38 protein-coding genes and 3 tRNA genes (1 of these 41 only partly in view) are annotated in these 42,187 nt (G+C 55.4%); 12 read left to right on the top strand and 29 right to left on the bottom strand.

Annotated features, from left to right (window positions below; translation table 11 throughout):
• Nucleotides 1-678 precede the first annotated feature (678 nt).
• On the bottom strand, nt 679-1,671 hold the full coding sequence (gene pgl / locus BM323_RS18160; protein ID WP_008109072.1) for a 6-phosphogluconolactonase: 993 nt from the start codon (nt 1,669-1,671) through the stop codon (nt 679-681).
• A 148-nt stretch (nt 1,672-1,819) separates the two neighbouring features.
• Between pgl and BM323_RS18155 the strand changes: the two genes are divergently transcribed.
• Nucleotides 1,820-2,638, top strand: a complete 819-nt coding sequence (locus BM323_RS18155; protein WP_008109070.1) for a pyridoxal phosphatase — start codon at nt 1,820-1,822, stop codon at nt 2,636-2,638.
• Nucleotides 2,639-2,735: 97 nt separating this feature from the next.
• On the opposite strand, the gene modC is transcribed toward BM323_RS18155, so the two are convergent.
• From modC to BM323_RS18135, 4 genes are all read right to left on the bottom strand, one after another.
• Complete coding sequence (modC, locus tag BM323_RS18150; RefSeq protein ID WP_008109068.1) at nt 2,736-3,794, bottom strand: molybdenum ABC transporter ATP-binding protein ModC; 1,059 nt, start codon at nt 3,792-3,794, stop codon at nt 2,736-2,738.
• Nucleotides 3,794-4,486 carry a molybdate ABC transporter permease subunit gene (gene modB, locus BM323_RS18145; protein ID WP_008109064.1) on the bottom strand — a complete coding sequence of 231 codons (693 nt, stop codon included), beginning with the start codon at nt 4,484-4,486 and terminating at the stop codon, nt 3,794-3,796. Before modB ends, modC begins: the two co-directional genes overlap by 1 nt.
• Nucleotides 4,483-5,256 carry a molybdate ABC transporter substrate-binding protein gene (gene modA, locus BM323_RS18140; RefSeq protein ID WP_008109062.1) on the bottom strand — a complete coding sequence of 258 codons (774 nt, stop codon included), beginning with the start codon at nt 5,254-5,256 and terminating at the stop codon, nt 4,483-4,485. The genes modB and modA overlap by 4 nt, the downstream gene beginning before the upstream one ends.
• Before the next feature lie 176 nt (nt 5,257-5,432).
• Entirely contained in the window at nt 5,433-5,591 is a 159-nt protein-coding gene (locus tag BM323_RS18135) for an AcrZ family multidrug efflux pump-associated protein (protein WP_007890616.1), read from the bottom strand.
• Between the two features lie 118 nt (nt 5,592-5,709).
• Between BM323_RS18135 and modE the strand changes: the two genes are divergently transcribed.
• The 6 genes from modE to gpmA all read left to right on the top strand — a co-directional run bounded on the left by modE (nt 5,710) and on the right by gpmA (nt 12,525).
• Complete coding sequence (modE, locus tag BM323_RS18130; RefSeq protein WP_008109060.1) at nt 5,710-6,492, top strand: molybdenum-dependent transcriptional regulator; 783 nt, start codon at nt 5,710-5,712, stop codon at nt 6,490-6,492.
• Between the two features lie 76 nt (nt 6,493-6,568).
• Nucleotides 6,569-8,041: a molybdate ABC transporter ATP-binding protein ModF gene (modF, locus tag BM323_RS18125; protein WP_008109057.1), complete on the top strand. Its 1,473-nt coding sequence runs from the start codon at nt 6,569-6,571 to the stop codon at nt 8,039-8,041.
• 360 nt (nt 8,042-8,401) lie between these two features.
• Nucleotides 8,402-9,445 carry a galactose-1-phosphate uridylyltransferase gene (gene galT / locus BM323_RS18120; RefSeq protein ID WP_008109054.1) on the top strand — a complete coding sequence of 348 codons (1,044 nt, stop codon included), beginning with the start codon at nt 8,402-8,404 and terminating at the stop codon, nt 9,443-9,445.
• Nucleotides 9,446-10,594, top strand: coding sequence for a galactokinase (gene galK / locus BM323_RS18115; RefSeq protein WP_008109052.1), 1,149 nt, complete (start codon nt 9,446-9,448; stop codon nt 10,592-10,594).
• Nucleotides 10,588-11,622, top strand: coding sequence for a galactose-1-epimerase (gene galM / locus BM323_RS18110; RefSeq protein ID WP_008109050.1), 1,035 nt, complete (start codon nt 10,588-10,590; stop codon nt 11,620-11,622). The genes galK and galM overlap by 7 nt, the downstream gene beginning before the upstream one ends.
• 150 nt (nt 11,623-11,772) lie before the next feature.
• Complete coding sequence (gene gpmA / locus BM323_RS18105; RefSeq protein WP_008109047.1) at nt 11,773-12,525, top strand: 2,3-diphosphoglycerate-dependent phosphoglycerate mutase; 753 nt, start codon at nt 11,773-11,775, stop codon at nt 12,523-12,525.
• A 60-nt stretch (nt 12,526-12,585) separates the two neighbouring features.
• On the opposite strand, the gene aroG is transcribed toward gpmA, so the two are convergent.
• Nucleotides 12,586-13,638 (bottom strand): 3-deoxy-7-phosphoheptulonate synthase AroG, encoded by a 1,053-nt coding sequence (gene aroG / locus BM323_RS18100; protein ID WP_008109046.1) that lies wholly within the window; start codon nt 13,636-13,638, stop codon nt 12,586-12,588.
• Between the two features lie 297 nt (nt 13,639-13,935).
• On the opposite strand from aroG, the gene BM323_RS18095 reads away from it, so the two are divergent.
• From BM323_RS18095 to zitB, 4 genes are all read left to right on the top strand, one after another.
• Nucleotides 13,936-14,295, top strand: a complete 360-nt coding sequence (locus tag BM323_RS18095) for a YbgS-like family protein (protein WP_036649687.1) — start codon at nt 13,936-13,938, stop codon at nt 14,293-14,295.
• A 103-nt stretch (nt 14,296-14,398) separates the two neighbouring features.
• Nucleotides 14,399-14,983, top strand: a complete 585-nt coding sequence (locus BM323_RS18090) for a response regulator transcription factor (RefSeq protein ID WP_008109041.1) — start codon at nt 14,399-14,401, stop codon at nt 14,981-14,983.
• Nucleotides 14,965-18,051: an ATP-binding protein gene (locus BM323_RS18085; RefSeq protein ID WP_036649683.1), complete on the top strand. Its 3,087-nt coding sequence runs from the start codon at nt 14,965-14,967 to the stop codon at nt 18,049-18,051. Before BM323_RS18090 ends, BM323_RS18085 begins: the two co-directional genes overlap by 19 nt.
• Complete coding sequence (gene zitB, locus BM323_RS18080) at nt 18,020-18,988, top strand: CDF family zinc transporter ZitB (protein WP_008109037.1); 969 nt, start codon at nt 18,020-18,022, stop codon at nt 18,986-18,988. Before BM323_RS18085 ends, zitB begins: the two co-directional genes overlap by 32 nt.
• On the opposite strand, the gene pnuC is transcribed toward zitB, so the two are convergent.
• The 3 genes from pnuC to BM323_RS18065 all read right to left on the bottom strand — a co-directional run bounded on the left by pnuC (nt 18,982) and on the right by BM323_RS18065 (nt 21,426).
• The gene (gene pnuC / locus BM323_RS18075) at nt 18,982-19,704 is read right to left on the bottom strand and encodes a nicotinamide riboside transporter PnuC (protein ID WP_008109035.1); all 723 of its coding nucleotides are present in this window, start codon (nt 19,702-19,704) and stop codon (nt 18,982-18,984) included. The two genes, zitB and pnuC, sit on opposite strands and share 7 nt — an antisense overlap.
• A gap of 27 nt (nt 19,705-19,731) precedes the next feature.
• Nucleotides 19,732-20,793, bottom strand: coding sequence for a quinolinate synthase NadA (gene nadA / locus BM323_RS18070; RefSeq protein ID WP_008109034.1), 1,062 nt, complete (start codon nt 20,791-20,793; stop codon nt 19,732-19,734).
• 135 nt (nt 20,794-20,928) lie between these two features.
• A complete protein-coding gene (locus BM323_RS18065; protein ID WP_008109032.1) occupies nt 20,929-21,426 on the bottom strand; it encodes a methylated-DNA--[protein]-cysteine S-methyltransferase in 498 nt (165 codons plus the stop codon).
• A gap of 158 nt (nt 21,427-21,584) precedes the next feature.
• Here BM323_RS18065 and BM323_RS18060 point away from each other — a divergent pair, with 158 nt between their 5' ends.
• Nucleotides 21,585-23,051, top strand: a complete 1,467-nt coding sequence (locus tag BM323_RS18060) for an AlkA N-terminal domain-containing protein (RefSeq protein WP_008109030.1) — start codon at nt 21,585-21,587, stop codon at nt 23,049-23,051.
• 362 nt (nt 23,052-23,413) lie between these two features.
• Here BM323_RS18060 and BM323_RS18055 read toward each other — a convergent pair.
• The 20 genes from BM323_RS18055 to sdhA all read right to left on the bottom strand — a co-directional run.
• Nucleotides 23,414-23,489 (bottom strand) — tRNA-Lys (locus BM323_RS18055).
• Between the two features lie 27 nt (nt 23,490-23,516).
• A tRNA-Lys gene (locus tag BM323_RS18050) sits at nt 23,517-23,592 on the bottom strand.
• Nucleotides 23,593-23,645: 53 nt separating this feature from the next.
• Nucleotides 23,646-23,721 (bottom strand) — tRNA-Lys (locus tag BM323_RS18045).
• Nucleotides 23,722-23,887: 166 nt separating this feature from the next.
• On the bottom strand, nt 23,888-24,694 hold the full coding sequence (cpoB, locus tag BM323_RS18040; RefSeq protein WP_008107398.1) for a cell division protein CpoB: 807 nt from the start codon (nt 24,692-24,694) through the stop codon (nt 23,888-23,890).
• A 9-nt stretch (nt 24,695-24,703) separates the two neighbouring features.
• Nucleotides 24,704-25,219, bottom strand: a complete 516-nt coding sequence (gene pal / locus BM323_RS18035) for a peptidoglycan-associated lipoprotein Pal (RefSeq protein WP_008107396.1) — start codon at nt 25,217-25,219, stop codon at nt 24,704-24,706.
• 64 nt (nt 25,220-25,283) lie between these two features.
• Complete coding sequence (gene tolB / locus BM323_RS18030) at nt 25,284-26,579, bottom strand: Tol-Pal system beta propeller repeat protein TolB (RefSeq protein WP_008107394.1); 1,296 nt, start codon at nt 26,577-26,579, stop codon at nt 25,284-25,286.
• Nucleotides 26,580-26,695: 116 nt separating this feature from the next.
• Entirely contained in the window at nt 26,696-27,973 is a 1,278-nt protein-coding gene (gene tolA, locus BM323_RS18025) for a cell envelope integrity protein TolA (protein WP_008107391.1), read from the bottom strand.
• Between the two features lie 25 nt (nt 27,974-27,998).
• Nucleotides 27,999-28,427 (bottom strand): colicin uptake protein TolR, encoded by a 429-nt coding sequence (gene tolR, locus BM323_RS18020; protein ID WP_008107389.1) that lies wholly within the window; start codon nt 28,425-28,427, stop codon nt 27,999-28,001.
• Nucleotides 28,428-28,440: 13 nt separating this feature from the next.
• On the bottom strand, nt 28,441-29,127 hold the full coding sequence (gene tolQ / locus BM323_RS18015; protein WP_008107387.1) for a Tol-Pal system protein TolQ: 687 nt from the start codon (nt 29,125-29,127) through the stop codon (nt 28,441-28,443).
• Nucleotides 29,124-29,528: a tol-pal system-associated acyl-CoA thioesterase gene (ybgC, locus tag BM323_RS18010; protein WP_008107385.1), complete on the bottom strand. Its 405-nt coding sequence runs from the start codon at nt 29,526-29,528 to the stop codon at nt 29,124-29,126. Before ybgC ends, tolQ begins: the two co-directional genes overlap by 4 nt.
• A gap of 198 nt (nt 29,529-29,726) precedes the next feature.
• Entirely contained in the window at nt 29,727-30,020 is a 294-nt protein-coding gene (gene ybgE / locus BM323_RS18005) for a cyd operon protein YbgE (RefSeq protein WP_008107381.1), read from the bottom strand.
• The gene (gene cydX, locus BM323_RS18000) at nt 30,020-30,133 is read right to left on the bottom strand and encodes a cytochrome bd-I oxidase subunit CydX (RefSeq protein ID WP_007890642.1); all 114 of its coding nucleotides are present in this window, start codon (nt 30,131-30,133) and stop codon (nt 30,020-30,022) included. Before cydX ends, ybgE begins: the two co-directional genes overlap by 1 nt.
• 15 nt (nt 30,134-30,148) lie before the next feature.
• Complete coding sequence (cydB, locus tag BM323_RS17995) at nt 30,149-31,288, bottom strand: cytochrome d ubiquinol oxidase subunit II (protein WP_008107378.1); 1,140 nt, start codon at nt 31,286-31,288, stop codon at nt 30,149-30,151.
• An 11-nt stretch (nt 31,289-31,299) separates the two neighbouring features.
• The gene (cydA, locus tag BM323_RS17990) at nt 31,300-32,871 is read right to left on the bottom strand and encodes a cytochrome ubiquinol oxidase subunit I (protein WP_008107377.1); all 1,572 of its coding nucleotides are present in this window, start codon (nt 32,869-32,871) and stop codon (nt 31,300-31,302) included.
• A 661-nt stretch (nt 32,872-33,532) separates the two neighbouring features.
• Complete coding sequence (gene sucD / locus BM323_RS17985; protein ID WP_008107375.1) at nt 33,533-34,408, bottom strand: succinate--CoA ligase subunit alpha; 876 nt, start codon at nt 34,406-34,408, stop codon at nt 33,533-33,535.
• A complete protein-coding gene (gene sucC / locus BM323_RS17980) occupies nt 34,408-35,574 on the bottom strand; it encodes an ADP-forming succinate--CoA ligase subunit beta (RefSeq protein WP_007890646.1) in 1,167 nt (388 codons plus the stop codon). The genes sucD and sucC overlap by 1 nt, the downstream gene beginning before the upstream one ends.
• 60 nt (nt 35,575-35,634) lie before the next feature.
• Nucleotides 35,635-36,858, bottom strand: coding sequence for a 2-oxoglutarate dehydrogenase complex dihydrolipoyllysine-residue succinyltransferase (gene odhB, locus BM323_RS17975; RefSeq protein ID WP_008107373.1), 1,224 nt, complete (start codon nt 36,856-36,858; stop codon nt 35,635-35,637).
• 15 nt (nt 36,859-36,873) lie between these two features.
• Nucleotides 36,874-39,681, bottom strand: coding sequence for a 2-oxoglutarate dehydrogenase E1 component (gene sucA, locus BM323_RS17970; protein ID WP_008107371.1), 2,808 nt, complete (start codon nt 39,679-39,681; stop codon nt 36,874-36,876).
• 205 nt (nt 39,682-39,886) lie between these two features.
• Nucleotides 39,887-40,603 (bottom strand): succinate dehydrogenase iron-sulfur subunit, encoded by a 717-nt coding sequence (locus BM323_RS17965; protein WP_008107369.1) that lies wholly within the window; start codon nt 40,601-40,603, stop codon nt 39,887-39,889.
• Between the two features lie 14 nt (nt 40,604-40,617).
• Nucleotides 40,618-42,187, bottom strand: partial view of a succinate dehydrogenase flavoprotein subunit gene (gene sdhA, locus BM323_RS17960; protein WP_036649196.1) — the 3' portion only. Its footprint extends 197 nt past the window's final position; only the last 1,570 of its 1,767 coding nucleotides appear in the window; its start codon lies beyond the right edge, outside the window — the gene reads right to left on this strand; it ends in the stop codon at nt 40,618-40,620.

Raw genomic sequence — 42,187 nt, 5'->3', positions numbered from 1 at the left:
CCTCCGGATTCTGGATTGTTTGTCCAGGATCCGGGGTTCAGTGCATGGCCGCGCCCTCTGCACTCCCGGGCCCTGCGCCAGCCCAACCCGCCGCTGCGCGGTACCTTCACTCATTCACGATTCCTGACGGACCGGTGGCGATTCGCTCCTGCTCAGCGCCACCTCTCGCCGCATCCATGCGGCTCGCCCTGGAATCCCTCACTCGTTCAGCGTTTTGGGATGTCGCCTCAACACCCGCGCTGCAGCAGTCGTATGTATTCTTAACTCAAAATCGCTATAAATCCCGTAGGGTTGCCATTCATGGCAACCTGGTGCGCATAAATGCACACCCTACGAAAAAACCAATTCGGGCACTGTTATCACAGGCGGCGCTGTTGCGCGCCATCCGCAGCGCCGAGCGCAGAGTGACGGCCAGGATGAGCCGACACGACGTCGGCGAAAGCGCGGCATGAGCCAGGAAGGCGAATCCGCGCGGTCCGTCAGGCCGGAAGGATAAGCAAGGGAACAGCGAGGACGGCGCAGGCGGGGATTGCTAAGGTCCGCGCCTTCGGACCTTAGCCCGGCCGCCTGCTTCACACATTCTGAAACTACCAGATGCTTAGCGGGCGGAATCCCTGCGATGTCAGCACGCTGCTTATCTGACATGCATTACGCCATAAATGGCGACCCTGCGAGATATCACAGCTGGTGGATTACCACCCACATTGGGCCTTGTCCTACCGCGTAACGCGCCAGCGGATTAAGCAGGCCGCGCTCCTGAATCTTATACACTTCGATATGGTGCGATTTTTGTCCCGCCGCCACCAGATATTGACCGCTGTGATCAATATTGAAGCCGCGTGGCTGGGTTTCCGTCGGCTGATAGCCTTCAATCGCCAGCACCGAGCCATCTTCACTGATGCTGAACACCGTAATGGTGCTGCTGGTGCGGTCGCAGGCATAGAGGAAACGGCCATCCGGCGTGATGTGGATGTCCGCCGCCCAACGCGTATCGCTGAAATCCTTCGGCATCATGTCGAGGCTCTGCACCCGCTCAACCTGGCCGTGCACGTTGTTCAGCGCCCAGACATCGACGCTGCTATCCAGCTCGTTCACCACGTAGCCATACGCGCCGTTCGGGTGGAACGCCATGTGACGCGGACCCGCACCTTCAACGGTGGTGACCTGCGCTTGTTCACGCGGGGACAGCGTGCCGTCTGCGTTCAGTTGATACAGGCAGATGCGATCCTGCTTCAGTGCCGGTACAAACAGCGTTTGGTTGTTCAGATCGATATTGGCGGAGTGGCAGCCGTCCAACCCGCTGATCACCTGACTTGGCGCTTGCGGCAAGCCATCGCTGCCAATCGGGCTGATGCTGACGCAGGCATCGTTGTACGAGCCGCAGAACAGATAATTGCCGTGACGATCGGTGGAGATGTGGGTTGGGCTGCCCGGCAGCGGCGCTTCACCGGCGAGGCTCAGCGAACCGTCGGCCGCAATGCGGAACGCCAGCACGCGAAAATTCGGACGAACACCTACATAGAGGAAATCTTTCTTCGGGCTCACCACCATCGGCTGCACCTGGCCGGCAACATCCGTTACCTGCAATAACGTCAGTGCGCCATCTTCCTGCAACTGCCACGCATGAATCTGCTGGCTCTCGGGACTGGCGGTATACACGACTTGTTTCATGCGTTTTCCTTATTCGCTGCCTGATGAAAGGGATAACTGTAGCGCGTTTCATTTTGTCGCGCTGGATTCATTTGTGCCCTGTTTTTTGTCTCAGGGCCGCTGCCGGGTGTAGACTCAATGCTTTGCCAACTCCCGGACGGAAAGTGTAATGAGCTACCGCGTAATCGCCCTTGACCTCGACGGCACCCTGCTGACCCCGAACAAAACCATTCTGCCAGAATCCATCGAAGCGCTGGCCCGCGCGCAACAAGCGGGCGTGAAAGTGTTGATCGTCACCGGTCGCCACCACTGCGCTATCCACCCTTTTTATCAGGCACTTAAGCTGGATACACCCGCAATCTGCTGTAATGGCACCTATTTGTATGATTATCCGGCGAAACAGGTGCTGGCCGCCGATCCGCTGGATAAAAGCAAAGCCGCGCGTGTGATTGAGATGCTGGATGAAGAGAACATTCATGGTTTGCTGTATGTCGATGATGCGATGCTGTACCAGACGCCAACCGGCCATGTGACGCGTACGCTGAACTGGGCGCAATCGCTGCCGGAAGCGCAGCGTCCGCTGTTCCTGCAGGTGCCAAGCCTGGCGCAGGCGGCGATTGACGCTGACTCGATCTGGAAATTCGCGCTGTCGCATCCCGACACCCGCGCGCTGCAGCAGTTTGCTGAACGCACCGAAGCCGAACTCGGTCTGGCGTGTGAATGGTCGTGGCACGATCAGGTGGATATCGCCAAAGGCGGCAACAGCAAAGGCAAGCGTCTGGCGCAGTGGGTTGAAAGTCAGGGCTTTAGCATGCAAGACGTGCTGGCGTTTGGCGACAACTACAACGATCTCAGCATGCTGGAACAGGTGGGATTAGGCGTGGCGATGGGCAATGCCGATGACGCCATCAAAGCGCGCGCCAAAAAGGTGATTGGCACCAATCTGGAGCCGGGTATCGCCGAAGTGATTTATCAGGAAGTTCTCTAGTTAACCCTCCGCATCAACGCTTTTCGGTCACCATAAATGGCGACCCTACAGATGTTTGGTGCGGTTTTGTAGGGTCGCCATTCATGGCGACCTTTTGTTATGCCGCTATCGACACGCTCTTAATCTGCGCATACAGCCACTGATCGGGCCGGATGCCCAACTCATCTCGCGCCCACGGTGAAATGCGCGCCCACAACTCGCTGATGCCAATACGCAGCTTCACTTCCACCTGATCGTCAATCTCCAGCAGCTCAACCACCTGCGCCGGCAAAATATTGCGGATCGAAGTATTGTGCGGCGGCTGCAAGGCCAGCGACACATCGGCTGAGGCGATACGAATACGCAGCGGCGTTTTCAGCGGCTGATTCACCCTGCTCACCCAAATATGCTGATCGCCCAGCGACAGCGCGGTCATCGGGTAATCGGGATGCTGCTCCAGCACCTGCACGCGCAGCACGCTGGTGCGCTCGGCGAGCGGCAGCCACGGACGCATCGCCGAACTGCTCCACACTTTCTCCAGCGGACCAAAGGCTTTCACCTGGCCCGCGTCCAGCACCAGCACGTTGTCCGCCAACTGCAGGATTTCATCGAGGCTGTGCGACACGTAAAGAATCGGAATATCGATTTGCTTCGCTAGCTTTTGCAGATAGGGCATCAGCTCACGTTTGCGCGGCAAATCGAGCGATGCCAGCGGTTCATCCATCAGCAGAATATCGGGCGCGGTCAGCAAAGCGCGGCCAATTGCCACGCGCTGTTTTTCACCGCCCGAAAGCGAAGCGGGATAACGCGTTAGCAGCGACTCTAAACCGAGCAGCGCCACCAGCGCATTGAACTGCGGCTTCATTGAGGGCGACATGCCGTATTGCAGATTGCCGCGCACGCGATAGTGCGGGAACAGTCGCGCATCCTGAAACACATAGCCGATACGGCGCTTTTCCGGCGGCAAATTCACTCGCGTGGCCGAATCGAACAGCAGACGATCGTTTAACTCAATGCGCCCGCTTTGCGGCTGGGTTAATCCGCCAATCGCGTTAATTAACGAGGTTTTGCCCGCGCCCGATACGCCAAAAATGGCGGTGATGCCGCTGGCGGGAATGTTGACGTTGACGTCGAGCAGGTGATCGCCCAACTGCTGAGAAAGATGCAGATTTAGCATTATGCCGCTCCCAGCCGTTTACGGCCCCAGCGCGCCAGCAGCTCAGACGCCACCAGCGACATCAGCGCTAACGCTATCGCCACCGCACAAAGTCGCGCTGCGGTGCCTTCCGCACCCGGCGTCTCAATCAGGGTAAACATCGCCGACGGAATGGTACGCGTCTCGCCGGGAATGTTGGAGACAAAAGTGATGGTGGCGCCAAATTCGCCCAGCGAGCGGGCGAAGGCCAGCACCGTGCCGACAATAATGCCCGGCAAGGTGAGCGGAAGCGTGATGGTGAAAAACACGCGCCAGCGCCCGGCACCCAGCGTGCGGGCGGCCAGCTCCAGTTTGGTATCCACCGCTTCCAGCGCGAGACGAATCGCGCGCACCATTAGCGGAAACGCCATCACCGCCGAAGCGATCACTGCGCCGCGCCAGCTAAAGGCAAAGGTGAAGCCAAACCAGTCATACAGCCATTCGCCGATAAAACCGCGACGGCCTAAAGCGATCAGCAGCAGATAACCGACCACCACCGGCGGCAGCACCAGCGGCAGATGGACGATGCTATCCAAGAGGGTTTTGCCCGGAAAGCGGCAGCGCGCCAGAATCCAGGCCATCATGATGCCAAACGGCAAGCTGCAGATCACAGCTACACAAGAAACTTTCAGGCTGAGAAAAACGGCCTGCCATTCGGGATCGCTCAATATCATTTCTTCGGCGTGAATCCATACTGTTTAAACACGGCAGCGGCATCCGGCCCCTGCAAATAGTTGTAGAAGGCTTCTACCGTTGCGTTCTGATGTTCTTTGACAATCGCCATCGGATATTCCACTGGCTTGTGGCTATCTTCCGGGAATCGTCCCACGACCTGCACTTTTTGGCTGGCCACCGCGTCCGAACCATACACGATGCCGTACGGCGTTTCATTACGCTCAACCAATGCCAGCGCGGCACGCACATTATTAGCCGGCGCTAGCTGCGGGGATAAAGCGTCCCACGCGCCGAGTTTTTGTAATGCTTCTTTAGCATAAATGCCAGCGGGCACGTGATCCGGATCGCCCACCGCCAGCCGCTCGCCTTTCAGCAGGCTTTTCCAGTCGGTTTTGCTGTCAATCGTGACCGCTTTAGCCGCGTCGCTTTTCGGTGCAATCAGCACCAGATCATTGCCAAGCAGCGTATAGCGCGTGCTGGTTACCACGCTGTTTTTCGCCACTACATCGTCCATCCACTGCTGATCGGCAGAGATGAACAGATCGGCAGGTGCGCCCTGATCAATCTGGCGCGCCAGCACCGAAGAAGAGGCAAAAGACGAGACCACTTCTACGCCACTTTTCTTCTGATACTGCGTCGCAATCTCCTGCAACGCATTAGTCAGCGATGCCGCCGCGAACACGGTAATTTTCTCTGCGGCCACAGCATGACCCGCCAACGAAACGCCTAAAACGGTTGCAGCAGCCCAGCGGTAATTGATTGTTTGCATTTGTTGCTCCTTGTTACGTTATATATTTGATAATACAACGTGAGCACAAAGCGTGGAAGCCGCTATTTGGTGACGTAGGGTCGCCATTTATGGCGACCTGAACGATAGGATATATATCGGCAGGATTTTACAGAAGTTCAGAAACAAAACGCCCGCAGGAAGCGGGCGTTGAGAAATTAGTGTTGTGAGCTGTTGGCAGGACGATCGTCGCGGCGGCCAAATTTTGAGATGACGTTGAAAACTTCACCCAGGCCGTAAATCAGACCGAGCATAATAGCCATCACAATCGGCACCATGATGATAGCCACAGCCAGGCTTTTTAACAGTTCCAGCATGGAAACCTCACGCAGAAAATAAAAAAGTGATTGTAACGGTTAGCGAAAAAAACGCACTGCCCTTTTCGTGCTTTTACTTTTAAGCAGTAAACTGAGCTGATTAACCTAAGGAGCTGACATGCAGGCAGAACTTTCTCTCCATATTCGTCTTCAGCAAAAGCTGTTTGCCGATCCGCGCCGCATCGAATTACTGAAACGCGTGCAGCAAACCGGCTCCATCAGCCAGGGCGCGAAACTGGCGGGCATCAGCTACAAAAGTGCCTGGGATGCGATCAATGAGATGAATCAGCTGGCCGATCAAACGCTGGTGGATCGCGCGACCGGCGGCAAAGGCGGCGGCGGCGCGCAGCTGACGCGTTATGGCGAACGCTTGATTCAGCTGTTCCAGTTGATGGAGCAAATTCAACAGAAAGCCTTCGATGTGCTGCAAAACGACAGTTTGCCGCTCGACAGTTTGCTGGCGGCAATTGCGCGCTTTTCGCTGCAAACCAGCGCGCGTAATCAGCTGTTTGGTACGGTGCTGGCCAGCAATCATCAGCAGGTGCAGCAGCATATTGAGGTGCTGCTCGCCGATGGCGTGACGCGCCTGCAAGTGGCGATCACCGCCCGCAGCGCCGAACGGCTGCAACTCGATAGCGGCAAAGAGGTGCTGGTGCTGATTAAAGCGCCGTGGATTCACGTCAGTCACGCCGCCGACAGCAGCGATAATCAGCTGGCCGCGCAGATCAGCGCGATTGAGCCCGGCGATCAGGTTAGCGAAGTATTGATGGCGTTGCCGAGCGGCGAAACGCTGTGCGCTACCGTCAGCAATGACGCGGTGAAACAGCAGAATCTGCAGGTTGGTGCCAGCGTCACCGCCAGTTTTAATGCCGAACACGCCATCATCGCCACACTGCTCTGAAATCCACGCCATGATTTGACTTCGCCTGCATCGCTGGCTAAAACTGAGCAACACGATGCATAAAACGGAATAAATCATGGCTTTATTGCAAATTTCGCAAGGCACGTTTCACCTTAGCGACACCCGAGCACTGTCACTCAACGATTTAACTCTCAACAGCGGCGAAAGCTGGGCGTTCGTCGGCGCCAACGGCAGCGGCAAGTCATCGCTGGCGCGCGCCCTTTCTGGCGAGTTGCTGCCCGGCAAAGGCAGCGTGCAGCAGAATTTTCAGCGCCGCACGCGCCTGTCGCTGGAGCAACTGCAAAAACTGGTCAGCGATGAGTGGGAACGCAATAACACCGATCTGCTGAGTGAAGGCGAAGACGATACCGGCCGCACCGCCGCGCAAATCATTCAGGACGAAGTGAAAGATGAGGCGCGCTGTCAGGCGCTGGCGCAGCAGTTTGGCATCACTTATCTGCTCGATCGTCGCTTCAAATACCTCTCCACCGGCGAGACGCGCAAAACGCTGCTGTGTCAGGCGCTGATGGCGCAGCCGGATTTGCTGATCCTCGATGAACCTTTCGATGGGCTGGATGTGGCGTCGCGCGCCAGCCTGGCGCAAACCCTCAATGATTTGCATCAAAGCGGTTACAGCGTGGTGCTGGTGCTTAATCGCTTTGATGATATTCCCGATTTTGTCGAGAAGGTCGGCGTATTAGCCGAATGCACGTTAACCCACGTGGGCGAGCGCCGCGCGATTCTGGCTGAAGCGCTGGTGGCACAGCTGGCACACAGCGAGAAACTCGAGGGCATAGCGCTGCCGGAAGCGGATCAGCCGGATCAATTGCCGCAGCTGGCCGAAGATGCGCCGCGCGTGGTTCTGCGCAACGGCGTGGTGTCGTACAACGATAAAGCGGTAATTGATGGCCTGAACTGGCAGGTTAATCCCGGTGAACACTGGCAGATTGTGGGGCCGAACGGCGCGGGTAAATCTACCCTGCTCAGTTTAGTGACCGGCGATCATCCGCAGGGTTACAGCAACGATTTAACGCTGTTCGGCATCCGACGCGGCAGCGGTGAAACCATCTGGGATATCAAGCAGCACATTGGTTATGTCAGCAGCAGCCTGCACCTCGATTATCGCGTCAGCTGCAATGTGCGCACCGTGGTGCTCTCTGGCTTCTTCGATTCGATTGGCTTGTATCAGGCGGTGTCCGATCGGCAAAAAGCGCTGGCGCGTCAGTGGCTGGCGTTGCTCGGTATGGATAATCAGCTGGCCGATGCGCCGTTCCACAGTTTGTCGTGGGGACAGCAGCGGCTGGTGCTGATTGCGCGCGCGCTGGTGAAGCATCCTACGTTATTGATCCTTGATGAACCGCTGCAAGGACTGGATCCGATTAACCGCCAGCTGGTGCGTCGCTTTGTCGATGTGCTGATTGGCGAAGGCCGCACGCAACTGCTGTTTGTTTCCCACCACGCCGAAGATGCCCCGCAGTGCATCACCCACCGCCTGAGTTTTGTCGCGCAGGAACAGGGTTACGGTTTTCTGCAAGAGTCGCTGCGTTAATTAGCGGTCGCCATGAATGGCGACCCTACGAAGGCCTACCGTGCAATAAAGCCATTGCCAAAATAATTCGTGCTGCTGCAAGGCGGCAAGCAGGCAAGTCCCCAGGAGCTTACATCAGTAAGTGACTGGGGCGCGCATGCGCAGCCAACGCAGCAGCAGTTCGAAGTATGAAGGCAATGTAACCGCTACCATTTCATTGCCTGGTAAGTAAGCAAATAGCACTGATAACCCCACAAAATGAGAATCGTCACCTTGTGTAAACGATACCATTTATCCAGACTGGATCACGCTTTCACGCTGGTCTTTGTGCTACTTTGATCAAAATCATTTTTATCTGTTTGCCGTTTACCAGGACTCATCATGGAAAAATTTAACCCGGTCGATCATCCGCATCGCCGTTATAACCCATTGATCGATCAATGGGTGCTGGTCTCACCCCATCGCGCTAAGCGTCCGTGGCAAGGCGCGCAGGAAACCCCGGCGCTGGAGCAGCTGCCGGCGCACGATCCTGACTGCTTCCTCTGTGCGGGAAACACCCGCATTACCGGTGATAAAAACCCCAACTATAAAAGCACTTACGTGTTCACCAATGACTTTGCCGCGCTGATGACCAACACGCCAGATGCACCGCAAAGCGACGATCTTTTGATGCGCTGCGAAAGCGCGCGTGGCACCAGCCGGGTGATCTGCTTCTCGCCGGATCACAGCAAAACGCTGCCGGAGCTGCCGCTGAGCGGACTGGAAGATATCGTGCGGACCTGGCAGGAACAGACCGCCGACCTCGGCCAGCACTATCCGTGGGTGCAGGTGTTTGAAAACAAAGGTGCGGCGATGGGCTGCTCCAACCCGCATCCGCACGGTCAGATTTGGGCCAACAGCTTCCTCCCGAACGAAGCGCAAAAAGAAGATGACCATCAGCGTCACTATTTTGCCGAGAAAGGCACGCCGATGCTGGTCGATTACGCCGCGCGTGAAATGAATGATGGCAGCCGCACGGTGGTGGAAACCGAACACTGGCTGGCCGTGGTGCCGTGGTGGGCGGCGTGGCCGTTTGAAACCTTGCTGCTGCCGAAAGCCCATGTGAAACGTATCACCGATCTCACCGAGCCGCAGCGCACCGATCTGGCGCTGGCGCTTAAGCAGCTCACCAGCCGCTACGACAACCTGTTCCAGTGCTCATTCCCCTATTCAATGGGTTGGCACGGCGCGCCGTTCAACGGCGAAAGTAACGATCACTGGCAGCTGCATGCGCACTTCTATCCACCGTTGCTGCGTTCAGCCACGGTGCGCAAATTTATGGTTGGCTATGAAATGCTGGCCGAAACCCAACGTGATTTAACGGCGGAACAGGCAGCTGAACGTCTGCGTTCTGTCAGCGATGTCCATTTCCGCGAGGCGCAATAAATGTCATTAAAATCCATTACTCAACAGGTATTCGCTGACACCTTCGGCTATCCAGCCACGCACAGCATTCAGGCGCCGGGCCGCGTCAATCTGATCGGCGAACACACCGACTACAACGATGGCTTCGTGCTGCCGTGCGCCATCGATTATCAAACCGTGATCGCCTGCGCCAAACGCGACGATCGTCAGGTGCGCGTGATTGCCGTCGATTACGACAATCAGCAGGATAGTTTCTCGCTGGATGCGCCGATTGAGCCGCTGAAAGAACCAATGTGGGCCAACTACGTGCGCGGCGTGGTGAAACATCTGCAGAAACGCGATGCCAGCTTTGGTGGCGTCGATATGGTGATCAGCGGCAATGTGCCACAAGGCGCGGGCCTGAGCTCTTCGGCATCGCTAGAAGTGGCGGTCGGCACCGTATTCCAGCAGCTGTATGCATTGAACCTCGACGGCGCAGCGATTGCGGTGAACGGTCAGGAAGCGGAAAACCAGTTTGTCGGCTGCAACTGCGGCATCATGGATCAGCTGATCTCCGCGCTCGGTCAGCCGGATCACGCCATGCTGCTGGATTGCCGCACGCTTGGCACGCGCGCGGTATCGATGCCGGAAGATGTCGCAGTGGTGATCATTAACTCCAACTTCCGTCGCAGCCTGGTGGGCAGCGAATACAACACGCGTCGTGAGCAGTGCGAAACCGGCGCGCGCTTCTTCAATAAACCGGCGCTGCGCGATGTGACGCAGGAAGAGTTCGAAGCCTCAGCAGGCGAACTGGATGCGTTGGTAGCCAAACGCGTGCGTCACGTCATTACCGAGAATGCGCGCACGCTGGAAGCAGCCGATGCGCTAAGCGCTGGCGACCTGAAACGTATGGGCGAACTGATGGCCGAATCGCACGCCTCGATGCGTGACGATTTCGAAATCACCGTGCCGCAAATCGACCAACTGGTTGAGATTGTGAAAGCAGAAATCGGCCCGCGCGGCGGCGTACGTATGACCGGTGGCGGCTTTGGTGGCTGCATCGTGGCGCTGATGCCGACCGATCTGGTCGATGCGGTGAAAGCGGTGGTGGCCGAGAAGTATGAAGCACAAACCGGCATTAAAGAGACCTTCTACGTGTGCAAAGCGTCCGCAGGAGCAGGCCAATGGTAAGTGATGTGAATTCACACGCGCCAGACGGGCAACCGTGGCGCATCACTGTGCTGCGCAATCGCAACGGCATGGTCGCGACCTTTATGGATTGGGGCGCGACCTGGCTGTCAGCGCGCGTGCCAATGCTGGATCACAGCGTGCGTGAAGCATTGCTCGGCTGCGCCACGCCATCTGATTATCTGCATCAGGATGCCTATCTTGGCGCGACGATTGGCCGCTACGCAAACCGCATCGCCTCGGCCGAACTGAAGCCGCTTAATTTGTTGCTGGCAGCGAATCAGGGCGCACATCAGCTGCACGGCGGGCCGGAAGGTTTCGATAAACGTCGCTGGCAGATCCTCAGTCAGAGCGAAAGCGAGGTGCACTATCGCCTCGATTCGCCGGATGGCGATCAGGGTTATCCCGGTAATTTTATCGCCGATGTCATCTATCAACTTGATGATGATAATTGCCTGTCGATTCGCTACGAAGCGCAAACCGATAAGCCCTGCCCGGTCAACCTGACCAACCATGCTTACTTTAATCTTGATGCGCATCATGGTGATGCGCGTCAGCATCGCTTACAACTGCACGCCGATCGTTACTTGCCGGTGGATAGCGAAGGTATTCCTAACGCGCCGCTGAAAGAGGTAGCGGGAAACAGTTTTGATTTCCGCCAGCCGAAGCGTGTCGCCGATGAGTTCCTCGCCGATGACGATCAAAAAGCGGTGAAAGGCTATGACCACGCCTTTTTGCTCAACACCGCTGGCGACAGCAGCCAGCCCGCCGCCCATTTGTGGTCTGCGGATGGCAAGCTGGAGCTGAGCGTGTTTACTGCCGCCCCGGCGCTGCAGTTCTACAGCGGCAACTATCTGGCGGGAACACGCGCCCGTGAGCAGGACAGCTATACTGCTTTCCAGGGCATCGCTCTGGAGAGCGAATTTTTACCGGATTCGCCCAACCATGCAGAGTGGCCGCAGCCCGATTGCTGGCTGCAACCCGGCGACAGCTGGCAGTCCGTGACGCATTATCGCTTCACGCCGCACTGAGCCACCGGATGAAAAACGCGCACTGCGCTGCCGACAGGCTTACGCAGTGCGCTGTTTTCCGCTATGGTATGGCGCTATTAGTGAGCCGCTTCTCAGTGGCCGCAGCCGGTTTCAATACTAATCGTAAATCGAGCATTAAGGAGTAAAGCTATGGCCGTAACTAAGCTGGTACTGGTGCGACACGGCGAAAGCCAGTGGAACCAGGAAAACCGCTTCACCGGATGGTACGATGTTGACCTGTCTGACAAAGGTCGCACTGAAGCCAAAGCAGCCGGTCAGCTGCTGAAGAAAGAAGGTTTCGTGTTTGATTTCGCTTACACCTCAGTGCTGAAGCGCGCTATCCACACGCTGTGGAACGTGCTGGATGAGCTGGATCAGGCTTGGCTGCCGGTTGAGAAAACCTGGCGTCTGAACGAGCGTCACTACGGTGCGCTGCAAGGTCTGGATAAAGCAGAAACCGCCGCTAAATACGGTGACGAGCAAGTGAAACAGTGGCGTCGTGGCTTTGCCATCACCCCACCAGAGCTGGATCGCGCTGATGAGCGTTTCCCTGGCCACGACCCGCGTTACGCTTCACTGACTGACGCGCAGCTGCCAACCACCGAAAGCCTGGCGCTGACCATCGAACGCGTGATTCCTTACTGGAACGAAAGCATTCTGCCGCGCATTAAGAGCGGTGAGAAAGTGATTGTTGCTGCACACGGCAACTCACTGCGTGCGCTGGTAAAATACCTCGACAACCTGAGCGAAGACGAGATCCTCGAACTGAACATCCCAACTGGCGTGCCATTGGTGTATGAGTTCGACGAGAACTTCAAGCCGCTCAAACGTTACTATCTGGGTGATGCTGACGAGATCGCTGCGAAAGCCGCTGCCGTAGCAAACCAGGGTAAAGCGAAGTAAGCGACCGCTGAAACGCAAAAAGGCCAGACGCGAGTCTGGCCTTTTTTATTGCCGCAAGGCTTAACCGCGACGCTGTTTGACCGCCTGAGCCAGCTGACGCAACGCTTTCTCGGTGTCTTCCCAGCCGATGCAGGCATCGGTCACGCTCTGGCCGTACACCAGCGGTTTGCCGCTCTCGAGGCTCTGATTGCCTTCCACCAGATGACTCTCGATCATCACGCCAGTAATCGCCTGCTCACCGCCGGCAATTTGCTGTGCCACGTCATCAGAAACTACCATCTGACGCTGGAACTGCTTGCTGCTGTTGGCATGGCTGAAGTCGATCATCACCTGCGGACGCAAGCCTGCTTTCTCCAGACCGGTTTTCACTGCCGCCACGTGTTCAGCGCTGTAGTTCGGCTCTTTGCCGCCGCGCAGAATGATGTGGCAATCTTCGTTACCGCTGGTTTCGACAATCGCCGAGTGACCATATTTGGTGACCGACAAGAAGCAGTGCGGTGCGCTGGCTGCACCAATCGCGTCAATCGCCACTTTGATGGTGCCGTCGGTGCCGTTTTTGAAGCCCACCGGGCAAGAGAGGCCGGAAGAGAGTTCGCGATGCACCTGCGATTCAGTGGTACGTGCGCCAATCGCGCCCCAGCTCATCAGATCGGCCATATATTGTGGCGTGATCATATCGAGGAACTCACCCGCTGCAGGCAAACCGATGTCGTTGATATCCACCAGCAGCTTGCGCGCCAGGCGCAGGCCGTCGTTGATCTGGAAGCTACCGTCCATAAATGGATCGTTGATCAGCCCTTTCCAGCCCACCGTGGTGCGCGGTTTTTCAAAGTAAACACGCATCACCACTTCGAGATCGTCTTTCAACTCATCACGTAACTTCAGCAGACGCGCGGCATACTCTTGCGCAGCCTGGGTATCGTGAATCGAGCACGGACCGATCACCACCAGCAGACGATCATCTTCGCCATGCAGAATGCGGTGAATCGCCTGACGTGACTGCGCAACGGTTTCGGCAGCTTTATCAGTGGCGGGGAATTTCTCAAGCAAGGCAACAGGAGGAAGTAACTCTTTGATCTCTCTGATGCGTAAATCGTCGTTCTGGTAATCCATACACAATTCCATTCAAATTTCTGGCCCAACGTCCGTCGGGCGCAACCCGCCCACTTTAGCCCTTCACGCGGTAGGTGTAAATTACGCACCGTGGCTAAAATGTATATCTCAAGTTTGCATTTATATATCTATGCACTAAGCTTTTTAAATGTAAGCACTAAGGAATGAGGTGTTTACAAAATTTAATATTTAAGCGAAGCGTATAAGGTGGAATTTTATTCCATCGCGGCACGCTATTTTCGTCAATCAACACCAGTGCGTGTTTGACGGCAACTATCCATTAATTACTGGAGCATAATGATGAATAAGTTTGCAATGATCTTTCTGACGGCAGCGATGACTTTAGGTAGCGGTGCGGTTATGGCGGCAGATAGTAATAATGGTGCAGCTAACGCCTCAGCGGAAGCGGGCGCAGCAGCCGGTGGTGCAAAACAGAATCTGCCACCGAATAACGTTGATAACAGCAAAATCAATAACGGCAGCATGAATACGAACAGTGCCGCAACCTCAGGTACACATACGGGTAATATGACTGCAGAGCAGATGCATAAAAATTCGATGTGTAAAGACGGCAAATGTCCTGACATGAACAAAAAAGTCCACACCAAAGAAGGTGGTGGCAAAGTTAAACACAAAACCGATGGCACCACGCAATAAGTAAGTCATTGGTATCAATCGGGAGAGCTTCGGCTCTCCCTTTTATTTTGCCCCCCGCCCTTTTCCGCTATGCTGAAGCAATGAAATTCACAGGAACTGATTCATGGCTTCATTGCTGCTTATTGATGATCACCCGTTAGTTGAAGTCGCACTGGAAGCGGCTTGCGTTAACGCTCCCATCACGCTGAAAATTCACGCCGCTGGCGACGAAGCCCAGGCACGCCAACTGCTGCAGCAACATCCTATCGATTTAATTGTGCTGGATATTGGCCTACCCGATTGCGACGGCCTTGAGCTGCTGCGCCGGTTACGCGTGCGCAATCAGCACTGTCCTGTGTTGATCTATTCCGCGCAGCAGAGCCGTCACACATTGCTCAGCGCAGTGTCGTTGGGCGCCGCCGGTTACGTGGTGAAAAGCCAAAGCATGGCGCAACTGCTGAGTGCAATTCTGGCAGTGCTCGGCGGACAACAGGCGTTTCCGCCGCTGCCAGAGCGTATCGAACTGCCGTTAACCGAGAAGGAGCAGCAGATTGTGGCGCTGCTGGTGCGCGGACTATCGAATCTGCAGATTGGCGAGCAGCTGCACATCAGCAATAAAACCGTCAGCACCCACAAGAAGAACATCCTGGAGAAAACCGGCGTGCAATCGGTGGTTGAACTGGCTGAATTGTGGAAAGCGCAGCAGTGAGGATATGGCTGCTCCTCAGCCTGTTGGTGCTGAGTGTGCTGGCGAAAGCCGATCTGCAACCCGCCAGCAGCGTGATGTTACCCGCGATGATGCCAGCGCCGCACGCTGAGCCGTGGCCGGGTGCAACCTTGCGCGTCGCGGTGCCGGCACAGAACAGCGCGCCCTGGGCGATGCGCATTGGCGATCACATCTGGGGCATCGACGCCGACTATCTCAGCGCGCTTAGCCAGTTGACAGGTACCCATTTCACGCTGCAAAGCTATGCCGATCGCGCGCAGCAATTGGCAGCCTTGCAGCGCGGCGAGGTGGATTTGGTATTAAGTAATCAACACGCCGAGCTGCCGTCCGATGTTCTGCTCAGCGACAGCTGGTACAGCAGCCCGATTCGTATCTATCGCAACCGGGATAATCAGCGCGCGGTGATGTTCAACAGCGATACCGCGCAGCTCACCATTGCCGAGGCGACGTTAGCGCAATTGCCCGCCGAATTTGTCCAGCAGCATCGCTGGCATACCTTGCCGGGCGATCTGCAGGCGCTGTATGCGCTGCTCAATCAGCAGAGCGATTATCTGGTCGCCGATGAAGCCAGCGCCGGTTTCCTGCTGGGCCAGCTGCAGCAAGGACAAATCTACCAAATCACCGCCGATCCCGGCGCGGGCGAACTGACGTTACGTGCGCTGGCGCGCGATGCCGCACTGATCCACTGGCTTAACAGCCAGTTGCGCCTGCTTCCCGCCGAATTCAGCAGTCGCGTCCAGCAGCGCTGGAGTCCGCCGCTGCTGCGTTATCAGGACACGCAAACATTGATGCTGTCGGCTGGCGAAAAGCAGTGGCTGGCGCAGCACAACGAGATTCCGTATGCGGTTGAGGCAGATAATGCGCCATGGAGTTATCGCGACAGCAACGGCAATGCGCGCGGCTTCGGCATCGATCTGCTAAACGCCTTAAGCCAAAGCACCGGCCTGCGTTTTACCCCGCGCTGGGTCAACAATCCGCAGCAGGCCGCCACGCTTTTGCAGCAACAGCAGGTAATGCTGAATCTGTTACAGCCGCTGTATGGCGACGATCCCGGCAGCAACACCTTGCCGGTATGGCGCGCCATTTGGGGAATTTACACGCTTGCCACCCATCAACCGATGAACTGGCAATCCCTACAAGGCCAGCGCGTGGGCGTGTTACGCGACGATCTCGCCTCACGTTTGCTGCCATCGGGCGTTACGCCACAGCCGTTCGACGACCGTGCGCAGCTGTGGCAAGCGCTGAATAGCGGTCAGATTGATGCGCTGGTGGATAACGTGCTGTCCGCGCGCTGGCGCATGGCGAGCCACGAAGATAATCGTGTGCATCTGGCATTTGCCGCCAGCGATATCGCCTGGCCGCTGGCACCGCAGGTAAGCGCTGAACAGCCTGAGCTGCGCGCCCTGCTCGACCATGCATTGCAGCAGATCCCGCCCGATACGCTCAATCAGATGCGCGTCAGCTGGTCGCAGCCGCCGCAGCCCGGCACCACGATGGCGATGCGCAATATTCCGCTGATGATTTTGATCGCGGCTGGCGTGATTATTCTGTTGCTGTTGGGTTTGCTGGCGCGTCGTTACTGGCAGCAGCGTCGTGATCGATTGCAGCGTGAACAGGCCGAACGCGCCAATGCCGCCAAGAGCCAGTTTCTCGCCACCGCCAGCCACGAATTGCGCACGCCGATGCAGGCGATTCTCGGTTTGCTGGAGCTGGAACAGCAGCAGCACCCGAGCGAACGGCTGGCTTTGATGCACAGCAGCGCGCGCTCGCTGATGGCGCTGCTAAACGACTTACAGGATCACGCACGTATTGAGAGCCACAGCTTCCGTTTGGCGCCGCGTCCGCTCGATCTGACACTTTGGCTGCAGCAACAGCAGCAGTTCTATCATCCCTTGATGCGCGATGCCGGGCCAAACCTGATTGCCGAAGCCCTGACGCCGTTGCCTGCCAGCGTGTTACTGGATGGCGATCGCCTGCAGCAGGTGGTGAATAATTTGGTCGCCAACGCCCTGAAGTTTACCCGCGAAGGCGAAGTGCGCCTTTCGCTGGCGGTTGATGCGCATATCCAGCTGACGGTGGCCGATACCGGCAGCGGCATTCCGCTTAACGAGCAGGCAGAGCTGTTTGAACCGTGGTATCAGGCGCCATCCGGCAAAAGCCATGCGGTACAAGGTAGCGGATTGGGTTTGTTTATCTGTCGCGAGATTGTGCAACGGATGGGCGGTACGCTAACGCTCACTTCAGAGCCCGGCAGCGGCACCACGGTCAGCGTGCAGTTGCCGTTAATACTGAGCGAAGAGCCGTTAACCGAGCGCACAGCAAGCTGGCCACATTATCCGCAGCTGCGCGTAGCGATCGTGGACGATCACCCGACCAATCTTTTAGTGATGCAGCAGCAGCTGGCGAACTTTGGTGTGCAGGCGCAGGTGTTTGAAGAGGGCCGAGCGCTGCTGCGCGCCGATGCCCAGCGCGCCTTCGATATTCTGTTTATCGACCAGATGATGCCGCGCCCGGATGGTTTAACGCTGCTGCGCATTCTGCGCCGCCGACAGCGCCAGCGCGGCACCGCCACGCTGCGCGTGCTGTGCTCTGCGGATGTTCAGTTGCTGAAAATCGCCCTGCAGGACGATGAAGCCTTGCTGCTCAAACCCATCGAGCTTGATCATCTGGCGCCGCTGCTGGCGCGCGCGATAAAAGATCCGCTGGATTTGTTGCCAAACAGTTTGCTGATTTTGGCGCAGAATAATCAGGCGTTTGTTCCACGCATCTGCCAGACCTTGCAGCGCACGCTGCAACAGGATCGGGATTTGCTGATCAGCGCACGCGATAAACAAAACTGGTCAGCGCTGGAACAGGCAGCGCACCGCATGAAAGGCAGCTGGTTGATGCTCGGGATGGATGAGGTTGCCGAGCGCTGTCAGCAGTTGATTGTGCAGACCAAACAGCAGCAGTTGCCGCTTGATGATCTCAATTTACTGATATCCTTAACAAACAGGTTACTTAAACAACTGGAAAATTATGGCACACACTCATTCCCACGGCGCAGCTAGCAGCAACCGCACGCGGCTGGCAGCGGCGTTTGGCGTAACGGCGCTGTTTATGGTGGCGGAAGTGATTGGCGGGCTGGTTTCTGGCTCGCTGGCGCTGCTGGCCGATGCCGGACATATGTTGACCGATGCCGCCGCACTGCTGATGGCGTTACTTGCGGTGCAATTTGCTCAGCGCAAACCCAACGCGCGCCATACCTTCGGCTTGCTGCGCCTCACCACCTTAGCGGCATTCGTCAACGCCATTGCGCTGCTGGTGATAACGGTGCTGATTGTCTGGGAAGCGCTGCGTCGCTTTTACGAGCCACAGCCAATAGCAGGCGGATTGATGCTCGGCATCGCCATTGCCGGTTTGCTGGCCAATCTGCTGTCGTTCCGGCTGCTGCATCGCGGCAGCGAAGAGAAGAATCTCAACGTACGTGCGGCGGCTTTGCATGTGCTGGGCGATTTGCTGGGTTCGGTCGGTGCGATTGTCGCGGCGGTGATCATCATGTTGACCGGCTGGACGCCGATAGATCCGATTCTGTCGCTGCTGGTGTCATTGCTGGTGGTGCGCAGCGCCTGGTCGCTGCTGCGCGAGAGTCTGCATGAGCTGCTGGAAGGTGCGCCGGACAATATCAACGCGGATAAACTTTCGCGCGAGCTGACGCGCAATATCGATGAAGTGCGTAACGTGCACCACGTTCATTTATGGCAAGTAGGTGAAAAGCCGGTGCTGACGCTGCATGTACAGGTGATTCCGCCTTACGATCATGACGGCCTGCTTAAGCGCATCCACCATTATCTGCATGAGCACTATCAGATTGCCCACGCCACGGTGCAGATGGAGTATCAGCCGTGCAGCGGACCGGACTGCGAGTTGTGTTTAGATAACAGCGCCGCGCAGCACGATCATCACGATCATGCTGCGCTGGAAGGTCATGCTCATCATCATCACTGATGTGACAGCGCGCGCGAGCCATGTTCGCGTGCGCTTTGCATCCACAGGCGCGAACCGTTAAGCGCAATCAGCGTCAGAATCGCGTACTCCAGTGACATGGCATAAACGCCCTGACGCGCAAAAATCATCACGCTTATGACGTTGATCACCACCCACAGCAGCCAGTTCTCAACGTATTTACGCGTCATGAGAATCATCGCCACAATCGACAACACCATCATGCACGAATCCCAGAACGGGAAAGCATCCGGCTGCAGCTGCGGCATCGCCACGTTAAGCCCCATGCTTTGCATGATGCCGACCGCTGTTTTGGTCAGGAAGGCAAACACTGGATCGATATAAAGCGTCATCAGAGCAATAGCCACCACGCACGCCGCGCCCCAACCCAAGGCTTTTGAGCGCGGCAGCCAGCGAATTTGCAGCTCAGTTTCATTGTTGGCGGTTTGCCGACTCCACGCGTACCAGCCGTAAACGTTGGCGACGAAGAAAAACAGCTGCAGCAATAAGCTGGCGTAGAGCTGAATCTGGAAGAAGATCACCGCGAACAGCGTGACGTTAATCAGCCCGAAAAAGTAGTTGATGATTTTTTCCAGGCTGGCGAGCCAGATACACAGCAAGCCAGCGATGGTGCCAACGGCTTCGATCCATGAGAGATCGTAGCCGCCAACGCCTAGCGGAATGTGAACCAGAATATTTTGCGTGCTAAAGAAGTCCATATAAGGTGCCTGTGTAACGGGAGCCCGTCATGCATTCCCTTTGATTTTAAGTTTGAGATCTGCAGCAAAGGATAGCATGCGGTTGAGCGGTAGCAACGCGGCCTCGCGCAGCGCATCATCGACATGGATTTCATGCTCGCTGCCGCCACGTTCCAGCCCTTCGGCAATCGCTTTCAGGCCGTTCATCGCCATCCACGGACAGTGCGCACAGCTGCGGCAGGTTGCGCCCTCGCCTGCGGTTGGCGCTTCCAGCAACTCTTTGTTCGGCACCGCCTGCTGCATTTTGTAGAAGATGCCGCGATCGGTAGCGACGATCATCTGCGGATGCGGCAAGCTTTGCGCCGCCTGAATCAGCTGGCTGGTGGAACCCACCGCATCAGCCAGATCGACAATCGCCTGCGGCGATTCAGGATGCACCAGCACCGCCGCATCCGGATAGAGCGCCTTCATGCGTTGCAAAGCCTGCGTTTTGAATTCGTCATGCACGATACAAGCGCCCTGCCAGCACAGCACATCTGCGCCGGATTTTTGCGTGACGTAGCGGCCAAGATGGCGATCCGGTGCCCAGATGATTTTCTCGCCGAGGCTGTCGAGATGTTCAATCAGCTCAACCGCGATGCTTGAGGTGACGACCCAATCTGCGCGCGCCTTCACCGCCGCCGAGGTGTTGGCATACACCACCACGGTGCGATCGGGATGCTGATCGCAGAAGCGGTTAAATTCCTCAATCGGGCAACCGAGATCGAGCGAGCATTCCGCCTGCAAGGTGGGCATCAGCACAGTTTTTTCCGGGCTAAGAATTTTTGCGGTTTCGCCCATAAAACGCACGCCCGCCACCAGCAAGGTTTTGGCGGAATGTGTGCTGCCGAAACGCGCCATTTCCAGTGAGTCCGATACGCAGCCGCCGGTCTCTTCCGCCAGCGCCTGAATTTCGGGATCGGTGTAATAATGCGCCACCATCACCGCATCACGTTCTATCAGCAAGCGTTTGATTTTGTTTTTGTAGTGGGATTTTTCATCGTCACTGAGACGTGCCGGTTTCGGCGGGAAAGGATAGATCGCGCTTTCAGGATCAAACATCAGACTCATGACACGGCTCTCGTTTTCTCAATTTAACAAAATTGCCTTTTACGGCAATGATGCGGCATCAAAACCGCCATCGTGTTTTATATGCTAAACACGATAGCGGAATTACGCGAGAGTGTCGTCTCTTTTTTGCGCGCTCTAAAGCAACAATGTGCTCTTTTGAGGGCTTTCCAGCTCCAGCAGGAAAGCTTTAACGCTGAGCCCGCCCGCAAAACCGGTGAGTTTGCCGTTGCTGCCAATTACGCGATGGCACGGCGCCATAATCGATAGCGGGTTTTTACCGTTAGCTGCGCCCACGGCGCGCACCGCTTTGGGATTGCCGATCTGCTCGGCGATTTGCAGGTAGCTGCGCGTTTCACCAAATGGGATGGTGAGGAGTGCTTGCCACACTTTTTTCTGGAATTCGGTGCCGACAGTATCGTACGGCATATCAAACTGCTGACGCTCGCCAGAGAAATATTCGCGCAGCTGGCGTTCGGCCTCACACAGAATCGGATGTTGATCGTTACGGCTGATCGGCTTCAGCGGCACGCGCTGCGCCCCTTCGTTTTCCCACAGAATCGCCGACAATCCCTTATCGGTGGCAACAAGCGTGAGCTCACCAACGGGCGTTGCGATGATTTTGGCATGATACATGGTGCACCTCCGGCTTAATCTCTGCTGGCGATTATCGCATTTCCGCCGCAGGAAACTGGCTGTTTTCGGTCATCAGCATAAACTGGTTAGCTGTCCGAAAGCAGCGAGTTTTCCCATTCAGCTTGCGCGACCATGCCGTTTATTTGCCGGAGACGATGATGTTTGATGCTGAAATTGCTTACCAGGCGCTGACGTCGCGCGATAGCCGCTTCGACGGGCTGTTTTTTGTTGGCGTGACATCCACCGGCATCTATTGCCGCCCCATTTGTCCGGTGAAAGCGCCGATGCAGAAGAACTGCCTGTTTTTTAGCAGCGCAGAGGCCGCCGAGAAAGCGCACTTCCGCCCGTGTTTACGCTGCCGCCCGGAACTGGCACCCGGCTCTGCGCCGGTGGATAGCCATCACCGCATTGCCGATCGTTTAATTCGCCGCATCGAAGAGGGCATGCTGGAAGAGCAGGAGACGCTGGCAGACATCGCTAGCGAGTTTGACCTGAGTGAACGTCAATTACGTCGCGTAGTGCAGCAGGAGCTCGGGGTATCGCCTTTAGAGCTGCGTCAGACACGTCGTATGCTGCTCGCTAAGCAACTTCTGACGGAAACCTCACTCCCGGTAACAGAAATTGCTTATGCCAGCGGCTTTCGCAGTCTGAGGCGTTTTAACGATGTGTTCCAGGCGCGCTATCGCATGACACCTTCCCGCTTGCGTAAACAGAATCAACCCGACGCCGTGAAGACCACGCAGGAGAGCGCTGAACTGCGCCTGAGTTATCGGCCGCCTTACGATTGGGATGCGATGCTCGATTTCCTGCAGCAGCGCGTGATGAAGGAGGTGGAATGGGTAAACGAGGGCATTTATCACCGCACCGTGGCGCTGGGCAATTGTCGCGGCTGGGTGCGCGTGAGCCATGTTGCGGAGAAACAGTCGCTAAAGGTGCAATTTACAACGTCTCTGACGCCGGTGCTGCCCGCTTTGCTGCGTCGTCTGCGCGACCTGTTCGACCTGGATGCACAGCCACAGCGCATAGCAGAGCATCTAAGCCACGATCCGCTTTTAGCCGAGAGCTTGTCGCGCTTTCCCGGTCTACGCGTTCCTGGTGCGTTTGACGGCTTTGAGTTGGGTGTGCGCGCGATACTCGGCCAGCAGGTTACGGTGAAAGCGGCAACCACGTTAAGTAGCCGAATGGCACAACGTTTTGGTGAGCCGCTGGTAACGCCGTGGTCAGAACTTTCACGTTTGCCGCCGAATGCGGAGTCGCTGGCGGCGGCGAGCATCGATGATATCGCCAGCCTGGGCATTGTCAGTGCGCGTTCACATGCCATTCAGGCGTTGGCGCAGGCCTGTGCTTCTGGCGCATTGCGCTTTAACGGTGCGGTGAATGCGGACGTGGTTCAGCAGCAGTTACTGGCGCTAAAAGGCATAGGGCCGTGGACGGCAAGTTATATCGCGATGCGCGCACTGCGTTGGCCTGATGCGTTTCCCAAAGAAGATATTGCGATTCGTAATAACCTCGGCGGCGTGAGTGCCAAAGTGGCGGAGCAGTTATCGCAGGTTTGGCGACCGTGGCGCAGCTATGCGGTGCTGCATATCTGGAAAAGTCTGACGCCGGTTAAGAAATCTGAATAGTGCGTTTCAGGCGGAAATAAGGGGCGGTTGCGTAAAGTCGCCGTGGATACATCCCTGTAGGCTCTGCCGGCGCATCCATGCGCCGGAAGCTTTACTCCACCGCCCCTTATCCCCGCCTTTATGCAAAAATGTGCACTAATTTTAGAAGCGACTTTTGAGCCTGAAAGCTCTGAAAGGCGGGAGCGGAAGGAGCGAAGCGTCCGAGCCATGGATGGCGAGGCCGATCCACAGGGATGTGTTGTGTCTTCGCGATCCGTCCCGCCTTTTAGAGCCCGGCACCGATCCCAAAGCAACATCGCTAGAATTTTTTTCTAAAACGTAGAAAAGCAAAAAGGCGCCTTTAGGGCGCCTTTCTACATAACTGGTGGGTCGTGCAGGATTCGAACCTGCGACCAATTGATTAAAAGTCAACTGCTCTACCAACTGAGCTAACGACCCGCTGTGGGGCTTACAACCTTTACTTGATGGTGGGTCGTGCAGGATTCGAACCTGCGACCAATTGATTAAAAGTCAACTGCTCTACCAACTGAGCTAACGACCCATCAAGGTTGTGAAGCTTACTGAAGAAATCATCTCACTTACAACGGGTTGAGATGGTGGGTCGTGCAGGATTCGAACCTGCGACCAATTGATTAAAAGTCAACTGCTCTACCAACTGAGCTAACGACCCATCTTCAGTGCTGCCGATACTTGTTAAGATATGTCCCGGCAACGGCGGCATATATTACTGATTTAGCGGGAGGGCGCAACCCTTATTTTCCACTAAATGTCTCAATTGCTTACCTTTCATGCTGTAAGACCAGAAATCACACGAAATCCGGTCTTTTAAGCACAAATTACAACCCGGCAAGACGTTTTTGCGCCTGCTTAGCAGAATCACTATTTGGGAATTGTTTGATCACTTGCTGGAAGACTGCCTTGGCTTTCGCCGTGTCGTTCTTCTCTTGCATGATCACGCCAACCTTAAACAGCGCTTCCGGAGCTTTTGGCGATTTCGCGTAATTTTTTACCACAGTGGCAAAATAATAGGCCGAATCGTCTTTTTTACCCTTGTTGTAATACAGCTGACCCAGCCAGTAATTGGCATTCGGCTGATAGGTAGAATCAGGATATTTCTTCACCCAAGCCTGCAGGGCAGTAATCGCCTGATCGTACTGCTTCTTCTCCAGAATCAGCGCAACGGCAGCATTGTAATCCGTATTGGCATCGCCGGTTTGTGCTGGCGCGGCCGCACTGGCGTTATCGCTGCTACCGCTATCAGCCGCTGCGGCACCCGCAGCGCCCGCAGCAGCGGCATCCGCACCACCGCCGGCCTGCGCACCGTTACTGCCGGAGCTGAGGCTGTCGATTTGCTGATAAAGCTGTTTCTGGCGCTCGATCACCTGATTAAGCTGATAGCTGTTTTGCTGGATTTGCCCGCGCAGCGAATCGATATCGCTTTGGTTGTCGCTCATCTGCTGCTGCAATTGCTGCAGAAGCTGAGCCTGGGCATTTGAGATACGTTCAAGAGTGGTGACGCGGTCTTCGACCGAGCCTGAGCCAACGCTACTGATTGACGCCTGGGCATTAGCAGCCCCCAAAGGGGCCGCTAAACCAACCAGTAACGACAGACTCAACAGATGAAGTCTGAAGTTACTCATCATGATATTTTCTTAGTAAACCAGTACGGCACGACGGTTTTTAGCGTAAGCCGCTTCGTCATGACCCAGTACAGCTGGTTTTTCTTTACCGTAAGAAACGATAGACATCTGGTCAGCAGAAACGCCTTTGCCTTGCAGATACATCTTAACGGCGCTTGCACGACGTTCGCCCAGGGCGATGTTGTATTCTGGAGTACCGCGCTCATCCGCGTGACCTTCGATGGTCACTTTGTAAGACGGGTTGCCACGCAGGAATGCAGCGTGCTGATCCAGCATCTGAGCGTAGTCAGAAGCCACGTCATACTTGTCCAGACCGAAGTAAACGATGTTGTTCTGCTGCAGCTGCTGCATCTGCAGGCGCGCTTGCTCGTCAGAAGACATGTTACCGTTCTGACCAGCACCGTAAGCACCGTCGTTAGCGCCCATACCAGTCTGATCGTTGTTGTTGTTTTTGTGTGAGCTACATGCAGCTACTGCGATAACCGGCAGAGCCAGCATCAAACCCTTCAGCACTTTGTTCAGTTGCATTTCTTTATCCTATTATTTTGTTTGCCATACATTTTAATCCCCCGCCGTGCAGGGGATCTATGCATCACAGATACGGCGACCAGGCAGGGAATTTGACCTGTCCATCAGTTGCCGGAAGACGCGCTTTGAAACGCCCGTCGGTTGAAACCAACTGCAACACGGAACCCATCCCCTGAGTAGAGCTATAGATTACCATTGTGCCGTTTGGCGCCAGACTCGGCGTTTCATCCAGGAACGTGTCCGTTATTGTTTGAACGGCTCCCGTTACCAGATCCTGTTTGGCGACATGCTGAGCGCCACCGGCGCTGCTGATCATCACCATAGTTTTACCGTCGGTTGACACATCCGCATCCTGGTTTTGCGCACCTTCCCAGGTAATACGTTGTGGCGCACCGCCGTTGATACCAACTTTATAAATCTGAGGCGCACCGGCCTGATCCGAGGTGTAAGCCAGCGTCTGGCTGTCCGGGAACCACGTCGGTTCAGTGCTGTTGTAGCGACCATCCGTCACCTGACGCGTCTGACCAGAAGCCAGATCCATCACGTACAGGTTCAGGCTACCGGTTTTCGACAACGCGAAGGCCAGTTTAGAACCGTCTGGTGAGAAGGCTGGCGCACCGTTGTGACGTGGATAAGAAGCCACCTGACGGATTGCACCGTTAGACAGCGTCTGCACAACCAGCGCAGATTTGCCGCTTTCGAAGGTTACGTAAGCCACCTTGCTGCCATCTGGCGACCAGGCCGGAGACATCAAGGGCTGCGGTGAACGGTGAACCACAAACTGGTTGTAGCCATCGTAATCCGATACGCGCAGCTCATACGGGAACTGACCGCCGTTGGTCTGCACCACATAGGCAATGCGGGTACGGAATGCGCCTTTAATGCCGGTCAGCTTCTCGAACACTTCGTCACTGGCGGTGTGCGCTGCATAACGCAGCCACTGCTTAGTCACTTTATAAGAGTTCTGTGCCAGCACGGTGCCTGGTGCGCCGCCGGTATCCACCAGCTGATAGGCAATTTGATAGCTGCCGTCAGCATTTGGCGTTACTTGGCCGACCACGACCGCATCAATACCCAATGCGCTCCATGCGGCAGGTTGAACTTCCTGCGCGCTGGCTGGCTGTTGTGGCAGACGAGAACGATCGAGCGGATTGAATTTTCCGCTGTTGCGTAAGTCAGCAGAAACGATCCCGCCGATGTCTTCTGGTGCCGCGCCTGGGCCAGCCCATTGGAACGGTACCACACCAATAGGGCGTGCGGTGTTAACGCCCTGCGTAATTTCAATACGGACTTCTGCATGAAGCATTGCTGCCCACAGCAGTACAAAAAAACCTAAGGTTACACGAAGTGCCTGCTTCATTTTTTCTCCCTTACCTGAACCAGAGGTTCATGATAATTCGCACAGTTCCTGAAAAACACGAGTACTTATAGAGTACGGCGAGCTAACCATAGTTCAACCTGCCGTACGTTACTGCATTATTCTGGTTTGAAACGCATAGGTGCGTTTTTAAACACTTCATACACCGCCTGCGAAGGCGGCTTTGGAATACGCGCCTGCTTCGCGGCAGCGATTGCTGCCTGACACAAGGCTGGATCGCCACCTTCCGATTTAACATCAATCAGTAAACCATCCGGTGCCAGCTTGATGCGCAGGTTGCACTCTTTACCTTTGTACAAATCAGCATCGTAGAAACGGCTCTGAATCGCGCCGACCACTTGCCCCAGATAATTATTGATATCTGCGCCTGACGCGCCAGCCTTCTTCTGATTGCCCTGCCCTGCAGCGCCACCCGATGCGGTGCCGCTTTTCGGTGCATTCTTACCAGAAGACAAACCACCTAACAGGTCATCAACCGCATTTTCATTCTTCGCAGCTTCTGCGGCGGCTTTTTTGGCATCTGCAGCAGCTTTCGCTTTTGCATCCGCTTTGGCCTTCGCAGCTGCATCGGCCTTGGCTTTCGCCTCGGCTGCAGCCTTCTCTTTCGCTTCAGTTGCAGCTTTTTCTTTTGCCTCAGCAGCCGCTTGCTCTTTCGCCTCTTTCGCTTCCTGAGCCGCTTTCGCCTTCGCATCGGCAGCAGCCTGAGCTTTGGCTTCAGCATCCGCTTTGGCTTTTGATTCTGCGGCCGCTTTTGCCTGCTGCGCCGCTTTCTCTTTGGCCGCTTCAGCAGCGGCAGCTTTGGCTTCCGCGTCCGCTTTCTTCTTCGCGTCAGCTGCGGCTTGCTTGGCTTCTTCTACCGCTTTGGCTTTGGCGTCAGCAGCCGCTTTTGCTTGCGCATCGGCTTCCGCTTTAGCATCGGCCTTGGCTTTCGCTGCGGCAGCTTCGGCAGTTTTCTGCTGTTCCTGCGCTTGCTTAGCGGCGGCTTCAGCGGCTTTCTGCTGCTCAGCCTGCTGCTTCGCCTGCTCTTTGGCTTCCTGCTGGGCCTGCAAGCGCTCTTTTTCCATCTCTTTCAGGCGCTGCTGCTCAGCAGCTTGTTTCTGCTGTAACTCTTCGGCCTGCTGCTGCGACTGTTTCTGACGCTGCTGCTCGGCGCGCTGACTGTCTCGTTGCTGATTCTGCTGGCGGTTATACTGCTCAACCACGGCGCCTGAATCGACCATCACTGCGTCAATATCACTGCCACCGCCACCGCCGCTGGATTCGATTTTTTCGTTAAACGAGCTCCAAATCAGTAAGGCGATCAGCACGATGTGCAGAATCACCGAAACGATTATTGCGCGTTTTAACTTGTCGTTCTGCTCGGTTGCCTTCGACACACTCGGTTCCCAAAAACGGTTCGCTTTAAATCGGCTGCGTCATCAAACCGACAGATTTCACGCCAGCCTGATGTAACAGGTTCAGCGCCTTGATGATTTCGTCGTAAGGGACGTCTTTCGCACCGCCGATCAGGAAGACCGTTTTCGGATTGGCTTCAATCCGGCGCTGCGCTTCGCTCACCACCTGCTCCGGCGGCAACTGCGTCATACGATCGTGATCCACCACCAGGCTGTACTGGCCAACACCAGACACTTCAACAATCACCGGTGGATTATCATCAGTTGAGACGGTTTTTGAATCTGTCGCATCCGGCAGATCCACTTCCACGCTCTGGGTAATAATCGGCGCGGTTGCCATAAAGATGAGCAGCAACACCAACAGCACGTCCAGCAGTGGAACAATGTTGATTTCCGACTTAAGGTCGCGTTTACCGCGACCACGGGTTCTGGCCATCGTAAACCTCGACTTACTTCGTGTTGTCGTTGGAGAAAGCCTGACGATGCAGGATAGCCGTGAACTCTTCCATAAAGTTGTCGTAGCCCTGTTCCAGCTTGTTGACGCGCTGGTTCAGACGGTTGTACGCCATAACGGCAGGAATGGCCGCAAACAGACCGATTGCGGTCGCGATCAACGCTTCGGCAATACCCGGTGCAACCATCTGCAGCGTCGCCTGTTTTACCGCACCAAGGGCGATGAAGGCGTGCATGATCCCCCACACCGTACCGAACAGACCGATATACGGACTGATTGAGCCAACGGTGCCAAGGAAAGGAATGTGAGTTTCCAGCGTTTCCAGTTCACGATTGAAGGAGATACGCATCGCACGGCTCGCACCCTCTACCACGGCTTCTGGCGCATGGTTGTTAGCACGGTGCAAGCGCGCAAACTCTTTGAAACCCGAATAGAAGATTTGCTCAGATCCGCTCAATTCATCGCGGCGTCCCTGGCTTTCCTGATACAGGCGTGACAGCTCAATACCGGACCAGAACTTATCTTCAAAGGCTTCGGCTTCGCGCCCCGCCGCATTCAAAATGCGCGTACGCTGAATAATGATCGCCCATGAGGCAATAGAAAAGCCGATCAAAATCAACATGATAAGTTTGACCAGAAGGCTCGCCTTCAGGAACAAATCAAGAACATTCATGTCAGTCACTGCTTGAACTCCGCGACAATAGACTTGGGAAGCGCAATTGGCTTCATTAGATGTGGGTTGATGCAGGCAATCAGGACTTCTGCTTCATTTAGCACTTTGCCTTCTGCATTCACGATACGCTGCGAGAACGTCATCGTTGCACGCGTCATTGAGGTCACTTCTGTTTGAATTTCCAAAAGATCGTCCAGACGTGCAGCTGCAACAAAATCGATCGTCATGCGTCGTACCACAAAAGCCACCTGCTCTTCCAACAGGACCTGCTGATTGAAATGGTGCTGGCGCAACATTTCGGTACGTGCTCGTTCATAGAAAGCAAGATAACTGGCGTGGTAAACCACACCACCGGCATCGGTGTCTTCGTAATAGACACGAACCGGCCAGCGAAACAGCGTAGTACTCACTCTACATCCCGGTCTCATTTTAAACGTTGCTACTATACGCAAGTGAGATCGGCTTGGGAATGGTCCGCTGACGCCGCGCGAAAATAATTATCACAGGTTAACAACTGGAAGGATTTATAGGATGTTTCTTGACCGGGCGCTGACAAAACCTCACGCCAGCGCCTGAAAATGCAGCGTTTTTAAGTCCTGAACCTGGACTTAATGGTAGAACCAAAAAATTCCTGCCAACAAAATCAACAGTGCGGGCAGAGGTGAGAAAAGAGCCTGCCAACGCGTTTGTTGTGGACTGAATCCGGTGCCGTGAATCACGCCGGTACACACAGCCCAAATCAGCAGCAATCCATGCCATATCGCCAAATCACTTGTACGCGCAGCAAAGCGTGAAGGTTGCCAAATAACGCATCCCGCCAGCCACAGTGCCAGAATTAACGAAAGGGCCCGAAATGGGCCCTTGTCCATCAGACGATACATCGTCCGAATCAGTGTGCGCATCAGACTTGCTCGTCCTTGGCGCTGCTCTCTTCAACATGCTCCAGCGCCAGCGCCGTGATCACACCGAACGCACAGGCCAGCAAGGTGCCAAGAATCCAGGCAAAATACCACATGCTCAATCTCCTTAATCAGTACAGGGAGTGCGTATTGCTCTCAATGTGTTCTTTGGTGATACGGCCAAACATCTTGTAATAACACCAGGCGGTGTACGCCAGGATAATCGGTACAAAGATGATGGCGGCAATGGTCATCACTTTCAGCGTCAGCAGGCTAGACGTGGCATCCCACATCGTCAGGCTGATGCCTGGCACGGTGCTGGATGGCATGATGAACGGGAACATCGCAATCCCAGCAGTCATGATCACGCAAGCTAAGGTCAGTGAAGAAGAGATAAACGCCAGAGCGCCCTTCTCGATACGCGAAAAGAGAATGGTCAGCAGCGGTAACACCACGCCCAACAGCGGGAACAGCCACAATACTGGCATCTGCTCGAAGTTCACCATCCATGCGCCCGCTTCACGCACCACATCTTTACCCAACGGGTTGGATGCGGCGTGATGATCGATAACGCTTTTCAGCACATAACCATCAATACCGTATTTCACCCACACGCCGGCAAGGATGAAGCACACCATCATCACCAGCGCCGAGATTTGCGCGGTGCTGCGGCTGCGGACGTGCAACTCACCGGCAGTACGCATCTGCAGATAGGTTGCGCCCTGCGTCAGGATCATCGCCACACTCACCACGCCCGCCAGCAAGCCAAACGGATTCAGCAGTTGGAAGAAGTTACCGGTATAGAACAGGCGCAAATATTCGTCAGCATGGAACGGCACGCCTTGCAGCAGATTGCCGAACGCCACGCCAATCACCAGCGGCGGGACAAAGCTGCCGATGAAAATGCCCCAATCCCACATGCCGCGCCAGCGCATATCTTCAATCTTCGAACGGTAATCAAAACCAACCGGACGGAAGAACAGTGAAGCCAGCACCAGAATCATCGCCACATAGAAGCCGGAGAACGCAGCGGCATACACCATTGGCCAGGCGGCGAACAGCGCGCCACCGGCGGTGATCAGCCAAACCTGGTTTCCGTCCCAGTGCGGCGCAATGCTGTTAATCATGATGCGACGTTCGGTATCGGTACGACCCAAAATGCGGGTCAGCATACCGACGCCCATATCAAAGCCATCGGTGACCGCGAAACCAATCAGCAACACGCCAATCAGCAGCCACCAGACAAAGCGCAATACTTCGTAATCAAACATGGTCGCTCTCCTTATCCACGCGCCGGCTGAGATGATGTCTTCAGCGTTTCATGATGATAGCGGCCGGTTTTCAGGCTGCTTGGACCGAGGCGCGCGAACTTGAACATCAGGTACATTTCCGCCACGAGGAACAAGGTGTAGAGACCGCAAATCAGCGTCATTGAGAACAGCAGATCGCCGACGGTCAATGAGGAGTTAGCGACAGCGGTTGGCAGCACCTCACCAATTGCCCACGGCTGGCGACCATACTCAGCAACGAACCAACCCGCTTCAATCGCAATCCATGGCAATGGAATGCCGTACAACGCGGCTTTCAGTAACCAGCGCGACTTACCAATACGGTTACGTATGACGCTCCAGAAGGAGAATGCAATGATGCCCAACATCAGCACGCCGCCCAGCACCATGATGCGGAAGGCGAAGTACAGCGGTGCAACGCGTGGGATCGAATCCTGCGTGGCTTTATGGATCTGCTCTTCGCTGGCGTTAGCCACATCCGGCGTATAGCGCTTCAGCAGCAGGCCATAACCGAGATCCTTTTTGCTGGCTTCAAACTCGCTGCGCACCGCAGGATCTTTGCTACCACCGCGCAGTTCGTTCAGCAGCGCGTACGCTTTCATGCCGTTACGAATGCGCACTTCATGCTGCGCCAGCAGATCTTTCAAACCGGTGACTGGCGTATCGACTGAACGTGTAGCGATCAACCCGAGCAGATACGGAATCTGAATCGCATATTTGTTTTCCTGCGTCTCCTGATCCGGAATACCAAACAGCGTAAACGCAGCAGGAGCCGGTTGGGTTTCCCATTCCGCTTCAATCGCCGCCAGCTTGGTTTTCTGCACGTCGCCGATTTCATAACCAGATTCGTCACCCAGCACGATCACCGACAAAATCGCCGCCATACCGAAGCTGGCTGCGATAGCAAAGGAGCGTTTAGCGAAAGCAATATCGCGCCCTTTTAGCAGATACCATGCGCTAATACCAAGGATGAACATCGCACCTGTGGTGTAGCCAGCGGCCACGGTATGCACAAACTTCACCTGCGCAACCGGGTTTAGCACCAGCTCGGAGAAGCTCAGCATCTCCATACGCATGGTTTCAAAATTGAACTCGGAAGCAATCGGGTTTTGCATCCAGCCATTCGCCACCAGAATCCACAGCGCGGACATGTTGGAACCGAGCGCCACCAGCCAGGTCACCGCAAGGTGTTGCACCTTGCCGAGGCGATCCCAGCCGAAGAAGAACAGGCCAACAAAGGTGGATTCGAGGAAGAACGCCATTAAGCCTTCAATGGCGAGCGGCGCACCGAAGATATCGCCGACGTAATGTGAGTAATATGACCAGTTGGTACCGAACTGGAATTCCATGGTCAGGCCGGTAGCCACGCCGAGCGCAAAGTTGATACCAAACAACTTGCCCCAGAACTTGGTCATATCTTTATAAATTTGTTTCCCCGTCAGGACATATACGGTTTCCATGATCGCCAATAAAAACGCCATACCCAGCGTTAATGGCACGAACAGGAAATGGTACATCGCCGTCAGGGCAAACTGTAAACGCGACAGCTCGACAATATCTAACATGATGACTCCTTGCTCCTCGCATGAACTTCCCCTGCGGATGACAACGGCAAACAACAGACATTGACGCGCAGAATAAGATTCAGGAACGACTGATTATTGATTCCAGTTTTGTTACTGATAGAACAGAGAAAGCTGTTGCTCGAAGAAGGCGAGTAACAGTGATGAAATTCCCTTAAAAACCGATCTTTTCAGTCAATTTTAAGCAGGAGTGGAATGAGGAGGCGGCAGAATTGATATAACAACGCCTGGCACAAACTCCTGAAAAATTATGACGAAGACTGAATTGATGCAGCGCAATTTATACCGGTTAGTCGCTGTTTTGCTAGCGGTAAAGTTTCCTATAACTCGCTATTTATTGATCTGGATTAAGACAATAAATTTCCAGATATGTAGTGTTAAAGTGGTTGTTAATTAGATGTCACAACATCATCATATAATTAAGAATATAATTACCTTTTCCGCAATTATTTAACCTCGATCTGGAAAGCCGTGTGTCAATTGTTTGACGAAGATCCAGCGTCTTTTCCCTTCTTTACCCTGATGACAGAGTAAGCATAGCCGCTGTTTTTGAAACCGTTACGCTTTTTGCCCCTGTTTTCGGCGGGTTATTACCAAAAAAAAGCCACCCGAAGGTGGCTTTTTAATGTCAGTCAAAACTGGCTTATTTGATTGGCAGAACCGCTTTAACCGCGTCGCCAATGTCTGCCAGGCTGCGTACGGTTTTCACACCGGCCGCTTCCAGCGCAGCGAATTTCTCATCAGCAGTACCTTTACCACCGGCAATGATGGCGCCTGCGTGGCCCATACGTTTGCCTTTCGGTGCAGTCACACCCGCGATGTAGCCGACAACCGGCTTGGTCACGTGTGCTTTGATGTAGGCTGCTGCTTCTTCTTCCGCGCTACCACCGATCTCACCGATCATCACGATCACTTCGGTCTGTGGATCTTCCTGGAACAGTTTCAGGATGTCGATGAAGTTAGAGCCTGGGATCGGGTCGCCACCGATACCTACGCAGGTTGACTGGCCGTAGCCGATGTCAGTGGTCTGCTTAACGGCTTCATAAGTCAGCGTACCTGAACGCGATACGATACCGACGCGGCCTGGCTGGTGAATGTGGCCCGGCATGATACCGATCTTACATTCGCCTGGCGTGATCACGCCTGGGCAGTTCGGGCCGATCATACGTACGCCAGCTTCATCCAGCTTCACTTTCACGGTCAGCATATCCAGCGTTGGGATACCTTCGGTGATGGTGATGATCAGTTTGATGCCCGCATCGATCGCTTCCAGAATACCGTCTTTGCAGAACGGCGCCGGAACGTAGATAACGGTGGCGGTTGCGCCGGTCGCTTCTACTGCTTCACGCACGGTGTTGAACACCGGCAGGCCGAGATGCGTGGTGCCACCTTTGCCTGGCGTTACACCGCCAACCAGCTGCGTACCATAGGCCAGCGCCTGCTCAGAGTGGAACGTCCCTTGACCACCGGTGAAACCCTGGCAAATGACTTTGGTGTTTTTGTCGATCAAAATGGACATTATTTACCCTCCGCTGCAGCTACAACACGCTGTGCAGCGTCTGTCAGGCTGGTTGCTGCAATGATGTTCAGACCGCTGTCCGCCAGTTTCTTAGCGCCCAGCTCGGCGTTGTTACCTTCCAGACGTACCACAACTGGTACGTTCACACCCACTTCTGCCACTGCACCGATGATGCCGTCTGCGATCAGGTCGCAACGTACGATGCCGCCGAAGATGTTAACGAACACGGCTTTTACCGCATCGTCAGACAGGATGATTTTGAAGGCTTCGGTCACGCGCTCTTTGGTTGCGCCGCCGCCAACGTCCAGGAAGTTTGCTGGCTCACCACCGTGGTGTTTCACGATGTCCATGGTGCCCATTGCCAGACCGGCGCCGTTTACCATACAGCCGATGTTGCCATCCAGCGCAACGTAGTTCAGTTCCCACTGCGTTGCATGTGCTTCACGTGGATCTTCCTGGCTTGGATCGCGCATTTCACGCAGTTCCGGCTGACGGAACAGTGCGTTACCGTCTGCACCCAGTTTGCCATCGAGGCAGATCAGGTCGCCCTGCTTGGTGATCACCAGCGGGTTGATCTCAACCATCGCCAGATCGCGCTCGAGGAACATGGTCGCCAGACCCATAAAGATTTTGGTGAACTGGCTAACTTGCTTACCGGTCAGGCCAAGTTTGAACGCCAACTCGCGGCCCTGATACGGCTGTGGACCCGCTAATGGATCCAGCGCCATTTTGTGGATCAAGTGTGGCGTTTCTTCTGCCACTTTCTCAATCTCAACACCGCCTTCAGTCGAGGCCATGAAGATCACACGACGAGTCGCACGGTCAACAACCGCACCCAGATACAGCTCCTGATCGATATCAGTCGCGGCTTCAACCAGAATCTGGTTTACCGGCTGACCGTGCGCATCAGTTTGATAGGTCACCAGACGTTTGCCCAGCCAATGCTCAGCAAAAGCACGAATGTCTTCTTTGCTGTTAACTACTTTCACGCCACCCGCTTTACCGCGGCCACCGGCATGAACCTGACATTTCACTACCCACGGACCTGCGCCGATTTTAGACGCGGCTTCTTCAGCTTCACGTGGCGTGGTGCAGGCGTAGCCTGTCGGTGCTGGCATGCCATAGCGTGCAAACAGCTGCTTCGCCTGGTATTCATGTAAATTCATGATGTTCTATCCATTCAGGTATGAGTTTGGGCGCGCCTTCACACCGCGCGCCCGGCGAAATTAGACGTCCAGCAGCAGGCGAGCTGGATCTTCCAGCATCTCTTTCACCGCGACCAGATAGCCAACGGATTCACGACCATCAATCAAACGGTGATCGTAAGAGAGCGCCAGATACATCATTGGCAGAATCACTACCTGACCATTGACCGCCATTGGGCGATCTTTGATGGCGTGCATGCCCAGAATCGCGCTCTGCGGTGGGTTGATGATTGGCGTAGACATCAGCGAACCAAACACACCACCGTTGGTGATGGTGAAGTTACCGCCGGTCAACTCTTCAACCGTCAACTTGCCGTCACGGCCTTTCACCGCCAGCTCTTTAATTTTCTTCTCAATGTCGGCCATGCTCAGCGCATCAACATCTTTCAGCACTGGCGTTACCAGACCACGCGGCGTAGAAACCGCAATGCTCACATCGAAATAGTTGTGGTAAACCACATCTTCGCCATCAATCGACGCGTTCACTTCCGGGAAGCGTTTCAGCGCTTCAACCACCGCTTTGATATAGAAGGACATGAAGCCCAGACGCACGCCGTGACGCTTCTCGAACGCGTCGCCGTACTGTTTGCGCAGGTCCATGATTGGCTTCATGTTGATTTCGTTGAACGTGGTCAACATCGCGGTGCTGTTTTTCGCTTCCAGCAGACGCTCGGCAACACGCTTACGCAGACGCGTCATCGGTACGCGTTTTTCGCTGCGGTTAGCCACAGCGGCCTGCGGTGCAGCAGCAGCAGCTGGCGCTGGTGCGGCTTTGCCACCGTCGGCTTTCTTCGCCAGATGTTTTTCCACATCTTCACGCGTCAGACGGCCGCCAACGCCGGTGCCTTTGATCTGGCTGGCATCGAGGTTGTTTTCAGCAATCAGACGGCGAACCGCTGGGCTGAGCGCATCGTTGCTCTCTTCTTCCAGAGAAGCGGTTTGACGCTGTGCTGGTGTAGACTCTTTGCTTTCCGCTTTTGCCGCAGTCTCTTTCCCGCCGCTGTTGCCCTCTTTCAGACGGCCCAGAATCTGACGAGAAGTGACGGTAGCGCCTTCATCTTCCAGCACGGCTTCCAGAATGCCGTCCGCTGAAGCAGGCACTTCCAGCACCACTTTGTCAGTTTCAATCTCTACCAGTACTTCATCGCGGCTCACGGAGTCGCCGGGTTTTTTGTGCCAGGTTGCAACCGTTGCGTCCGCTACGGATTCAGGCAAATCGGGAACGAGAATTTCTACGCTACTCATTTTCTTTCCTTTTTATTAACCAAGGTTCAGCGCGTCATTAACCAGGTCTTGCTGCTGTTTTTGATGTACGGACATGTAGCCCACGGCCGGTGAAGCAGAAGCCGGACGGCCTGCATAACGCAGTGACGCACCAAATGGAACCACTTCGCGGAAATGATGCTGACTGCAATACCATGCGCCCTGATTCAGTGGCTCTTCCTGACACCACACGAAATCCTGCACATGAGCATAGTTTTTCAATACGTCCTGCACGACTTTGTGCGGGAACGGATAGAGTTGTTCGATACGCACGATAGCCACGTCGGTCTGCTCGTTTTTACGACGCTGCTCCAGCAGATCGTAATAAACCTTGCCCGAACACAGTACGACGCGTTTAACCTGCTGCGGATCGAGATCGTCGATCTCACCAATCGCCGGCTGGAAGCTGCCAGTGGCCAACTCTTCCAGGCTGGAAATCGCCAGCGGATGACGCAGCAGTGATTTTGGTGACATGACGATCAGCGGACGGCGCATACCGCGCAGCGCCTGACGACGCAGCATGTGGTAAACCTGCGCTGGCGTTGAAGGCACGCATACCTGCATATTCTGTTCAGCACAGAGTTGCAGATAACGCTCCAGACGCGCTGACGAGTGCTCAGGACCCTGACCTTCATAACCGTGCGGCAGCAACATGACCAGGCCACACATACGGCCCCATTTCTGCTCGCCGGAGCTGATGAACTGGTCGATCACTACCTGCGCACCGTTGGCGAAGTCGCCGAACTGCGCTTCCCAAATGGTCAACACGCGCGGTTCTGCGGTGGCGTAACCGTATTCGAAGGCCAGTACCGCTTCTTCAGACAGCACGGAATCCCACACTTTGAACTGACCCTGACCGTTATGGACATGGTGCAGCGGCGTGTAGGTTGAGCCGTTGGTCTGGTTGTGGATCACCGCATGACGGTGGAAGAAGGTACCGCGACCGGTATCTTCACCGGAAAGACGTACCGGAATTCCTTCGTCAACCAGCGTGGCGTAAGCGAGGTTTTCAGCACCGCCCCAGTCGAACGCTTTGTTGCCTTCAGCCATCTCTTTGCGATCGTTGTAGATCTTGGCCACGCGAGACTGCACTTCTACCGATTCCGGTACGCTGCTGATGCGGCGCGCCAGTTCCTGCAGGCGTTTCAGTTCCACGGTTGCCGGGTAGCTTTCATCCCACTCGTGGTTCAGATACGGCGACCATGTGAATGAATGCAGGCTCATCGGACGCCATTCCGGCACCACGCATTCGCCTTCATCCAGCGCGTCGCGGTACAGGTTAACCATCTCGGTGGCATCTTCGGTGGTCGCAACACCTTCGCTTTCCAGCTGATCGGCGTAGATTTTACGCGGCGTTGGATGCTTTTTGATTTTCTGGTACATCAACGGCTGAGTTGCACTTGGCTCGTCGGCTTCGTTGTGGCCGTGACGGCGGTAGCACACCAGATCGATAAACACATCACGTTTAAAGGTGTTGCGATAATCCAGCGCCAGGCGAGTCACAAACGCCACCGCTTCTGGATCGTCCGCGTTAACGTGGAAAATCGGTGCCAGCACCATCTTGCCGATATCAGTACAGTACGGCGTAGAACGCGCATCTTTCGGGTTGGAGGTGGTGAAACCAACCTGGTTGTTAATCACGATGCGAACGGTACCGCCCACTTCGTAACCACGCGCCTGCGACATGTTCAGGGTTTCCTGCACCACGCCCTGGCCAATCACTGCGGCATCACCGTGAATGGTGATTGGCAGAACTTTGTTGCTGCTTGGCTCAGCCAGACGATCCAGACGCGCACGCACCGAACCCATTACTACCGGGCTCACGATTTCCAGATGCGATGGGTTGAACGCCAGCGCCAGATGCACCAGGCCGCCTTCGGTTTCCACGTCAGACGAGAAGCCCATGTGGTACTTCACGTCGCCGGTGCCGAGGTGTTCTTTGTGCTTGCCGGAGAATTCGTCAAACAGATCCTGCGGCTTCTTACCTAACACGTTGATCAGTACGTTCAGACGACCGCGGTGCGCCATACCCAGCACCACTTCGCGCGTACCGCTCTTGCCAGCGTGACGAATCATCTCGCGCAGCATTGGCACCAGCGCATCACCGCCTTCCAGCGAGAAGCGCTTCGCACCTGGGAATTTCGCGCCCAGATATTTTTCCAGGCCTTCTGCCGCAGTCAGCTCTTTCAGGAAACCTTTTTTCTCGTCGCTGCTGAAAGACGCGTGGCCCACCACCGATTCCAGACGCTGCTGAATCCAGCGCTTCTCATCGGTGTTGTTGATGTGCATGTACTCTGCACCAATCGAGCCACAGTAAGTCTGCTGCAGCGCCGCAAACAGATCGGCCAGCTTCATAGTCTCTTTGCCGATAGCAAAAGAACCTACGTTAAAGCTTTCCTGAAAATCGGCGTCGGTCAGATCGTGATAAGCCGGATCGAGGTCGGCTACCGTGTCCTGTTTCCACAGGCCAAGCGGATCGAGGTTTGCATGCTGATGGCCGCGGAAGCGGAACGCATTAATCAGCTGCAGCACTTTAACCTGTTTGGAGTTGGTTGCCGGATCGGTCACGGTTGATGTGTAACGCGTGGCGTCTTTAGCCAGGCGGCGGAAGTAATCACGCGTGGTGGAGTGAAATTGCTCAGGTTTCACGCCAGTGCCCGGCAGCTGTTGGAACAGCTCGCGCCACATGTCATCAACTGAGTCAGGATCGGTCAGGAAATCCTCATAGAGTTGCTCTATGTAAGATTGGTTCGCGCCGGCCAGCCAGGAGGAGTCCAGCCAGGGTTTCATCGCGCTGTTCTGCATTGTGATCCCTTAAGCATTAATCTGCTTTTTATGAGGTTTCATTTTTTACCGCTTACGCGGCTTGCCGTAGTGAGTTCAGCGATACGAACCTGTGCGCTACCGGCGCCTGGCTCGTAAGGGAACCTTTATAAGCGTGGTCAGCACCGCGCTTATAGAGGCTTCCGTAAACATCCGGGAACCTAGGTTCCCGGAGAGTGACTTTCTGTTACGCCCCGCGTTGCAGCAGCATCGACTTAATATGGCCGATGGCGCGCGTTGGGTTTAGGCCTTTCGGGCACACGCTCACACAGTTCATGATGCTGTGACAGCGGAAAACACTGAAAGCATCGTTTAGATTGTCGAGACGCGCATTGGTTTCCGTATCGCGGCTGTCGATCAGGAAACGGTAAGCGGCCAGCAGGCCAGCCGGACCAACAAACTTGTCCGGATTCCACCAGAACGACGGGCACGACGTTGAGCAGCAGGCGCAGAGAATACACTCGTACAAACCGTCCAGATGCTCACGCTCAGCAGGGCTCTGTAAATGCTCGCGTGCCGGTGGATTTTCCCCATTATTCAACAGGAAAGGCTTAATCTTCTCATACTGTGCATAGAATTGTCCCATGTCTACCACGAGGTCGCGGATCACCGGCAAACCAGGCAGTGGACGGATAACAATTTTCTTGGTGCCGTTACCCAGCGCAGAGATTGGCGTGATGCATGCCAGACCGTTTTTACCGTTCATGTTCAGACCATCTGAACCGCACACGCCTTCACGGCATGAGCGACGGAAAGCCAGCGTTGGGTCTTTCTCTTTCAAACGGATCAGCGCATCCAACAGCATCATGTCGCGACCATCTTCCGACTCCAGCGTGTATTCCTGCATACGCGGTTTGTCGTCGACTTCCGGGTTGTAACGATAGATAGAAAATTCGAGTCTCATGATGATCTCCGCAATTAGTAGGTACGCGCTTTCGGCGGGAAGGCCGCACGCAGTTTCGGTTGCATGTTCACCTCACGGCGCGTCATGCTTTCCGTCTGCGGAACATAGAGACTGTGGCACAGCCAGTTTTCATCATCGCGATCCGGGAAGTCGAAGCGGCTATGCGCGCCACGGCTTTCGGTACGGAAGTTGGCGGCGACAGCAGTGGCGTAAGCGGTTTCCATCAGGTTATCCAGCTCGAGGCACTCGATACGCTGGGTGTTGAAGTCCGGCGAACGGTCATCCAGACGCGCCGATTTCAAACGCTCACGAATCACTTTCAGCTCTTCCAGACCTTCACGCATCGCATCGCCATCGCGGAATACCGAGAAGTTGTTCTGCATGCAGCGCTGCAGCGCTTTACGGATTTCGACAGGATCTTCACCGGTGGTGTTATTTTCCCAACGGTTGAAGCGCGCCATCGCTTCATCAAGATTTTCCTGCGTGGCTTCACGCAGTTCGCCCTGCTCTTCAATACACTCCAGCAGATGCACACCGGCTGCGCGGCCGAACACCACCAGATCGAGCAGCGAGTTGCCGCCGAGGCGGTTAGCGCCGTGTACCGATACGCAGGCGATTTCGCCGACAGCGAACAGACCCGGAATCACCTCATCCTGGCCCTGCTCATTCACGCGCAGCGCCTGGCCGGTCACTTTGGTCGGCACGCCGCCCATCATGTAGTGGCAGGTTGGGATCACCGGAATCGGTTCTTTGATTGGGTCAACGTGCGCAAAGGTACGCGACAGCTCAAGGATGCCAGGCAGACGCGATTCCAGTACATCGGCACCGAGATGGTCGAGCTTCAGTTTAATGTGCGGACCCCAAGGGCCATCGCAACCGCGACCTTCACGGATTTCCACCATCATTGAACGTGCAACCACATCACGACCCGCCAGATCTTTGGCGTTCGGCGCATAACGTTCCATGAAGCGTTCACCATGCTTATTCAGCAGGTAACCACCTTCACCACGGCAACCTTCAGTAACCAGCACGCCCGCACCGGCAATACCGGTTGGGTGGAACTGCCACATTTCCATATCCTGCACCGGCACGCCTGCGCGCAGCGCCATACCAACGCCGTCACCGGTGTTGATGTGGGCGTTAGTGGTGGACTGGTAAATACGTCCCGCGCCGCCGGTAGCCAGAATGGTGGCCTTGGCTTTGAAATAGACGGTTTCGCCGGTTTCCATGCAGATAGCCGTACAGCCGACAATCGCACCGTCTTCGTTTTTCACCAGATCCAGCGCATACCATTCGGAGAAGATGGTGGTTTTGTTCTTCAGGTTCTGCTGATACAGCGTATGCAGCAAGGCGTGGCCGGTACGGTCGGCCGCAGCAGCGGTACGCGCCGCCTGCTCACCGCCGAAATTCTTCGACTGACCACCAAACGGACGCTGATAGACGCGGCCGTCATCAAGACGGGAGAAAGGCAATCCCATATGTTCCAGTTCCAGAATCGCTTCTGGACCGACATGACACATATATTCGATCGCGTCCTGGTCGCCGATAAAGTCGGAACCTTTGACGGTATCGTACATGTGCCAT

It is taken from the genome of Pantoea sp. YR525, assembly GCF_900116775.1.
Taxonomy (GTDB): Bacteria; Pseudomonadota; Gammaproteobacteria; order Enterobacterales; family Enterobacteriaceae; genus Pantoea; species Pantoea symbiotica.
This window is presented reverse-complemented; position numbering and strand designations above follow the sequence as displayed.

Excerpts from the sequence above, each read along its gene's own strand:
- pgl (WP_008109072.1), bottom strand. The coding sequence starts at position 1,671 with ATGAAACAAGTCGTGTATACCGCCAGTCCCGAGAGCCAGCAGATTCAT.
- BM323_RS18155 (WP_008109070.1), top strand. The coding sequence starts at position 1,820 with ATGAGCTACCGCGTAATCGCCCTTGACCTCGACGGCACCCTGCTGACC.
- modC (WP_008109068.1), bottom strand. The coding sequence starts at position 3,794 with ATGCTAAATCTGCATCTTTCTCAGCAGTTGGGCGATCACCTGCTCGAC.
- modB (WP_008109064.1), bottom strand. The coding sequence starts at position 4,486 with ATGATATTGAGCGATCCCGAATGGCAGGCCGTTTTTCTCAGCCTGAAA.
- modA (WP_008109062.1), bottom strand. The coding sequence starts at position 5,256 with ATGCAAACAATCAATTACCGCTGGGCTGCTGCAACCGTTTTAGGCGTT.
- BM323_RS18135 (WP_007890616.1), bottom strand. The coding sequence starts at position 5,591 with ATGCTGGAACTGTTAAAAAGCCTGGCTGTGGCTATCATCATGGTGCCG.
- modE (WP_008109060.1), top strand. The coding sequence starts at position 5,710 with ATGCAGGCAGAACTTTCTCTCCATATTCGTCTTCAGCAAAAGCTGTTT.
- modF (WP_008109057.1), top strand. The coding sequence starts at position 6,569 with ATGGCTTTATTGCAAATTTCGCAAGGCACGTTTCACCTTAGCGACACC.
- galT (WP_008109054.1), top strand. The coding sequence starts at position 8,402 with ATGGAAAAATTTAACCCGGTCGATCATCCGCATCGCCGTTATAACCCA.
- galK (WP_008109052.1), top strand. The coding sequence starts at position 9,446 with ATGTCATTAAAATCCATTACTCAACAGGTATTCGCTGACACCTTCGGC.
- galM (WP_008109050.1), top strand. The coding sequence starts at position 10,588 with ATGGTAAGTGATGTGAATTCACACGCGCCAGACGGGCAACCGTGGCGC.
- gpmA (WP_008109047.1), top strand. The coding sequence starts at position 11,773 with ATGGCCGTAACTAAGCTGGTACTGGTGCGACACGGCGAAAGCCAGTGG.
- aroG (WP_008109046.1), bottom strand. The coding sequence starts at position 13,638 with ATGGATTACCAGAACGACGATTTACGCATCAGAGAGATCAAAGAGTTA.
- BM323_RS18095 (WP_036649687.1), top strand. The coding sequence starts at position 13,936 with ATGATGAATAAGTTTGCAATGATCTTTCTGACGGCAGCGATGACTTTA.
- BM323_RS18090 (WP_008109041.1), top strand. The coding sequence starts at position 14,399 with ATGGCTTCATTGCTGCTTATTGATGATCACCCGTTAGTTGAAGTCGCA.
- zitB (WP_008109037.1), top strand. The coding sequence starts at position 18,020 with ATGGCACACACTCATTCCCACGGCGCAGCTAGCAGCAACCGCACGCGG.
- pnuC (WP_008109035.1), bottom strand. The coding sequence starts at position 19,704 with ATGGACTTCTTTAGCACGCAAAATATTCTGGTTCACATTCCGCTAGGC.
- nadA (WP_008109034.1), bottom strand. The coding sequence starts at position 20,793 with ATGAGTCTGATGTTTGATCCTGAAAGCGCGATCTATCCTTTCCCGCCG.
- BM323_RS18065 (WP_008109032.1), bottom strand. The coding sequence starts at position 21,426 with ATGTATCATGCCAAAATCATCGCAACGCCCGTTGGTGAGCTCACGCTT.
- BM323_RS18060 (WP_008109030.1), top strand. The coding sequence starts at position 21,585 with ATGTTTGATGCTGAAATTGCTTACCAGGCGCTGACGTCGCGCGATAGC.
- cpoB (WP_008107398.1), bottom strand. The coding sequence starts at position 24,694 with ATGATGAGTAACTTCAGACTTCATCTGTTGAGTCTGTCGTTACTGGTT.
- pal (WP_008107396.1), bottom strand. The coding sequence starts at position 25,219 with ATGCAACTGAACAAAGTGCTGAAGGGTTTGATGCTGGCTCTGCCGGTT.
- tolB (WP_008107394.1), bottom strand. The coding sequence starts at position 26,579 with ATGAAGCAGGCACTTCGTGTAACCTTAGGTTTTTTTGTACTGCTGTGG.
- tolR (WP_008107389.1), bottom strand. The coding sequence starts at position 28,427 with ATGGCCAGAACCCGTGGTCGCGGTAAACGCGACCTTAAGTCGGAAATC.
- ybgE (WP_008107381.1), bottom strand. The coding sequence starts at position 30,020 with ATGCGCACACTGATTCGGACGATGTATCGTCTGATGGACAAGGGCCCA.
- cydX (WP_007890642.1), bottom strand. The coding sequence starts at position 30,133 with ATGTGGTATTTTGCCTGGATTCTTGGCACCTTGCTGGCCTGTGCGTTC.
- cydB (WP_008107378.1), bottom strand. The coding sequence starts at position 31,288 with ATGTTTGATTACGAAGTATTGCGCTTTGTCTGGTGGCTGCTGATTGGC.
- cydA (WP_008107377.1), bottom strand. The coding sequence starts at position 32,871 with ATGTTAGATATTGTCGAGCTGTCGCGTTTACAGTTTGCCCTGACGGCG.
- sucD (WP_008107375.1), bottom strand. The coding sequence starts at position 34,408 with ATGTCCATTTTGATCGACAAAAACACCAAAGTCATTTGCCAGGGTTTC.
- sucC (WP_007890646.1), bottom strand. The coding sequence starts at position 35,574 with ATGAATTTACATGAATACCAGGCGAAGCAGCTGTTTGCACGCTATGGC.
- odhB (WP_008107373.1), bottom strand. The coding sequence starts at position 36,858 with ATGAGTAGCGTAGAAATTCTCGTTCCCGATTTGCCTGAATCCGTAGCG.
- sucA (WP_008107371.1), bottom strand. The coding sequence starts at position 39,681 with ATGCAGAACAGCGCGATGAAACCCTGGCTGGACTCCTCCTGGCTGGCC.
- BM323_RS17965 (WP_008107369.1), bottom strand. The coding sequence starts at position 40,603 with ATGAGACTCGAATTTTCTATCTATCGTTACAACCCGGAAGTCGACGAC.